The organism is Aureimonas ureilytica (assembly GCF_001475935.1).
Lineage (GTDB): Bacteria > Pseudomonadota > Alphaproteobacteria > Rhizobiales > Rhizobiaceae > Aureimonas > Aureimonas ureilytica_A.
In genome coordinates this window covers 1-57,671 of sequence record NZ_LDQA01000052.1, presented here as the reverse complement: position 1 = coordinate 57,671, position 57,671 = coordinate 1, and the positions used below count along the sequence as shown (strand labels likewise).

Sequence of the window (57,671 nt, the reverse complement as noted above, 5' to 3'; positions counted from 1 at the left end):
GCGAGGTCTGGGCCCGGAGGTAGGCGCGCACGAACATAGCTCGATCCGTTTTGGATGGTCTCTTAGCGTTCGGTCCTTTTTACGCAGTCAAAGCGCACTTAAAAGACCGGGTTTGGGCCAATCCTCGAAAGGCATACCTAAATTGCACCATGTTATACGACCGGAAGGGGTGGTGAGCGGTCTGTCCGCTTTCAGGAAGAAGGATAGAAGTAGAAGACATCCGCATCTTGAAATTCCACGGAATTTTCCGGCCTGATCCGCTTTCCATAAGTTGGGACGTGCACATGAAAACGTTCAAGGTTGGATTTCGGGAAGGGTGCGTCTTCGATCGGGGCCGCCGAAATTGGTCGAACGACGGGCCGCGACCGATCCAATGGTCCGCTTGGTATCCTACCGTCTCAGAGGCGGTCGAGCAGACCATATCGGTCCCGAAGACTAGCCCCTTCTTCATCATGGGAAGCGTGGCCCTCGACGCGGAGCTTTATTCACTAGGTCGGCGGCTCCCCGTAGTCCTCCTGTCGCATGGTACAGGCGGGACGGCATCGAGCCTCGGTTGGATGGCAGAAGCCTTGGCGCGTATCGGCCATGTCGTGATCGGTGTGAATCACCACGGCAATACGGCCTCCGAGCCTTACAGGGCAGAAGGCTTCCTTTGTTGGTGGGAGCGTCCCCGCGACCTTTCGGTAGCCCTTGATCTGTTGGCAACCGACGGCGTTTTCGCCGATCGCCTCGATACTGATCGCGTCACCTGCGTCGGCTTTTCGCTCGGCGGGTACACCGCTTTGTCCATCCTGGGCGCCATCACTGAAATGCACCGTTTCGGCGAGTGGGCCGCCAAATCGCGCTTTGAAGGAGGACCCCGGGAGTTTCCCGACCTCGCCGACCGTATCGCCCCCCTACTTCGCAACAGCGCCGTTTTCGCGTCCTCATGGGAACTGCAGTCCGAATCCTACTTGGATCGTCGCGTGGCTGCGGCCGTCGCCCTCGCGCCTGCTCCAACCGTGCGAGCCTTCGCGCCTAACAGCCTCGTGGGCATCTCGGTCCCTGTCACCCTAATGGCGGGGGAGGCAGATCTGGAAGCGCCGATGGATGCGTGTGCTCGCTGGCTGCATGAGCGACTGCCGAATAGCCAGCTTCACTCTCTAGGTCGCGACGTGGGGCACTATACGCTGTTATCCATCGGAACCGAGAATGGGCGCGATCTGGAGCCGGACATCTGCATCGATGCGCCTGGCATCGATCGACAAGAAGTGCATCGACAGGCGATTGAGATAGCGCTGAAAGCCGTCAGATCGGATTCGCCTCCAAATCTGAACGTCCGCTCCTGAGGACGGCGGATGCTAGCTCAAGGGTCAGCTTTGGGTCGAAAGCGGATGGACCGCTTGCGGGCGTCTGCTTCTCTGCCGCCATAGACCGGACAGGGTGGAAAGCTGCTAGGTAGTTTCCGAGAAAGATGCTTGCAAATGCGGCCCTTCCTCGACCGGCCAGATCCACGTAGGTTCTGTGCGACGGACTGTATCAGGAGCGGCAATGCGGGAAGCCCAGGACATATTGGCCTGCGAGGAGAAGCTTCGGACGGCGATGATCGCCGGGGACGTCGAGACGTTGTCAGAATTGATCGATGACGATCTCGTCTTCACGGGTCCGATAGGAAACGTGATGACCAAGGAAGAGGATTTGGAGGCCCACCGCAGCCGGGTCTTATGCATCCAGCGTCTTGATCTTTTCGAGACTGCCTTTCATCCTCTGCACGGATTCATCGTCGTAACGACCAAGGCAAGGCTCGAAGCGATGTACGACCAGAATCCGGTGTCCGGCACATTTGCCTACACTCGGATCTGGCACCAAGACGAACACGGATGGCGCATTTCGGCAGGTCATTGTTCTAGGATCGGAGACCTCTAAGCGACGTTGTCGGACGTCCGCTTTGGATTGTCAGCGACAAGTGACTGGCGGTCGCGAATGGGTCGCAAGCGGCTGGCCCACAACCCGTTCAGCCGATGACGCCGCCACCGTCCACCCGCACGGTGGAGCCCGTGGCAAACGGCGTCGTCAACACTGACGTGCCTCCAAAAAATCGGATCGTTTTGAGCTGGAATTTTCCACTTATGGTCCCGGAGCCGGGACGAGGAGAATTCCATGAAGAAGTCGAAGTTCACCGAGGCGCAGATCGCGTTCGTCCTGAAGCAGGCCGACGAGGGAACGGCGGTCGCTGAGGTCTGCCGAAAGGCGGGAATCTCGGAGGCGACGTTCTACAACTGGCGCAAGCGGTACGGGGGGATGATGCCGTCCGAGGTGAGGAAGCTGCGCCAGATCGAGGAGGAGAACGCGAAGCTGAAGCGGCTTGTCGCGGACCTGTCGTTGGACAAGGCCATGCTGCAGGACGTTCTGTCAAAAAAGCTCTGAGGCCTGCTCGCCGGCGCCAGTTGGTGGACGAGGTTCGAGCGTCCTGGAAGGTGTCGATCAGACGGGCTTGCTCGGCCCTGAAGGTCGGACGCTCGCTCACCACCCACAAGTCCCGTCGCGGCGATCAGGCCGATCTGAAGACCCGGACCCAGGAGATCACCCGGACGCGGGTCCGCTACGGATATCCCCTTGGCCGGCAGGCGATTGCTTGCAATCGCCGAGAGGCGGCGTGTCCATGTCTTGCTTCGGCGGGAGGGATGGGCTGTGAACCCGAAGCGGATCTATCGTCTTTACAAAGAGATGCACCTGCAGCTCAGGAACACTGAGGCAAACCAGCCATCGATCCAGTGAATTGATGGCCCGTCGAAGGCCGAAGCGTCGCGTGAAGGCCAAGCTGCGGGACGACCGGACGGCGGCGACCCATGTGAACCAGACATGGGCGACAAGACTTCGTTCACGACCAGCTCGCAACGGGCCGCAAGCTGCGTATCCTGACGGTCGTCGACACGTTCTCGCGGTTCTCACCGGCGATCGATCCGCGCTTCAGCTACCGTGGCGAAGACGTGGTCGGGGCGCTGGAGCGCATCTGCAGCGAGGTCGGCTACCCCCAGGCCATCCGGGTCGACCAGGGATCGGAGTTCATCTCGCGAGACCTCGACCTTTGGGCCTACCAGAAGGACGTCGTCTTCGACTTCTCGCGGCCTGGCAAGCCCACCGACAACGCATTTATCGAAAGCTTCAACGGCAAGTTCCGAGCCGAGTGCCTGAACACCCACTGGTTCATGAGCCTTGACGACGCGAAGGCCAAGATGGAGGCTTGGCGTAGAGACTACAGCGAAGTCCGCCCTCACAGCGCGATCGGCCACAAGACCCCGATCGAGCTGATGAAACGCTCGGACGGAGGCCCGCCCGCCTGAGCAATCACCCCCGGAAATCCTCCAGCCCGACGGTCCAAAGTCGGGGCGCACGTCAATCGGTGCCGGCTTCGACACGCGGATAGGCAACCACACGTTCCGGGCCACCGGCATTACGGTCTACCTGAAAAATGGAGTACGCTGGAAAGGGCTGCTGCCGTGGCGAACCATTTCAGCACTCGCACGACGCAACTCTATGACCGTCGGTCGGATGCGGTGATACTCGATGAGGTCAAGTGCGTTCTGATATGATTATCATTCTTTATTTGAATAAAATATATATCTGAATGCCGTATTATGTTTGTATATCGCCTCTCTATACATCATAAACCATAGGTTATAAATTCTATGAACACGAAGTTCCTTGAAACTTTGATATGGGTTTCTCGGTTGCGCAGCTTCTCCAATGCGGCAGAGAAGCTTTGCACGACCCAGGCGGCGATCTCCAATCGCATTGCTACCTTGGAGCGCGATCTGGGCGTGCAGTTGTTTGAGCGGGATCTACGCAGCGTCAGTCTGACGCCGGCAGGCGAACGTGCTCTCTCCTACGCCGAAGCCATCGTCCGCCTGACCGCCGAGCTCAAGCTCGGGCTCCTCGATCGACATACCGTGCGCGGACGCGTTTCCGTCGGTACGATCGACTCGATCGTCTACGCGTGGCTGCCCGCGTTCCTGGAAACGGTGAAGTCAACCTATCCAGATGTGAACGTCGATCTCACCGTCGACACCAGCTTGAACATATCGCGCATGATGCTGAACGGTGAAGTCGATTTGGCATTGATTGCAGGGCCGGTGCTATCGCAGGGATACCGCAATCTCGATTTGTGCAGCTACGATTGCGTATGGGTGGCCGCGCCGCGTCTCCAGATCCACACACGCCAGATGGCGCTCGTGGATCTGATCGCCCATCCGATCTTCGCTTTTTCGCGTGGGTCTCAGCCGCATCAAAGGGTGCTGCACATGATCGAGGAGGTCGGACTTGATCCGCAGTTGGCGCGTATCCTTACCTCGAACTCCCTTGCGACGATCACGCGGATGGTGCGTGAAGGCATGGGGGTCGCCCTTTTGCCGGACGTCGTGGTTCAGGAGATGATCGAGAACGAGGAACTGGTCACGCTCGATGTTCACGGCCCCGTACCACGTCTTCATTTTCACGCAGTGTATCGCGAGGATCCCGGCAACCTACTCCCGACTCTATTGGCTCAGATGGCCGTCGACAGCGCTGCGAAGACCCAGACTCTGGGTTATCCCGCGATGCACAATGTGTAGGCTTTCGGATCAATTGATGATCGCATAAGCAATTGTTATCAGGAAAGATAGAAATTTCTCGTTTGCTGACATAATCATCGTTTGCTCTCCTGTGCTCGACCGACAGGGGGCTGAGCATGAGAGTGTCACTGATCCAGATGAACTCGCAGGGCGACAAGGCGGCCAACATGGCTGCAGCGAGCGCCTTTGTGGAAAATGCGGTCAGGACGGACAAGCCGGACCTTGTTGTCCTTCCGGAATACTGGAACTTCCTCGGCGCCACGCCGGTCGCCATGCAGGCCGCGGCGGAAACAATTCCCGATGGCGAATCCTATCGTCTGATGGCGGACCTCGCTCGTCGCCTCAAGGTGGCGATCCATGGTGGGAGCATAGCGGAAAAGGACGGTAACGCCTTTTACAACACCACCATCGTCTTCGGACCCGACGGGGGTGAACTCGCGCGCTACCGCAAGATTCATCTTTTCGACGTGGAAACGGCCGACGGCATCGTCTACCGCGAGTCCGATAGCGTCGCACGCGGCGAGGAGGTTGTGACCTACCAACTCGGTGGCGTCACGATGGGCTGCGCCATCTGCTACGACATCCGCTTCCCCGAACTCTTCCGCAAGCTGCGGGACAGGGGGGCCGACGTGATTGTCCTGCCCGCCGCTTTCACGCTGATGACGGGCAAGGACCATTGGGAAGTCCTGGCGCGGGCCCGCGCCATCGAGACGCAAACCTGGATGCTGGCCGTCGGCCAGACCGGGACGCATGCCGGTGGCCAAAAATGGTGCTGGGGCCACTCCATGGCAATCGATCCCTGGGGGCATGTCGCTGCGCAGTGCTCGGACGGCGTCGGCTTCACAAGCGCCCGGCTGGACCTTGCCTACGCCGCCAAGGTCCGTGCCGATATTCCCGTTGCAACCCATCACGTCCTCGACTGACCGGAGTTCGCCATGTTCATCGTACGCCCTATGCCGGAGCAGATCGCGCCAGGCCTCGTGGCTGAGCTCGAGAAGTGCGAGGTCGCCACCATCGGCCACGTTCTTCATTCCGGTTTCGTGGATCCGGAAATTCGAGCGGTTTTGCCGAACGCCCGCGTTGCCGGCACGGCCGTGACGCTGCGGATCCCGCATGCCGACTCGACCCTCCTGCATTACCTGACCGCCCACGTGCGCCCCGGCGACATCGTCGTGATCGAGCGCTGCGGCGACGAGCGCCACGCCTGCTGGGGCGGGGTCATCACCAACGCCATGAAGCTCGCCGGCGTAAAGGCCGGCGTGATCGACGGGCCCGCCACCGACTTCTCCGAAATCCGCCGCGTCGAGATGCCGATGTGGTGCCGTGGCCCGTCGCCGATCACCACCAAGCTCTTGGGGCTAGAAGGCGCGATCAACGTGCCGGTCAATGTCGGAGGCCAGACGGTGTCGCCCGGCGATGCGGTCCTGTGCGACGAGAGCGGCGTCGTGGTCCTCGCGCCCGCAGACGCGCCCACCATCGCCGCGCGCGCCATCGCGATGCAGGAGGCCGAACTCGAACTCCTGGCCCGCCTCGCGGCCGGCGAGAAGCTACCCGACATCTCCGGCGCGCGCGCCATGGTCGAAGGCAAGCTGCAGACGGCCTGACCTTTCCTTAGCCTCTCTCCCCGATCCGCCGGCACGGCGGCCCACCTCGTTCGTCAAAGGGAAATGTCGACATGAAAGCTGCGCTGAAGTCCGGGTCTCTGGGCCTGATGATGAGCCTCCTGGCGGCCGGAACGGCCATGGCCGAGACGAACATCACGGTGATGGCCTATTCCGGGCTCTTCCAGGAGCGCTACACCAAGGCGGTGATCGAGCCGTTCATGGCGGCTCACCCGGACATCAAGGTCACCTACTTCCCGCTGCCGACCTCGGCCGCCATGCTCGGGAACCTGCGCGCGCAGCGTGCCGCGCCGCAGGCCGACGTCGTGATCATGGACGTTTCCGTCTCCAAAGCCGGCACCGACGAAGGGGTGTTCACCAAGATCGACACCAGCAACGTTCCTAACGTCGCCGACCTCTATCCCGACGCGCGCATTCCCGACATCGCCGGCGTGGCTGTGACTTTTGATAACCTCGTTCTCCTCTACAACGCCGAGCAGGTCCCCCAGACTCCCTCCTCATGGATGGACATGGCCAAGCCCGAATATCGTGGCAAGGTCGTGATCCCCGGCGTGCCGGACATCCAGGGCCTCGGCTTGCTTCTTATCCTCAACAAGGCGCGCGGCGGCACGAACTACCTCGATAACGTGGACAAGGGCCTGGAGGCCGTCGCGGAGATCGCGCCGAACGTCCAGACCTGGGAGCCCAAGCCCGAGGTCTACGCGCCGGTCGTGACCGGCCAGGCGGCGCTCGGCGTCGGCTACAACGCGCGGGCCCAGGTCAACAGCGAATTGTCGGGCGGTCGCATCAAGGCGACGATCCCGAAGGAAGGCACGATCTTCCAGATCAACACGATCAACCTCGTCGCCGATGCCCCGCAGACGGCGGCGGCGGCAACCTTCGTCAATTACGCCCTGTCGCCCGAGGCGCAGAAGAGCTTCACCGAGACGATGTTCTACGCGCCGACCAACAGCAAGGCGCAGGTCTCGCAGGAGGCGATGGCGCGCACGGCCGTGAACAGTCTCGACAAGGTCATGAAGGTCGACTGGATCGCCCTGGCCAAGGTGCGCGACAAGATCGCCAACGAGTGGCGTCGACGCGTCCTCCCGGCGAGCCGCTGAGGAGCGGGGGAGATGACGAGCTCGGAACCTTCGAGGACCGCAGCCGCCCCGCAAGGGGCGGGATATCTGTCCCTGCGCCGCCTGACCCGGCGGTACGAACGCTTCACTGCGGTGGATGACCTCGACCTCGACGTCGCCAAGGGAGAGCTCGTTGCCTTTCTCGGGCCGTCCGGCTGCGGCAAGACGACGTCGCTGCGCATGATCGCGGGGCTGGTCCCCGCCTCGTCGGGGCGCATCAGCGTGGACGGGCGCGATCTCACCGACGTTCCCCCCCATCGCCGCGACATGGGGCTGGTCTTCCAGTCCTATGCGCTCTTCCCTCACATGGACATCGCCGCCAACGTCGCGTTCGGCCTCGAGATGCGCAAGGTGGCGAAAGCGGATGCGGCCGCCCGCGTGGCGGAGGCCATCGCGATGGTGCGCCTGACCGGCCGCGAGCGGCACCGCCCGGCGCAGCTCTCGGGCGGCCAGCAGCAGCGCGTGGCGCTGGCGCGTGCGCTGGTGATCCGCCCCTCGATCCTGCTTCTCGACGAGCCGCTGTCGAACCTCGACGCCAAGCTGCGCGACGAGATGCGCAACGAGATTCGCGACATCCAGAAGAAGCTCGGCATCACCGCCATCTTCGTCACGCACGATCAGGTCGAAGCGCTCACGATCTGCGACAAGGTCGTGGTGATGAACCAGGGGCGGCTGGAGCAGATCGGGACACCGCACGAAATCTACGAACAGCCGCGCAGCGCCTTCGTAGCCGGCTTCGTCGGGCGCATCAACCGACTTTCCGGGCGGGCGTCCGGTGGGCTGGCTCAGACGGCGGGTATAAATATCTCCGCGCCGGGACTGTCGGGCGAGGTCGATGTCATGGTGCGCCCGCACCGTATCGCGGTCTCCACCACGGCCTTGCCGCCGTCGGACGACGCCTCCTATCGCGTGTCCGGCACCATCATGCGGTCTACCTTCGCCGGAGACCTCCTGGAGTATGAGGTGTCGGTGGGCGGTTCCTCCGTCCGGGCCGAGACCGTCTCCCGCAGCGGGGAAGCGCTTCTGCCGCCTGGCACGCCCGTCACCCTGTCCTGGGATCGTCGGGATACGCTTGTCTACGGTGCGGCATGAGCACGCTTGCCCTCCAGAGCCCGGTAACCGAGCCGCGTCGCCTCACCCCCTCGGGCCTGGTGGCGCTCCTTCTCCTACCCATCGCGCTGGTCAATTCGGTCGGGTTCCTCTGGCCGGTGGTCAACCTTCTACGCATGTCGTTTCAGGAGGCGCAGGCTTCGGGCGCGCTCGGCGCGGGCTTCACGCTCGACACTTGGCGCGAAACGCTGGGTGACTGGTTCACCCTCGAACTGATCGCCAACAGCGTGGGCGTCAGCCTGCTCATTACGGTCCTGACCCTGATCGCGTCCTATCCGATCGCGCTCTATCTCCATCGCTCCCGTGGGCTCATGCGCACGGTATTGATGGTCCTGGTGGTGGCGCCGCTCCTGACCTCGGCCGTGGTGCGCACCTATGGCTGGATCGCCATCCTGTCGGATCGCGGCCTGATCGCGAACGCGCTGATGGCGCTTGGCGTCTCGGCGCCGCCGTCCTTGATGTTCAACCTGACGGGCGTCGTCATCGGCCTGACCGAAATCCTGATGCCCTATATGATCCTTGCACTTCTGTCGGGTTTCGGCAGGCTCGACCCGCGTCTCGAAGAAGCCGCTCGGACTCTCGGTGCCAACCCGTTTCAGACCTTCCGCCGTGTGGTCCTGCCGCTGACGGCGCCCGGCATCGCGCTGGGCTCGCTCCTGTGCTTTGTGCTGGCGATCTCCTCCTTCGTGACGCCCAAGCTCCTGGGCGGCGGGCGCGTGTTTCTCCTGGCCACGGAAGTCTACGACCAGGCCATTGTCACCTTGAACTGGCCGCTGGCCGCAGCTCTGTCGATGATCGTGCTCATCGTGTTCGGCCTGTCCCTTGCCCTCTACGGCCGCGTCCTGCGGCTGGTCGCCTGAGGAGGTCCTTATGGAGGAAGCACCGATCTCGCCTGCGCTGAAGGTCGCCGCCGGCCTGATGTTCCTGTTCCTTCTGGCGCCGCTCCTCGTGGTCGTGCCGATTTCGTTCAGCGGCGACAACTTCATGACCTTCCCGCCGTCGAGCCTGAGCTTCAAGTGGTATGCGGCGATCTTCTCCGACGCGAGCATGACCCGCGCCTTCACCATGAGCCTTCTCCTGGCACTGGTGGTCACCGCGATCTCGTTGGTCGTCGGCTTGGCGTGCGCCTATGCGTTGGTCCGTCTGCGTCCACCTGGCGCAGATGCGCTCGCCAGCCTGTTCGCCGCCCCTCTGCTGCTTCCCGCCATAGTGCTGGGTCTGGCCATGCTGCTCGTGCTGGCCCCGATGGGTCTGCTCGGCACCTTCCAAGGTCTGGTCGCCGCCCATCTCGTGATCACGCTGCCCTATGCGGTGCGCGTCCTGTCCACGGCCCTGTCCAACCTGCCGCCCGCCGTTGAGGAGGCCGCCAGCACGCTGGGTGCTAGCCCATTGATCGTGTTCCGGCGCATTACGCTGCCGATGATGCGATCGGGCCTCGTTTCGGCTTCGGCCCTCTGCTTCCTGGTGTCGTTCGACGAGGTGGTGTTGTCCCTGTTCATGACCGGGCCGCGCCTCCAGACCTTGCCGGTGGCCATGTACAACCATGTCGATCAGCAGGCCGATCCGCTCGCCGCCGCGATCTCGGTGCTCCTGGTGGTGATGACCCTTGTCGTGGTGGTGATCGTGGACCGCAGCATCGGCCTCACCAAAACCTTCGTGAAATGACCGGGGCTGCCGTCCGTCCGCTCCGCTGACGACGACATCCTCCTCAAACCTTCATTGGCCTGCCGACCGGCGCACCGCGCCGGACCGGAGAAGGCTTGCCGCAATCGGGAGATCCCATGACCTCGTCGCTCGACCCGTTCGCCTTCTGGCTGACCGCGCCCGTCTTTCCCCATGTCGAAATCGCCCGCGACGCCGGCTTCACCGCCGTGGTGCTCGACATCGAGCACGGAACCTTCAATCTCGACGACCTCGACCGGGTCATTCCGTTCTGCCGGGCCTTGGGAATGCGGGTCTATGCCAAGGTTCTCGGTCCTCTGACCGAGCCGATCCAGCAGGCCCTCGACTTCGGCGCCGATGCCGTCATCATCCCTCATATCGCAGACGTCGCCCACGCCCGCGACGTCACCGCGTCCGCCAAGTACCCACCACTCGGGCGCCGCTCCTATGCCGGCGGGCGCACCGTGGGCTACGGGCCTGCGCCCGACAACTATGCCTCCAGCGAGAACGCGCGCACCCGGTGCTGGCCGATGATCGAGAGCCGCGAGGCGCTGGCCGATGTCGAAAAGATCGCGATGCTGCCGACCGTCGACGGTCTCTTCGCCGGGCCGACTGACCTGTCCATGGCGGCCGGCAACGAGCGCTACGTCTTCTCCGACGAGGACAAGGCGGACATTGCCCGCATCGCGACCGCGGCCAAGGCCGCCGGCAAGCCTTGGGTCATGCCGTGCTGGACGGCCCCGGAGCGGGCCTTCGCGAAGGCGCACGGCGTTTCCACCACTGTTGTCGGCGCGCAGTTCTACATGGTGCGCGCCGCCTTCGCCGCGCTCAAGGACGGTCTGGCCGCTGAAGGCCTCGTCTAAGTCCCGTCCCTTTCAGCATCGGACCATCCCATGACCACACCCTCCATCCGCATCGCCGTGGACATCGGCGGCACCTTTACCGACATTGAGATCCTCGACGGTCGGACCGGTGAGATCCACCAGATGAAGACCCCGAGCACACCCTCCGATCCCTCGATCGGTCTCCTGACCGGCATTCGCGAGGCGAGCGAGCGCTTCGCCTTTTCGCTGGACGAGGTCCAGTATCTCCTGCATGGCACGACGATCGCCACCAACGCCGTGCTGGAGCGCAAGCTGCCGCTGGGTGCACTGGTGACAACGGCCGGCTTCGAAGACCTGATGCAGATCGGCCGCCACGGCCGCACCGACGTCTACGCCATCACCGCGACGCCGGAACGTCCATTGGTGAAACGCCGCTTCTCCTACGGCGTTGCCGAACGTGTCGGGGCGGACGGTCGCGTGATCGAGCCGCTGGACGAGACCGGCGTCGAGGCGCTGGCCGAGCGTCTGCGCGAGGCCGGGGTGCGCTCGGTCGCCGTCTGCTTTCTCCATTCCTACGCCAATCCGGCGCACGAGCGGCGTGTCGGCGAAATCCTGCGCGAGCGCCTTCCCGGCGTCGAGGTCTCGCTGTCCTGCGACATCTCGCCGGAGCTGCGCGAATACGAGCGGCTGTCCACCACCGCGCTGAACGCCCTGCTCGTGCCGGTGGTGAAGGGCTACACCGACCGGCTCGCCGGTCGGCTGAAGCAGGAAGTGCCACAAAGCCAAGTCTATCTCGTCCAGTCGAACGGCGGCGTGGCGGGCCTTGGCAAGGCCGGGCGCGAGCCGGCGCGGTTGCTCCTGTCCGGCCCTTCGGGCGGGGCTGCGGCGGCCAAGCGCCTGTCGGCTGCGCTCGATGAACCGAATCTCGTCGCTGTGGACATGGGTGGCACCAGCTTCGACGTCTCGGTGGTCCACGAGGGCACCGTGTCCATGGTGAACGAGGGCGAGGTGGACGGCCTGCCCGTGCGCCTGCCGATGATCGAGATGCGCACGATCGGCGCGGGCGGCGGCTCCATTGCGTGGGTGGACGATGGCGGGCGCCTGCGCATCGGGCCGCAGAGCGCCGGCGCGGAGCCGGGACCGGCCTGCTATGGACGCGGCGGCGAGCGGCTGACCGTCACAGACGCCAACCTCCTCCTTGGTCGTCTGGATGGATCGAGCTTCATGGGCGGAGGCATGGGCCTCGATCGCGGCGCCTCCGAGCGCGCGGCCGCCGACGTGGCGGGTCGGCTTGGGCTTTCCGCGGAGGACACCGCCGCCGGCGTCATCGCCGTCACCAATTCCAGCCTGGCCACGGCCATCCGCCTGTCCCTGTTCGAGAAGGGGATGGACCCGGAGGATTTCGCCCTCCTGTCCTTCGGCGGCGCGGGCGGCGTCCATGCCTGCGAAGTCGCCGAGGATCTCGGGATGAATCGGGTGATCTTTCCAGCTCACGCCTCGACGCTTTCGGCCTGGGGCATCCTGTGGTCCGACATTACGCACGACCTGTCTTCCACGCAGATCGGCCCGCTCGCCGACCTCGGTCCGGTCCTGTCCGAGCGTGCCGCAAGGCTTGCCGCCGAGGGCGAGCGTCAGCTGCGCGAGGACGGCGTGCCGCAGGAAAACTGCATCCTCGAATGGGCGCTGGACCTGCGCTATCAGGGCCAGGCCTTCGATCTGCGCATTCCCCTGGAGGCGGCCGACTTCTCGCCCGCCGGCCTCGCAGCCGCGACCGAAGCGTTCCATGCCCTCCATCGCCAGCGTTTCTCCTATGACGAGCGGACCGTGCCGGTGGAGGTCGTCTCGCTGCGCCTGTCGGCCATCGGACGTCTCGCAAAACCTGCGCCGGTGCCGATGCGCGAGGCGGCCGGCGCCGAGGCCCGCACCCGCGCTGTCTACGGACGCGGTGGCTTCGCCGAAACGGCCGTGGTCACCCGCCAAGCCGTGACGGCCGCCGGCGTCGCCGGTCCGGCCGTGGTCGAGGAGACCTACACCGCCACCTACCTGCCCGCCGGCTGGACGATCCGCTCCCATTCGACGGGTGCGCTGATCGCCGAACGCACGCAGCGCCACTGATCTGCAAGGACCGACATCATGACCAGTATCGACCCCGTCCGTCTCGAGGTGATCCGCAACGCGTTGATCGCCGCCGCAGAGGAGATGAGCATTACGATCTGGCGCACCAGCCGCTCGACCGTCGTACGCGAAATCCTCGACTTCTCCACCGCCGTCTTCGACTCCGAAGGCCGCAACATCGCCCAGTCCGCCCGCATCCCGGTGCATCTCAACTCGATGTCGGACTGCCTCAAGCGCATTCTTGAAGCCCATATCCCGCTGGAGGAATGGGCCGAGGGCGATGTCGTCGTGACCAACGACCCCTATTCCGGCGGCCAGCACCTGCCCGATATCCAGACCTTCCGGCCCGTCTTCGTCGATGGCAGACGGGTCGCCATCGTCGGCACGCTCTGCCACCACGTCGATGTCGGCGGCGGCGCGCCGGGCTCCTACTACGCGGCCGCCACGGAAATCTTCCAGGAGGGCATTCGCATTCCCCCCTTGCGCCTCGTGGAGCGGGGCACGCTCAATACCTCGGTGTTCGAGATGCTGCTGCACAACGTGCGCCAATCCGACGAGACGCGCGGCGATCTCAACGCGCAGATCGCGGCGCTGGGCATCGGGACGCGGGCCGTCTCGCGGATCGCGCGCAAATACGGGTCCGACGCCCTCGGTTCGGCGATGTCGTCCATCCTCGACGGCTCCGAGCGCATGATGCGGGCGGCGATCGCAGCCCTGCCGGACGGCACGGCAAGCTTCGTAGAGCTGGTGGACGACGACGGGCAGTCCGAGGAGCCGATCCGGCTCAGCGTGACGATCGTCAAGGAGGGCGACCGCATCTCGCTCGACTTCGCCGGGTCGAGCCCGCAGGTGCGCGGTCCCGTCAACAACACGCCCGCCATGACCTGCTCGGCCGTGTACTACGCTCTTCTGGCGGCGCTGGGGTCCGACATTCCCGCCAATTCGGGCTGCTATCGGCCGGTGAGCGTGTCGCTTCCCGAGGGCAGCGTTGTAAATGCGCGCTTCCCTGCGCCCGTGGCAGGTCGCATGGTGGTGAACCACCGGATCGCGACCGCCGTGTTCGGCGCGCTGGCCCAGATCGCACCCGAGCGCATCCCTGCCGCCTACTACGCCATCTCCTACGTTTACGCGGTGTCGATCCTGCGGCCGGATAGCAAGCGCCAGGTCTATTTCGACATCGAGGTCGGCGGCTGGGGCGGCCATGCGAAGGGCGACGGCGCGAGCGCCCTGTCCTGTGGTCTCCACAACAACACCAACGCGCCGATCGAGATGGTGGAGGCCAAGTATCCGGTGGTCTTTACGCGCTACGGCCTCCTGCCGGACAGCGGGGGCGCGGGGGAGCATCGCGGGGGCCTTGGCCTTGTGCGCGAGTTCCGGCTGGAAGCGCCCGAGGGTCTGCTTTCGACCAATTTCGAGCGCTTCCGCGTACCGCCTTATGGTCTCTACGGCGGCAAGCCCGGCTCGCTGTCCTCCACCACGCTCCGCCGCGCGGACGGCACGCAGGTCGATCTGGCCTCCAAGGTCTCGGGCGTGGCGCTGTCGTCGGGCGACACCGTGACCATCAGGACCTCCGGCGGCGGCGGGTTCGGCGAAGCGGCGAGGCGAGACCCCGCTCGCCTCGCCGACGACATTGCCGAGGGCTTGGTGACAACGGAAGCGGCACGCGAGCACTATGGCGCGGCGGTGATCCCGGCTGTGGACGCCGCGGCATGAACGCGCCTCAGGCAGCTTCTGTTGCGCGCCTCACCCTCGCCGAGGTCGGGGACCTGACGGCGCGCGCCCTGCACGCCTGCGGCGTCGCCCCCGGCCCGGCGCGCTCGGTCACGGCCTCCGTCGTCGCGGCGGAGGCCGAGGGGATTCACAGCCACGGTCTGGCGCGTCTGCCGACCTATTGCGAGCATGCGCGGGTGGGCAAGATCGACGGGACCGCCGTGCCGGTGCTCACCCGGCTCCGGCCGGGCCTCGTCCGAGTGGACGCTGGCGGCGGATTCGCCCATCCCGCGATCGATCTCGGCTTGTCCGCCCTCGTTGAGGCGGCGCGCGCCCAAGGTATCGCAGCCCTCGCGGTGACGGGCTCCTACAATTGCGGCGTGGTCGGCTACCATGTCGGGCGTATCGCCGCTGCCGGGTTCCTGGCGCTCGGCTTCGTCAACGCGCCGGCCTCGATGGCGCCGGCGGGCGGGGCGCGGGCCGTGTTCGGCACCAATCCGATCGCCTTCGCCGTTCCGCGCGAAGGGCGGGAGCCGCTCGTGCTGGACCAGTCCTCCAGCATCGTCGCCAAGAGCGAAATCGTGGTCCATCAGCAGCGCGGCGAGCCGATCCCGCTCGGCTGGGCGCTGGACCGCGATGGACAGCCGACCGAGAGCGCCGATGCGGCGCTCGCTGGCGGAACCATGCTTCCGTCCGGCGGCCACAAGGGCGCCAACCTTGCGCTCCTCGTGGAACTGATGGCGGCCTGGTTGACCGCCTCCAACCTCTCGATCGACGCCTCGTCGTTCGCGGACAATGTCGGGGGCTCGCCGGGAACCGGCCAGTTCTTCATCGCCATCGATCCAGGCCCCCTGGCGGGGAACGACGCGCAGGCGCGTCTCGGGCGCCTCGCGGAGGCCATCGCGACGCAAGATGGCGCGCGACTGCCCGGTGCACGCCGGGAAGCCGCGCGGCGTCGCACGGCCGTCGATGGCGTGCCTATTCCCGGCGCGCTCTACGACAAGCTTCGCCAGATCGCAGCGGGTGCGCCAACTTGAGCGCCGGCGTCTTGTCCCCCCTTCGAGCCGGCTGATCCAGTCTTTCCCCCGTCGCTCGGACCTTTTGGGTAAGTACGGCATGACTTCATCAGCGTCGAGGCTGGCCGTTACCTGCCCGATGCCGCGCGGCATCGTGGCGGCCATCTCGACCTATCTGGCGAGCCGGGGCTGGAACATCATCGACAGCGCCCCATTCCACGACATGGAGGCCGGATGCTTCTTCACGCACGTCGGCTTCCGCTCCGAAGAGGGCGTCGGGCTGGAAGCGCTGCGTTCCGGCTTCGGCCCCGTCGCCGAGCCCTTCTGGCTCCGTTGCAAACTCTCTAATGGGGCACAATGATCCCGTTACATTCTTTCGTCAGGCGATAAACACCTGGAACAGGCGTCCGATGAAGCGCGCCTCCGATCCACCGGCCAGACTGTCGACCATCGAGCGGAACTGACCCTTGCGAAACATCCGCATCGTTTCGAAGCCTCGTATGGCGTTGTGCGCAGTCTTCTGTGACTGGAAACCGCGCACCGGACGGATCCGCTGCTTCAGCTTCCCGTGGTCTGACTCCAGCCTGTTCTTCAGGTATTTGACCTGCCGGTGTCGGCAGTGAGGGGCAAGACGTCCCTCGCGTCGGAGCGCCGCGATCGCCTCATTGTAAGCCGGGTTCTTGTCGGTCGAAATCACCGAAGGTCGATTGTGCGAGGACCGGCTCAGCGCCTTGCCGAGAAAGCGCTTGGCTGCCTTGCTGGTCCGCTTCTGCGACAGATGAAAATCAAGCGTCTCACCGCGGTCACCCATGGCGCGGTAGAGGTACATCCACTGCCCACGGACCTTCACGTAGGTCTCATCGACATACCAACTGCCCCGCTGTTGCGGTCCCGGCACCATTGAACACGACGATCGAGCTCGGGGGCATAGTGCTGGACCCAGCGATAAATGGTCGTGTGGTCCACGGACAGACCACGCTCGGCCATCATCTCTTCGAGGTCGCGGTAGCTCAGCGCTTAGCGGCAGTACCAGCGCATGCACAGAAGGATGATATCGGGGGCGAAGTGCCGACCCTTGAAAGCCGCGCTCATGCCTGGCCCCCTTCCGTCGATGCCGAAACTATGACGCTCGCATCACACTCGCCCGCTTACAACGGAGCCGGCCTTCTCGACGGAACGGCGTCCGCAACTATCACGTGGCCCTCGGTCTTCGCAGTGTCCTGCGGCGTGGTCTGCATGACGAACTAGGGCATCCGGGTCAGCACCTTCGAATCTGGGGGGTGCGTCATGCGTTGAGACGACGCATCGTCCATGCCGGCGGATCGATCCGGATCACAGGCCGTTCCGCTCGCATCTTCAACAGATCGAGAGCCACAGCATGAGCGATGATCCGCGCACCAGCCAGCCGACGAGCTTTCCGGGCGAAGAGCCGCAGGCGAAGCCAGGCTTCGAGACGAAGATGCGCACCAAGCCGGATCACGGCGAGGAGAGCTATGTCGGCAAAGGTTTGCTGGACGGGCGAACGGCGCTGATCACGGGCGGGGATTCGGGCATCGGCAAGGCGGTGGCGATCGCCTATGCCCGGGAAGGAGCTGATGTCGCGATCTCCTATCTGGCGGAGGAGCACGCGGACGCGGAGGAGACCAAGGCTTTCGTCGAGAAGGCCGGACGCCGATGTCTGCTGCTGCCGGGCGACATCCGCGACCGCGACCTTTGCGCCTCCCTTGTTGAGCAGACGGTCGCCGAGTTCGGTGGGATCGACATCCTCGTGAACAACGCCGCGGCCCAGACCACCAACAAAGATCTCGCCGACATCGATGACGACGAGATGCAGGCTGCCTTCCAGACCAACGTCTTCGCCATGATCCGCCTCACCAAGGCGGCAGTGCCGCACATGAAGCCGGGTTCGGCTATCATCAACACAACGAGCATTCAGGCGAAGGTCGCGACCGAGAGCATGATCGTCTACGCCGCCACCAAGGGGGCGATCTCCAGCCTGACGATCGGCCTCTCGAACCTCCTGGCCCCGAAAGGGATTCGCGTCAACGCAGTGGCGCCCGGCCCGGTCTGGACCCCGATCCAGCCGATCGCCAAGGACGCGGAGACGCTGGAGACGCTCGGTCAGAATACGCCGCTCGGCCGAGCTGGCCAGCCCGGCGAACTCGCCGCAGCCTATGTGCTGCTCGCCTCGCGCGAGGGAAGCTACATGTCCGGCGCGGTCATCCCGATCACCGGCGGCATGCCGATGTACTGACGGGACCGGAGCGCCCTGGCTTCTTCCGATGGTTCCAGCGGCGAACCGTCGGAAGAGGCCAGGACGCTTGCACCTCATCGCGCAACGCCCGAACGCGCGTCGATTTCGCAAACGAGGCGTGGCGAAGCTCCCGACAATCTTGCGGCGTGACCTAAGTTCCCGGTTCAGTCCGAACCCCTGGGTGGTCCCTCGTGAAGCGTCTCCTTGTCCTCCTTGCCTTGTCTGTCCCAGTCCAGGCCTCCGCCCGCGACATCGGCGAGGTCTCGACAGCCTTCAAGCTGATCGGGCCGAACCACAAGATCGTCGTGACCGCGTTCGAGGACCCGAAGATCGGCGGGATCAGTTGCTATGTCGCCCGTCCGCGAACGGGGGGCATCAAGGGTGCGGTCGGGCTCGCTGAGGACCCGTCCGTCGCCAGTGTGTCCTGCGTTCAGACAGGCCCGATCGTCTTCAACGATCCTATCAGCGGCGACGAGGAGGGCGAGCAGGTCTTCGACGAAAGCCGTTCTCTGATCTTCAAGTCGCTCGAGATCGACCGCCTCTTCGACAAGACGAACGGCAGCCTGGTCTATGTCGCGCGAACGACCCGCCTGATCGATGGCTCGCCGGCGACTTCCCTTTCGGTCGTCGCGCCGATGGCATGGAACGGCACGCAGCCGGACGCTGCAAAAGTTCGCTGACGGAAGACATCCTCACAAGGTTTCCATCGATCTCGCTAGCTGATGGCCGGCGTGAACATAGACGATGTCCGGTTTCCGTCTTCCAAGAATCCTTTTAGGGGTCGGGCAGACATCTAGCGGAATCGGGCATTCAACTCGGTACGAGGTGAGCACCGAACCCGGTGATGTGTTCCGGCGCGGCCTCGGGGCGCAGTTCCATCGACGGGATCTCGTAGTCGCCCCCGTTTTGTCGGCGGAAGGGGATGGGCGGTTCAGCGAACAGGCCACGCATTCGCTCGCGTAGCGCCTGCGCGGTCGCCTCGAAACCCATCTCGTCCATCCGGTCGGCGCGGTACGTCACGAAGGGCGGCAAAACCTCGTAGCCGGGATAGAACAGGACCCCGTGCTGGATCGGGAACAGAAGATCGTCGATCGGTCCGTTGATGCCGCGCGGTCCATAATGCGACGCCCATCCGCCGGCATTGACGATCAGCATGGCCCGCTTTCCGGCGAGGCGTCCCTCTCCGTAGCGGTCGCCCCAACGCGTGTCGCTGTGCTCGCCGACACCGTAGGCGAAACCATAGGCATAGACCCGGTCGATCCACCCCTTCAGGATCGCGGGCATCGAGAACCACCAGAGCGGAAAGGCCAGGATTAGGGCGTCGGCCCAGAGCAGACCTTCCTGCTCCTGCACGACGTCGTCCGTTAACGTGCCGGTGGCAAAGGCCTCGCCGGAGGCTTGCGGGACCCGCAGGCGCTGCGCCGGGGCAAGGGTTGGAAAGTCCGCGCGATCGGCCGCGCTCTTCCAATTGATCGCGTAGAGATCGGTGACGCGCACGGTGTGACCGTCGGCGCTGAGTTGCGCCGCCGCCGTATCGCGCAGGGCGTTCGTCAGCGAGCGGGGTTCGGGATGTGCGGAGACGATCAAGACGTTCATGCAACGATACCTCTTCCGGTTTGAGGCCATCAGAGCTAGACGCAGGTCGGTTCCGTCGGAAGTTGGCGCCAACGCATAGGATTGTTCCGTTCTGTGGATAGGTCTGACGTCACGCTGGAGCGTATGCGCAGCTTCGTTCGAGTTGCGGAGCGAGGCAGCTTCTCGGCAGTCGCGCGCGAGATGGGTGTCGGGCAGGCGACAGTCAGCCGGCACGTGGCGGAACTCGAGCAGGCGCTTGGCACCACTTTAATCAACCGCACAACACGCGGACTCAGCCTTACGCCCGAAGGCGGGCGCTACCACGAGGACGCTCGCGCCGTCCTGCGACTAGTGGAGGAGGCTGGCGAAGGCTTGTACCGGGCGAGCGATGCGCTCTCAGGCTCGGTTCGCGTTTCCTGCACCGCCGCGCTGGGCGTCCGCCATGTCGCGCGGGCCCTTTTCGCGTTTCAGGACCGCCATCCTCGCGTCGAGATCGATCTCAAGCTGACCGACACGCGGATCGACCTCGTCCAAGAGGCCGCCGACATCGCGATCCGGCTCGGGACGCTCGCGGATAGCTCGATGCAGCGCAAGCATGTCGGCTTGTCGCGCCGCATCCTCGTCGCTTCGCGGGACTATCTCGAACGGCACGGAACGCCAACATCTCCCGACGATCTGCGGCATCACCGAACGATCCGTATGAGCAACGTGGCCGATAGCGGAACGTTGGTGCTGCAAGGGCCGGACCGGAGCATGGCGACCGTGCCGTTCGGCGACCGGCTTCTCCTGGATCATGGGCTGGCGGCGCGCGAGGCGATTGTGCAAGGGCGCGGCATCGCGCCCGCACACCTCTGGCTGATCGACGATCTCTTGGATATTGGCGCTATAGTGAAAGTCCTTCCGGACCACCGACTTGAGCCCGTTCCGCTGTCGATCCTCGCCGCGCCGGGGCGGCTGCGCATCCAACGCGTCCGGCTGCTGGTCGACAGTCTGACTGCCTTCTTGCGAGGGCTGCCGGGCGTCGCCAACTAGGATCGGTTCTTCCGATGCGAGGTCTATGGCCCAAGACGGCGATAAGGGATCGATCGCAGAAGAGAGCTACTCCGTCGATGGCGGTGCGCCTCGCCCGGGCCTTCGCCATCATCGACCCGTTCGGCCCTTTCCCACCTCGAGAAGCTGGCGCATACAAGCGCACCATGGACGACATGTGGGGCGAGAGCGACTGACCTCGAAACGGAGACAAACATAACCGACCCAGATGACATCCGGAAACAGATCGAGGCCGACACAGCGAGGTTTAACGCCTCCATCAGGACGACCCTTAGGGTCCAGACCATGCTAATGGCGTCCGCGTTCATCCTGTCCGGCATTTTGGTGATAGCTTTCGCGCGCTGAGGCGATCGATCACTCCCACCTCGGTCAGCTACTCCGCGCCGCGCCGTTTCTCCTATGCCGATGTCTGGCCATCCCCATCCGCCAGATCGCAGCACGTTCCATCTGCTCGCGGATCGTCCGCTTGGGATGGTTTGGGTTTGACGTCCCGGATCTCGTGCCGCGCAAAGCCCTTCCAGGCTTGGCGAACCCTCGTCTTGTGCGGTCCAAGGTTGAACAGCTTGTCCCCGCGATCGGCGAACCGGTAGATCCAGTCAGTTTCACGCGCCATAACGTCTTGGCGGGTCTCCGCCCGGTCCAGGATCATCAGCTTCGGCATCAAGGGTAGTCCGCTGTAGAGGTGGAGGTGCGATGCGATCCAAGGGTCCGGTTTGATCAGCTTGAGCGAGAGACGATGTTTTGGGTCTGCCCGACATAGACCGGGAGATCGGTGACCGGATCGCAGATTGCGTAGACCACGAAGGGCGTTCGCTGGAGGCAAACCATGGCTTCGGTGCGGGGTGTGCTGAGGACACGGCGGGGATCGATGAAGGACGCCATCTCGGCTCTCCTCTCCAAGGGTGTATGAACACCCTCCCCTCCCTTTCTCTGCCTTTTGAGCCGCCCGATGGGCTTTTCCCCTTAAGCTCGCGGACGGGCAGCCCACGCCTCACAGTCGTCGCCGCTGTAGTGCCCCCGTTTGATCGGACACTTTGGCTACGAAGATTGAGCTCGAATGAACTCGCGGGGCGAGCGCATTCTGAGCGCGGAATGGGGATGGATTTCGTTGTAGTCCTCGATCCATCCGGCGACCTGCCGGAGCGCGGTTGCGGCGTCCGGCAGAGGGTTCACGCGAACATAGTCGCCTTTGAAGGTCTTCACGAAGACCTCGGACATGCCGTTCGGCTCCGGGCTGCGAACCGGCGTGAAGCAGGGTACGAGGTTGAGCGCAGGGCGAAGGCGCGCGTTTCCCGGGCGATGTCAGGACTGCCAATGTTGAACAGGTGCTCCACTGGGGTAGACGTCCGCGTCGATCCGAAGCGCTTCTCAACCGCCTCGACGCCGACCCAGCTGGCGATATGGCGGCCGCCAGACTGACGCAGTGGCTTCGGGCTTTGCCTCGGGATCTTCAGAACGCGATCGTTCAAGATCGGCCCGATGGCGCAAAAGACTGGAACGACGTCATCATAGCGGGACCCCAGCCCATTCCCGTCAAGTCGACAAAGGCAGAACCCCAATACGATTGGAACGATGATCCGTCATCCTCGCCGGGCTTCTGAGAGCCAGCTCATCCCGGTGAGCGGGAGGGCAACGCCGGAAGAGCATGAGGTGCTCCAAATCTGATATCCATACGAGCCCTTGCAGCGAAATATGTATCATCATACGATACACCCGCGAAGGGGCGGTTATGATCGTTTCGACCAAAGGCAAGTTTGTGGAAGCGATCGTGTCGGGCAAGAACCCGAAGGGCTTCCCGGCCGACCTGTTCAAGATGGCCAACCGTCGCCTTCAAGCTGTTCACAATGCGGCGGTGCTGGACGACCTTCGCTCTCCTCCGGGTAATCGGCTGGAGGCACTCAGAGGGGATCGTCAGGGGCAGCATTCCATTCGGATCAACGACCAATGGCGCATCTGCTTCCGTTGGACAGAGCAAGGCGCGGAGGACGTGGAAATCGTAGACTATCACTGATGGACGTCCCCCAAGCGATCCTGCGCCATACAGCCAAGGAGGGCATCATGGCACTCACTTTCGCAGACCCGGTACATCCGGGCGAGTATCTTCGGGAAGAGTACCTCATTCCGCTCGGTCTCAGCGCCGGAGCGTTGGCGAAAGCCCTTCATCTGCCGCGCACCCGTATCGAGCGCATCGTGAAGGAAGAGGTGGGTGTCTCGGCCGATACGGCCCTTCGCCTATCCCGGTATTTCGGAACGTCGCCGGATATCTGGCTGAACTTCCAGCGCGTTTGGGACCTGCGCAAGGAAGCGGAGGCGCTGAAAGACGAGTTGGAGCGGATCGTACCGCGTTCTATTGCGGCTTAACGAGCCGCACTGGGTTTTCCCGAAACTCCAACATTCCCTGGTCATCCTCGCGCAAAACTTTAGCGCTGATGGCTTTCGCCAATACGACGAACGGGTGGTTGCGTGCGTTCACTTCGCTTCAATTGTTGGCTGTGCATCCTTCATCGAAACGGAGGATCAGATGGCTGCTCCAAACAATCAGCGACCCAGGGTTCTGCGACGTGGGCCTGCAATCTTCGTAGCCCTCGTTTTTGGTGTGCCGTTCATACTGTGGAACGCTGTCGGCTTTGCGCAGTGCAAGAGTGCTGGTGGGCAGGTGCGGATAGTAGGGCTGGAGCCCCGGTGCTTCATAAACTGGAGCAGCGAGCGCTAACCAGATACGCGTGGCTGAACCACTCGGTATCGGCATTCCCATCGCTGTCAGGCCGCGCAGATTGTCCGACCGCGGATGGACTGGCGAGTTGAGATGCAGAGCCGATCTCCGCAGGAGACGCTGGAGCCGTTGGGTGAAATCCCCAGCGGCTTTTTCGTATCCAAGCTTTACTTTGGATAAGGCCTGCCCTCTGAGGTCTCTACCCCTCCACGCCCATTTGTGAGTCCCCAAACGAAAACACCCCTGCCGGGGGAGGACCGGCAAGGGCGTTGGAGAGAAGCCGAAAGGTGGGAGGAACCGTTCGGCCAGTCCGCTTCAGGTGGGGAGGACCAGCTGAAGCAAAAGGGGGAAACGCTTATCGGACCGCCTGACGGGCGATGGCCGGGATATCGCCGCGTGCGATGCCGAGGTCGGCGAGTTCGCGCTGCGAGAGACGGTTCAGCTCGGCGGCCGTGTTGCGATACTGGCGCCAGGTGCTGAAGGAGCGAGCGAGGGACATGATGTCTTGCCTTTCGTGTCCGGCCTCTCATCGGTGGTGGCCGGCGTGTGTCTGTTCTTCCGATGAGGAGAACCTACGCCTCTCACTCATCGGGCAGTAGCGCAAAGCTCGAAGAGGAGGGTTGCAGTCCCTCGCTATCCAGCGCCCGCACGTCCGACATGCGAGGGACGCATGGATCGCCACCGTCTTGACGCCATAAATGTGAAAAAAACGGCCTAACTCGACCAAGTCATATGACGTTTTCGCATCAAATCAGCGCTTACGAGAAGTCGGCGGCAGGAATATCTTGAAAGCCGTTGAGCACGCGGATGACGGCCACGGCGTCAGGCATGACTCGATAAAACACCACATAGTTGCCAACGACGAAGCTACGCAGGCCCTCGGCCACTTCGGGTCGCGCCCGACCGGCGAGCGGACTATCCGCCAGCATGGCAAAGGTCCGCTCGAAGCGGTCGAGCATGGCGTCGGCGGCCTTCTCGTTGTCGTCGGCAATGTAGGACCAGACGCGCAGCAGATCGGCGCGTGCCTTCGGGGTCCGAATGATAGGCAGGCTCAACCGATCAAGCTTCCTTGGCGCGCTGACGGCGAGCTTCGGCTTTCAGCTCAGCCGCGCTCTCCATCGGCTCAAGAGCTCCGCTGGCGTCACCTTCGGCAATCATGGTGCGCAGGGCTTCCAGCTTGGCCTCCCGCGCCTGCTCGCGTTCCTCGATCAGGCGTAAGCCTTCCCGGTGAACCTCGCTCACGGTGGCATACCGCCCGCTTTGCACCATGCGTTGCACCATATTCTCGTAGTGCTTACCGACCGTCACGTTCGCCATGTCGATCCCTCCTGATGCCGTAGAATAGCATTTTATGACATAAGGCCCTAGAGAAAACCGACGCCGGGGGTCTAACGGCAGACCTTCCGCATCTTTTCATGATGTAGCCTACCCGTGGTCAAAGCACTCCCGCCCACCGCCAGGAGAAGGTCGAAGCCAAAGCAGCTGAGATCATACGACAGATAGAGCTTGCGAAAGAGGGGAACGGGAGGGCTCGCGAGGTTGCGGCAGCGATCGATCGCGGATTGGTCGCCAAGGAAGCCTTCGGCATCGCGCTCATCGACGTCGACGAATTCAAGTCGATCAACGACACCTATGGACACCGGATCGGTGATGCCGTCCTTTGACACGTTGCGAATGTGCTGCAGGCAGCGATCTTGGAAGGAGAAACCGTTTCGCGCATCGGTGGCGATGAGTTTGCGGTTTTGCTCCGCATATCCTCGCGCGACGAATTCCAGAGAAGGCTCGCGATCCTACGTCAGTTGATGGACTGCGACGTTCTTCTGGTTGATCGGACCATCCGTGTCAGAACGAGCCTTGGAGGCGAAATCTGGAAGCAGCCGTGGACCCCGGACGATATCCTGGCAGCTTCGGACAACGAAATGTATCGTCACAAAACTCAGTGGCGAACGGCGGTCTAGCGGTGGATGATCCCTTGAGCCTTCCTCAGAGGCCCGTTCGGGATCGACTCCGGTAGCGGCCGTCGCCCTTGCGGCCGACCAGTGCGCTGTCGCGGACCATGACCTTTCCTCCCAGGAGAACGGTGGTCGGCCAGCCCTCGACCTCCAGTCCTTCATAGGGCGTGTAATCCGCGCCATCGTGAAGCTCGGCGTGACGGATGGTGCGGCGTTCGGCCGGGTCCCAGATTGCGATGTCGGCATCCATGCCGACCGCGATTCGGCCCTTGCGCTCCAATCCATAGACCTTGGCATGGTTGGTCGCGGTCAGCGCCACAAACCGAGAAAGGTCGATCCGCCCCTTCATCACACCTTCCGAGAAGAGGATCGGCAGCCGCGTCTCGACGCCCGGAATGCCGTTCGGGATGTGCCGGAAGCTTGTCTTGCCCTTCGGGTTCAGCTTGCCTTCGGGGTCGTCGTAGCGGAATGGGCAATGGTCGGAGGAGAAGAGGTCGAAGACGCCAGTTTCCAGGCCGTTCCAGCAGGCTTTCTGGGCGTCTGCGTCGCGCGGGGGCGGCGAGCAGACGAACTTCGCACCCTCCCAGTTCATGCCGTCGAGATCGTCGGCGGTCAGCATGAGATATTGCGGGCAAGTTTCGCCGATCACCTTGCGGCCGCGCGCACGCGCGGCGCGTATTTCATCGATCGCTGGCCCGTTGGAGACGTGGACGATGACGACCGGCACGTCCACCACCTCGGCGAGCGATAAAGCACGGTGGGTCGCTTCGCGCTCGACAGCCACCGGCCGGGTCGAGGCATGGGCGCGCGGCGCGAGGTTTCCCTCCGCCTCGTGGCGGCCGATGAGGTAGCGGATCGCGTCCTCGTTCTCGCAATGGACCATGACGAGCGCGCCCGTGCGACGGGCCACATCCATCGTCTCCAGGATCTGCGCATCGTTCAGCCGAAGGCCCTCATAGGTCATGAAGACCTTGAAGGAGGTGTAGCCGTCTTCCACCAGCGCCGGCAGTTCCTGGCCGAGTACGGACGCGCTCGGGTCGGCGACGATGAGGTGGAAGGAATGGTCGGTATAGCAGTTGCCCTCGGCGAGCGCATGATAGCCCTGCAGCGCCGCGCGCAAGCTCTGTCCCTTCTCCTGCAGGCAGAAGGGCAAAATGGTGGTGTTGCCGCCCATCAGCGCCGAGCGCGTGCCGCTTTCGAAATCGTCCGCCATGACGATCCCGTCGCCGGAGGCTTGAGCGATATGGACATGGCTGTCGATGCCGCCGGGCAGGACATAGCGTCCTGTGGCGTCGATCTCCTCCGTGCCCCGCCCCAGCGCCTCGCCGATCTGGACGATGCGCCCCTCACGGATGCCGATGTCGGCCTGGAAGACGTCCGAGGCGGTGGCGACCGTGCCGCCCCGGATCACGAGATCGAACCCCTCGCTCACAGCGCGGGCTCCAAGGCGGCGATCAGGCGATCGACCTCTTCCAGCGTGTTGTAATGGACCATGGAGACGCGCACGGTGCCATCGGTTCTGGTCAGCCCGTGCTCTTCCACAATGCGCTTGGCGTAGAAGTCGCCGTAGCGGATGCCGATCTTGGCCTTGTCCACGCCTTCGACGACCTCGCGGGAGCTGGTGTCGCCGACCGTGAAGGAGACGGTGGAGACGCGGTCCGCGATGGCCGAGGACGTCCGCCCGATGACACGCACCGAGTTGCGGCTCCCGAGGAAGTCGAGGAGGCGCGCGGTGATCGCGCGTTCCTGTTCGGCGATCGCGGCAAAGCCCGCCTCGATCCCGGCGCGACCCTCGCCGGCCCCGGCGCGGGTGCCGAGCTCCTCGACATAATCGACCGAGCCGATCGACCCCCAGGCGCATTCGTAGTTGATGTTGCCGGGCTCCAGCTTGTGGGGCACGCGGGTCTTGTCGAAGAAGTAGTGGTAGATGTTGTCGAGCGCGAGCAGCTTGTCGCGCTTGCCGAACATCACCGCGTGGTGCGGGCCGAACACCTTGTAGACGCTGAAGATGTAGTAGTCGGCATCCAGCGCCTTGACGTCGATCGCGCGGTGCGGAGCATAGGCCACGGCATCGACGCAGAGCTCAGCCCCGCCGGCATGGGCTATGTCGGCGATCTCCCGGATCGGGTTGATCGTGCCGAGGATGTTGGAGGCGTGCGTGACGCAGACGAGCTTGGTGCGCTCGCTCATCAGGTTTTTCAGGTCTTCGAGATCGAGTTCGAAGGTTTCCGGGTCGCAGCGCCACCAGCGGATTTTGACCCCGCGCGCCTCGTGTTTCAGCCAAGGGCCGATATTGGCCTCGTGGTCCGTGTTGGTGAGAATGATCTCGTCGCCCGGCTGAAGGCGGCCGGTCATGGCCTCAGACAGAAAGCGGATGAGGATCGTCGTAGAAGGCCCTTCCACGATCTCGCCCGGCTCGCAATTCATGAAGCGGGCGAAGGCCTCGCGCGACTGGGAGACGCGCGCCGTCGAGACACGGCTCGGCTCGTAGCTCGCGCCCGTCTGCACGTTGCTGGTGAGAAGATAGTCCGAGACGCGCGAGGCGACGCGCGCCAGCACTTGGGAGCCACCGGCATTGTCCATGAAAGTCCATTCGCCCGACAGGGCGGGGAACTGGGCTCTGGCGAAGTCGAGATCGAGGGTCATGTCTGCTGGACCTTGCCGGCGCGCGTAGGCTTTTCCCCGGCGCCTGTCTGGAGAAATCAGTGGTTGAGAACCGCGTCGAGAAAGGCGCGAGCGCGCTCGTTGCGGGTGGAGGAGAAGAAGACGTCGGGCGCGGAGACCTCGCGGATCTCGCCGTCCTCCATGAAGACGATGCGGTCGGCGACCTGCCGCGCGAAGCCCATTTCATGGGTCACGAGGACGAGCGTGACGCCGGAATGCGCAAGGCCCTTGATGACGTCCAGAACCTCGCCCACCATCTCGGGATCGAGCGCGGAGGTCGGTTCGTCGAACAGGAGGATGCGCGGCTCCATGGCGAGCGCGCGGGCGATGCCGACGCGCTGCTGCTGGCCGCCCGAAAGCTGCGTCGGGAACTTGGCCCCTTGCGCGCCGATGCCGACGCGGTCGAGCAGCGCCTGCGCCTTGGCGCGGCTCGCCTCCCAGGTGAGCTTTTTCACCCGAACCGGGCCCAGCGCTACGTTATCGAGCACCGACAGGTTGGGGAACAGGTTGAAGGCCTGGAACACCATGCCGGTCTGCTGGCGCACCTTGAGGAGGTTGCGCCCCCGCTCGACCCGCACGCCGCCGACGAAGACCTCGCCCGCGTCGTATTCTTCCAGATGGTTGATGCAGCGGATCAGCGTGGACTTGCCCGAGCCCGAGGGACCGAGCAGCACGACCACTTCGCCAGGGGCGACGTCGAGATCGACGCCCTTGAGGGCGGTGAATTGGCCGTAGCGCTTCACGACGCCGCGCATACGGATGATGGGCTCTGGCGATGGGGCGGTCATGTCAACGGGCCTCCCGCGCGGAGTAGCGTGTCTCGAAGCGGGCGACGAGGCGCACCAGCGGCAGAAGCAGAAGCAGGTAGAGGATCGCCGCGCCGATCAGCGGCGTCGGGTTGGCCGCGAGCGCCTGAGCTTGTGTCGCCTGCTTCAAAAGGTCCGGCAGGGCGACGACCGAGGCGAGCGCCGTGTCCTTCATGACGTTGATCGAATTGTTGGTCAGCGGGGGAATGACGATCCGCACCGCTTGCGGCAGGATCACGTCGCGCATCACGTCGATGGCATTGAGGCCGATCGACTGGGCGGCCTCGAACTGGCCACGCGGGATGGCCTCGATGCCGGCGCGGTAGATTTCCGCCGTATAGGCCGCCGAAACGGTGGTGAGCGCGAGACACGCCGAGGCGAAAGGCGAGAGACGAATGCCGATGAAGGGAAAGGCGTAGTAGACGATCACCAGCCAGACGAGGACGGGCAGCGCGCGGAACACGTCGATATAGGCAATGGACAACCAACGCAGCGGGCGCGGCGCATAAAGGCGCACCAGCGCCAAGGCGAGACCGCCCAGAAGACCCAGCACGATCGACAGGCCGCCGAGCAGGATCGTGCGCCAGAGGCCTTGAAGGAGCTGAGGCATCGAGCGCCAAAGCACGTCGATATTGAAGAAGGTGGTGACGATATCCATGCCTGTCCCTGCGACCGGGGGAGGGCGGGCGCCGCGCGTCCTGCGGGCCCGCCGGGAGTGTCGGGCGCCCGGAGGTCAGAGCTTAGGCGCGCCCAGAACCTTCACGGTCGAGGTTTCGGCGTCCGGCTTCGTGCCGAACCACTTCTCATGGAGCCCCGCCAAGGACCCATCCCCCTTCATCTCGGTGATGGCCTTGGTTGCCTCCGCCACGAGAGGCGAGTCTTTTGCGAACATCACCGAATACTGCTCGCCGGTCGGGATGCGCTCGACCACGGCGTATTGCGGCTTGTCCTTGATGTAATAGGCGACCGCCGGAATGTCGGAGATATAGCCATCGATCCGGCCTGCCGCGAGGTCGAGCATGGCGGGCGAAAGCCCCTCGAAGCGGCGGATTTCAGAAAGACCCAAGTCCTTCTCGTGCTGAGTGGCGTAGATGTCTCCGGTCGAACCGGTATCGACGCCGACGACCTTTCCTTTGAGACCGGACAGGCCACCGATGCCGGAATCCTTCAGGACCGAAAGGGACTGGTCGCTGTCGTAATAGGGTTGGGCGAAGGAGACCGACTCCAGCCGCTTCTTGGTGATGGTGATGGAGGAGACCGCTGCGTCGATCCGGCCGGACTGGACGGCGGAGAACAGGCCGTTGAACGGGATGTTCTCGAACTGCACGTCGTCATAGCCCATGCGCTTGGCGGCTTCGCGCACCAGATCGATCTCGAAGCCGACGATCTCGCCCTTCTCGTTCTGGAACTCCCAGGGGACGTTGCCGACATTGGCGCCGACGGTCAGCGTCTTGGCGCTCGCGGGGCCGGCGAGCGCCAGAAGGGCGGCGGCCAGAGCGGCCAGTTTGAAGCGGGTCATGTCGGCTCCTCGGAAAGATGGAGGGAACGGCGGATCGACGGATCGGGCAAACCTGTTCAGAAAATAGACAGTAAGGGTGAATTGCCCTCCGGTGGTCAATTGGTACGGACTGCGTGCGATTTTGAAAAGAGGGAAAAACAAAAATCAAAAGAATCGCATGCACTTTCTTTCATGCCTGCGAATGAACGGGATGCCCCGAAGGAGCAGGTGTTGGTCCAGCCGAGATCGCTCGGGTTCTTAAGGAGGGGAAGCCGATTGGGCGCGAGCTGCCGACACAGCCCTCTAGGCTGTCTGAGAGACTTGGGATCGGTCGGCCGCGCCGCTTCGCTAGCCGTTTGTCGGAGGCTTACCGGTATGCCGTCGGCATCGGTTCTGTTTCGCTCACAGGAACGGGCGACAATCCCTCATCAGCCTTTTGCCTGCCGGTTCCCCGACAGGTCCTTAGACCTCGTCCGCGATCCGGCGGCGGCCGCGCGCGGACGGCGCTTCCATCTCGGCATAGGGCGCGAGAATATCCATGAGGTCCCCGCGAGCGTCCGGTGCCTTCAGAAGCGCGCGCTGGGCGACCTGCTCGAGATGGTGAGCCATCAACTGACTGGCACGGGCCGCATCCCCTGACTCGAGAGCGGACAAAACCTCACGATGTTCCGAGATGGCGCATTCGCTGGAATGAGGGCGTCCGAAGGCGGCGAGCGAGAGGCAGGATCGATAGGCCGTCTCACGGACGTAGCGCGACAGGGTTGGGCGTCCGGTCATCTCGGCGAGCCGCACGTGAAATTCCGTCGCAAGTCGCAGCGAGGCCGCTTCCGGCCCGTTTCGCGCCTGCTCTTCGGCTTCCACGTGGCTCGAAAGTTCGGCGAGCTGGCGAGGCGACAGACGCCCAGCCAGATGCTTGACCACCAGCCGCTCCAGTTCGACGCGAATATCGAACTCGTCGCGCGCATCCTCGAAGGACGGGGTGGCGACCACGGCGATCCGGTTGCGCCGAAGCTCCACGAGCCCCTCGGATGCCAACTGCCCGAGGGCATGTCTGGCAAGCGTTCGGCTGACGCCGAAACGCTCGCCCAGTTGATCTTCCGGCAGCTTGTCGCCGGGCATCAAGGCGCGTTCCAGAATGGCGCGACGAATGGCTCGGCAAATCATCGATGCCCGGTCCATGGCCTTCGACTGGCCCTCCTCAACCGTTTCGCTCGTCACTCGGCGCTACCTTCCATCCCGCAATCGTGCGGCTTTAGCACCCCTCAACGGGACGTTGAAGCGTCCGATGGTCATGGCATGCAATAACGAGTTCAACTGCATGCATTTCGATTCCAACGCGGTGCGTCTAAACTGCCTCTGCAGCCCGGAACGGACCATGGAAATGACGCGCACGACGGTCCGGTTGGAAGTCTGTCATAGCGTCGGCGTGCCGCCGTAGCGAAACAAAACGTAAGGACGCCTATCCACATCGAATCTGCGGCAACCGCAACCGAGCCGAGCGTGTTATGGACTGGCAGACCTGCACATCGTCGCATGCGTCTACGCCATGCGCAAAACAGGCCGCTCCGCTCGCTGAGAGGTTCGAACAGCTTCTGGACAAACCATGGGGGTTGCGGCCCCGTCGCAAACGTCCGCGAGTGTCCGACCCTACCGTGAAGCGAACATGAATTGGCCCTTGAGGCTGCAGGTTGCCGTTATCGGTCTGCCTTTGTCTGATCGAAGCGAGCTCCTGCTCGCTCGATATCGGGCCCGTATGCGAGTGCCCAAGCACACAATGCCTCGAATGGCTGGCGCAGGGAGTGGCCGAGCGGCGTGATCGCGTACTCCACACCAATCGGGGCGGTCGGCAGGACGGTTCGCGTGACGAGGCCGTTGCGTTCCAACCGCTTCAAAGCGTCCGCGAGCGCCTTGTGCGTGATGCCGTTCAGCCGTCGTTTGATCTCGTTGAATCGGGCTGGCTTGGGGCACAGCACGGTCAGGATCAGGATCGTCCACTTGTCGGCGATCCGATCCAGAACCGGTCGGATGCGAACCATGTCCGCGCATGCCTGCTCCGACAAAAGCTCAAGCTCGGTATCATCAGGCATATCTAGGCTCTTCGAAGTGCGTTCTTGCGACTAGATACCTGTCGTATATCTGGAGGCCATCGCTGAGCAAGGAGCATGTGCGATGGCAAGAGTTGAGAACAAGACCGCTCTCGTGGTCGGAGGCGCCAAAGGGATCGGTCTGGCGATTGCCGAACGTCTCGCGCGCGAAGGAGCCACCGTCTTCTTGACCGGGAGACGGGCCGACGAGGTGGAGGACGCCGCCCGCAAGCTCGGCGGAGATGTTCGTGGTCTCGTGGCCGATGCCGCCTCTCCGAAGGATTTGGAGCGCGTCGTTGCGGACGTGATCAAAGCGCGAGGGCACCTGGACCTCCTCGTTCTGAACGCCGGTCTCTCCGAGCCTGCCTCGATTGCGGATCAGACTCTGGAGCACTTCGATCGCCATTTCGCGGTGAACGTGCGTGGCATGGTGTTTGGCCTCAAAGCGGCTTTGCCCGCGCTCAGTGAAGGCGCTTCGGTGGTCCTGATGGGATCGATTGCAGATACCATGGGCATTCCGCCCTACAGCACCTATGCGGCCACGAAGGCGGCGGTGCGATCCTATGCTCGTTCCTGGGCCGCTGAACTTGCACCAGGCGGTATCCGCGTCAATGTCGTGGCACCCGGCCCAACCGATACGGACATGATGGCGGCCGTATCGGAAGACGGACGCGCGGCTCTGATCGCGCCGATCCCGCTGGGTCGCATGGCACGCCCCGAAGAGGTGGCCTCCGCGACGCTGTTCCTTCTCAGCGACGAGGCAAGCTTCATCACCGGCGCGGAACTCTGCGTCGATGGTGGTATGCAGCAGGTCTGAACCTCGCATCCCATGGCTGATCATGCCCGCTTCCAACCTTCCAACGTTGGAAGCGGGCAGTCGCATCTTCACCGAACCCGTATGCATCTGCTCGTTGCGTAAGGCCGAATGGTTTCGTTTCGCCATCAGTTCGTTTTGAATCTGAGTTGGCTCGAGGCATGGTTCCCTGTCTCGTTGTCGAACGGCTCGCAGGTCGTTTGTATGCTCGGGCGAGAACCTAGCACTTGAGCGTTCGCCTTTTTGAGTGCTGCCCCAGTGTCGTTGGCAAACGCTCACGCCAGTCCCCGGATCGACAGCGCCTCACGGCGATCCCGATCGCGGCCAGGAGTTGGTTGGATCGCGCCTGTCTCCTTCCTTGTTGATGAGATCGAGCCGTCCGTTGGGTGAAGCAGCGTCGTTCGAGGAACGACAAGGCTTCGTTATTCCAATCGAGGTCGAGCAGATACGCGCGTTGGTTTTGGCTTTTCCTGCGCGAAACTCGTTCGCCTTTCAGCTTCAGTCGAGATGGACGAGGTGGACTGCAAGCGGACCTGCGTCTGGGAACAAGGTTCGGTGCTGATGCGAATGACCGTCCGTGCCACCACCTGGCCATGCGCTCTCGGCAACGCCATTCCAGCGTCTCGGATATGCCTTATCCGCTATCTCACCTGCCCGGTCGAAACGAGATGTGCTCCACCGTTTTTGGCAAAATCTCGCGCGCTTGGAGTTTTTGGACGTTTTTCTAGTTTTTATCTAGTTTTAGAGAAAATTCCTTACCAGGAACAACGGCTTAAGCCCTGTTTTTGGAATGATGTACGGTTTTGACGGAATGATGTACGGCGTTGACGGAATGATGTACGGTTTTTTTGGCAGTGATGTACGGTTTTGTTCCTCGTTTCGAGCGCTGGAAATCACCTGCCGAGATCCGATTTTTGTCAAAACCGGGCGGACTGATGTACGGTGTTTTGGCAATTCCCGACACGGCGTACCTGAAGCGGTCCGCGTGATTTTGTCAAAAACGAGCGGACTGATGTACGGCATTTTGACATAGGCCTTGCGCTTGGAAAGCTCTTTTTGTCAAAACCGGACGGACTGAAGTACGGTTTTTTGTCATTCCAGACTGTCAGACTCATTGGCGAGTTCCAACCGCTTCCGCATGTGAAGCACCTGCCCTCTCTCGCCTTGTCGCAACTCTAGATTATAATCTGGAAGCGGGTCTTCCTTTGTTCCTTCGACCAACCGCTCTAGGGCCTGAGCGAATTTATGCGCCGGTAGACGCGAGCCGCTGCGCACGTGGACGTCATTGACGCGATAGAAAGCCTCACCTTCCCCCGCCGTTTTGCGGGCGAGGCGATAGATGAATTTCGCGAGCGGTCGCGCGATCAGAAAATAGTCGGGGTTGAGGGTCAGGATCGAGGGCTTGCCACTGGGCGTGACGACGCCCTCGTAAACCCAGCCTGGTATCTCGATCTCTACCTGATCGATCTTGTCCTGCACCGTGCGTGACACGACCTTGAAATGGCCGATGAGCGGAAACGCTTCCGTTTCGCGACGTTTGCCGTCGCTGAGATTGGTGATTTTGATGCGTGTCGCCTGCAGGCGATCGAGAGCCTTTTCCAGTTCCAGATATTGCTTGCCTCCCAGATCGCGCCGGCAGAACTTCAAAAGCTCGGCTGCGGCAGGTCGATAGATGCGAGCGGGAATGTCGGGTCGCAGCCCCTTCTTCTGGGCGATCCCATATTCGCGCATCTCGGCCGCGAGATGCGACACCATGTTGATGAAGATGTCGTAGTCGTAGGCCGTTGCCAGACCCACTTCGGCACCGCCTTCGATCGTGACGATGCTGTCTTTCAGCTCATAGCGCAGAACCCCGCCCTTGACCGTCTTCGACAAGGAGAAGGGTGCGATATCCATGAGGTTGAGATCGTCCTTGACCGGTGCGTCATGAACCGTCGGGACGAAGAAGGAGAGCTGGTCGTCATCCAGAGGAGCGGCCCGCTTGGTGGGGCGGGGCTGGCTGGGTGCCTCATGGGTGATGGCCTTCTGGACTTCGCCCAGATGAATGGCCTCACCCCATTTGCCCATAGCAGCCCGTAGGCGCTCGTTGCTGATCTTTTCGAGCTGGAGGTCGGCAAAGCTGCGACGCGAATAGAAACGGCGCAGTCGGCTCAGCGCGTCCTTCTCCAGAGGTTCGAACACTTCGCCACGCGCGGTCTGGATTTCTTTGACCACGCCTTGCAGATAGGCGTTCTTCTCATGCAGCGAGAGGGCTGCGAACGCGTCGCGTGCTAGAAGATCGAGTTTATGCCTGCTCATGACCAAGACCGTGACCGGTTGACCGGTGCCAATGATGTCCAAGGTTCAGGCATAGCGCAGATAATGAGGCGACGTCGAATGGGCTGGCGTAGGATTAGGACCGTGCCCTAGCTTTAGATCTGAGTTATGGGACGCTTTCCAATATCTGTGCATCGGGTTCGAACAACGGTCCGCCTGCAACTCGGATCAATCCCTCAGCTGTTGGCAAGGTGGTTCGTGATCCACTAATATCGAAGCCCGATCATATGCGGGCGGATCGCGAAGAACAGCCCACACGTGGCCTACCAGATTATATGGACCGATCCTGCCTTTCATGACCCCTGCTTCTAGTTTTTCTACGCCCCGGCCGATCGCAATCTTCGTCCACGTACATTACCCTGAAATCTGGCGGGACATGGCTTGCCTTCTGGTGGATCGCGTCGAGGTACCGTTTCGCCTTTATGTCACAAGTTCGCACTTTGGCGATAAGATTACGATTCCTGAAAGTCCGTATCTTCTGAACGCGACTGTTCTGCCAGTCGAGAACCGCGGTCGGGATATCCTGCCATTCCTCCATGCGCTGGCGGCAGCGGACGATTTCGAGATTGGCCTGAAGCTCCACACGAAGAAATCTCCCCAGCGCGCTGATGGCGCGCAATGGCGCGCGGATCTGCTGTCCTCGCTTTTGCCGTCCCGATCCGGGGTTTCCGACATCGTGACGTCCTTGGTTCGGCATACGGGGATTGGGCTGGTCGCCCCGAGCGGCTTTTGCCTTCCGGTTCGCCCATGGGTGCTGGAGAACGGCCCAGCCATGAACCGGATCTTCCATGTCATTGACCATGATTTTTCCGATACCGACATGGACGATACCTACTTCGCGGCAGGAAGTATGTTCTGGTTCCGTAAGCAGGCCCTGTCGGGCCTGACAGATCCACGTCTGATGGATTTGTTCGAGCAGGAAGAAGGTCAGCTCGATGGAACGATCGCGCATGCAATGGAGCGAATCTTTCCCGTCGAAGCACGGCGTCGCGACTATTTATCGGTTGCGATGCCGGCCATCATGCAAGACGAACCGGATGTGAGCGATACGGAGATTATGCTCAGGACGCACGAACATGCCCTGAAGCCAAGCCTACTTTTTCCGTCCCCCTACGTATCCCCGGACTCCGCCCGGTTCGAGCCATCGCCTATAAGCAACCACAGCCTCGCATTCCGCATTTTGGCGCCCGTCTACCGGATGCTTCCAGAGCATGCTCGAGCAGGCCTGAAAGCACTGCTCGGACGCAAGTAGGTGTTTTACGGTGGCGGCGAAAGCGATCGGAAAGTTTCAGGTCCGGCTGGATCTGATGGCTGCCAGTCGCTCCGTCGCCAGCCTGGAGACATTCTCGGGCCCATAGCGTTCGCGAACGAACTCGCGCCCCGCTTTTGATCGCAGAGCTGTGTCGGCCCGGTCGTTGAACACCCGCACCATCTGCGCTGCGCTGGAAACCTCGTCCGGTTCCGCCCAAACCTGTCCCTCTGAATAAACGTACTCGCCCGCAGCAAGGGGACGAAGACGATAGTCGACAGGGAACGCCGTGTCGTCTCGGACGAATTCTGCGTTCCCGGAATAGCCCGTACCAATGACGGGCTTGCCCATCATCATGGCCTCCACCATTCCTAAGCCGAATCCTTCGGAACGATGAAGAGACACGTAGCAATCCGCCACTTCGATCAGCGAAAGCATCTCGTCGCGCGAGAAGTGTTCATCGAGTACCCGAATCCGTGGATCATGACGCGCAGCCGACTGCAACTCCTGCTTGATCTCCGGGAAATGACCCACTGCGCCCGTCGACTTGATGATCAAGCCAACCGGCGTCGATGGGTCGGGAAAGGCGCGGCGGAAGGCTCGAACGACGCCCAGGGGATTCTTACGCTGAGGAAATGAGAAATAGTCGAAGGAGAACAGGAAATGGAACCAGCTGGGATACTTTATAAAGCGCTCGACAGGACTCTTTTCCCAGTCAGGTAGACTAACGCAGGGCGGCACGATCGTGATCGTTTTGTCGAATATGCTTTGGAAGCTCTCGGCCACGAAGCTGTTCGGAGCCCAGATTTCGTCAATTGGTTCCAGCAGAGAGCGCCATTCTTCCGGGGCGCGGCTCAACTCCCAGTACGTGCGCAGGATATTGTAACTACGATCGAAACGATCCTGGGGTATATGGGCGAACAGGGTCGGCAGTTCGTTGGCGGCAATCTCGATAATGTTGATCGCGTGCGCGCCCGTTTCGTCGTACCGCTCAGGCATGTAAGGAGCGCCTCGCCGCCCTTCGACACCATAGGTGAAGGGGTAGATGGCGAAGGGCTCGGCTGTGGTCGCAAGCGCTTGCGCCAAGCCTCGCAAAGACTGCCCGAGCCCGAGATTGGCGTCTATATATCCGATCAGAAGGGTGGAATCCTCGATGAGGGGGGCTTGTATCTCCGATTGCCTGCGAAAGTTCGTCGCGAACGAACCCAGGCGTCCTACGGATTTGAGCCCCATGTAAGTCGCTTGCCGGCATTTGTGCCGAGCGAAGAAGCCGACCTGTTGGGCGACCTTGTGGCCTGCGGCCTTCATACCGTTCTCTTCCCAGACGCTGCCGATCTGGTAGGTGAGTTGACCCACCGTTTGAACCTTGCGGGCAAGGGCGCCACTGATGCGCTGGCGACTGATCTGCCTTTGAAGGTCCGCGCTCCAACCAATCGCCTGAGACGAAGCCAATCCTGCGGCAGTCAGATGCTCGAGAAAGCGCGCAGGATTTCTCGTTTGTAAAGACGAGAGCGCCTTCCCTATGGCGACCGCGCTGTGGCGCAGCGTGAAACCATTTCGTATGAGATAATAGCCTGCTTGGGCAAGTGAAGCGCGCTTCTGAGCGCTCATGCCATGGCTTTCATGGAGCTGCGTGAGTATCTCATGCGCATCGGGTTCCCATCCTGTCCTGCTGCTCTGAACTCCCGCTGCGCTTGACAAGCCAAAATAGAGGCCGCCCGGCAGTGAGAGTTCGCGCATGGAACCGAACGATCCGTGGATGACCGGCGTACCACAGGCGAGCGACTCGAGAACCGGAAGAATGGAACTGTCGCCGCAGGATGGAAAGACGGTGAAATCGATGGAACGATACAACCGCGCTAACTCATCCACCTCGAGGGGCGCGATGATCTCATAGACGTCGATCGCCTCAGGAATATAGCGCAAGATCTGGAACTTAGATGTGCGGTATGTCGCGTCCGGCGCTCGCCCTACGCAGTCGATGAGTTCGTGTCCCAGTAGGATGAGACGCGCTCGCCTTTCCGATCCCACAAACTGATGCCATGCCAGAAGCATGGCTCTCAGTGAGCGCGATTGTTCACGCCCAGCGGTGACGAGATAGGTGGTTTCGTCGCAAAGCCTTCGGACGGGGCCGAACGGATTAAAATGATCGACCTCGACGCCGAGCGGTACGCGGAAGCTGTTGACGACCCCGGCACGCTGGAAGATATCGCGCATCCAATCCGAGGTTGAAAACACGCCTTGATAGGCTTGCGCCGTTGCCGCCCAGTTTTCTGGGATCGAAGGAGCTTCCAGCGGAGTGTATAAGTAACCCGTGGTCTGGGCACCGGGTAGGGAAACCAGCATCTCGGGTGCAGACGGGTCAATTAGCCCATAGCGCAAAAGGTAAGGATGAAGGTTGGCGTTGATCGCGGACCAAGCCGGATCGAACCCGATGTCGTCCGCTTGGTGATTGACACCGTAGCCGAGAAGTTTCTCTGAAAAATAGCGCTTGTTTTTTGCAATGAAACTTGTCTTGCGGCTGAGTTTCTCACGATTGATAGTTGAGCCGGTGAAATGCTCTATCTGCGAATGTGGAAGATAGGCGCAGGAATATCCGGCCTGACGCAACCGGAAGCCGAAATCCGCATCCTCGTGGTAGAAGCCGTACTCGTCGTCTAGACAGCCAATCTCCTCGACCGCCGACAGACGTATGAGCGCGCAGGTCAGCTCGCAGAAGTCCGCCTCTAACCGCTCTACCGCCGGGTCGTGAGCGTGTACGTCATGATAGAAATCGACCTTGTCGAGATTCCAGAACACGCGATAGGAGATCGGCTGGTTCGGAAGCGACGCATCCACGATAATCTGTGCCGGCGCGACGATTCCGAGACGGTCATCGCGCTGCATTTCAGCGAGCAGTTCGGCAATGACATTCGTGCGAAACACGATGTCGTTGTTCGACACGCAGACGAAGCTCTTTTTCCGCTCTGCCGCGATGCGGGCGCCGATGTTACAAGCTTGCGTATAGGTATGAGGCTCTCCGAGCTGCAACACTTCAACGCCCGCTTTCGCGCACACTTTTAGCGTTGAGTCGTCGCTGCCTTGATCGAGCACAATCACGTTTGCCGGATCCACACGCAGGCTGGGCAGCATCCGGTCCAGCAGGTCGCCTCCGTTAATCGAAGGTATGACGAGGAGGACGGAATTGCTGATATCGTTCTGCATCTTTGCTTAAAGCCTATGAGTCCGGTTGAGATCTATGGCTGACCGCTTGAACGATATTCGTTCGAACGAAGATATGAGGAATGGCAACGATTTCGTCGCTTATGAGCGAGAGGAGAATTGCGGAGGCGCGAAGTTTTTGCCGAAGGAAGTTCCAGCAGATAATTTTGCAGCGGTCTGGCCTGTTATACTGCAAGCGCTATCAAATAGCGCGTTCGCCACCGCGACCGAGGTTGCTTCTACCCGCATGTGGACTCATTAAATCCTCAAGTGCTGCACGGCAGCAAGTTGGTAGCCGGGATGGTAAGCGGTCTGAAAAGGTGGTCCCAGCATGGATCGGCTTCATCTCCATCCAGCCATATATGAACGAAACAAGCGAGAGGAAACAAACTGCTCGAATGATAATTCGCACCGATCCGTCCTGTGATCCCGCCTTAACTGGCACAAAACGTGACTATCACATGAAGGCACAGACCGAAGCGGTTCCTAGGAGCGCGAGACCGGTTTACATATCAGGATGATACTCTGAGGCAGGATGTTGAACTACCACCGGCGAAAGCGAGGACGCCGGTGGTACCTCTCCAGTTTCAATGAAGCTGGCTCAATGGAGCTGAAGCCGCAAAGAATCGGCGGGGCGAGCATCCGAGAACCATGCACACCCATCCTGTATCAGCGTGATGATGAAATCGGATGAATTCGCGTATGGTGGGATATCAACGATCAGCGACAACCGCCTCGTTTCGCCGGGCTGGAGGTCGTTCCCGATGATTGCCCTTCGCGACTGGCCCACCTCCAGATTCGTACCCGGCTGCACCCATCTGCCCACGAGCGCGACAGCACCTGCTCCTTGGGCATACTGCCAGGGCTTGTCTGTTACATTGGTGACATCGACGTCAAGGCGATAACGCTGTGGACGGCCAAGCAACGTTCGGAACAAGGGTCGCCGATCGAAATTCTCAATACCCTTCAATTCGATCTTCGAGCGATAGTCACCCAAACAAGCAAGTGTTTTGGGGAAGTCCTTCGCTGGCTTCCCTGAAATTGCTTCAATACTACCGAATTGATTGGAAGAACTTGGTCCGTCCGGGATAACGCGGTCCCAAAACGCCGCCTGTTGGAGCAACATATACCCTGATAGACAAGCGATCGACACCGCACGATACCTTGCGTCGAACTTGGCTACGACTGCTAGAAGAGGTACTAGCAGTATGGTTGTCGCCTTCAGATACCCGGACCAATGGCCTGTGACGACCGGACCTAATGTTGTGCTCAAGAGCGCGAAGGGTAGCAGTGCAGCGCCGATCTTGGATTGAATTGAAGACAGGTCTCGCGAACGTAGTAGTATCACACATGCGACACTTGATAGGATGAGCAGGATGCCATGTAGGGGCTCCAACCATCTTTCAGTCCAAGGTGCATTGGCGCCAAAGAAGATATGGTTGCCGTAGAAGGTTCCCACTACGGTCTGCCACCAGCCGGCGAAGGGCAGGTTGATCAAGCCTCCCGCAACGCCGGGTTCCTGCGATGGTAAACGTCCGAAACGGGCGTAGATCGACAACTGCCACAGGATCAGCGCAACACCCGGCATCGCCATGGTTAGAAGGCGTTTCGCCCAGAACCGCGTTGTCGCGTTTTTATCGTTCCAGAGTCGTCCGAATTCCAGCAGGAATAAGCCACCTGCGGCGACAACGAAGGCTTCTCGCGTAAGAACAGCCATTGTCGCGGCGAGTACGTATGCAAGCCTGCGCTCGTTCATTAGGCAAGCTAAGGCGATCAGGAAAAAGGCGTCACCTGCGGCATCGGGAAGGCCGTTTAGAACCGTGACTTGAACGCCGGCCCCCAAGCTCCAGAGTAGGGCGAGCGGAACCGGTAGGGTCAACCGCTTGATTATGGAGGCTAGGGCAAATGCGCCTGCGGCAACAAGAAGGACATTGGTACCCCAATAAATAAACGGAGTAACCCAACTTTGAAGTGTTAGTAAGGCAACAAAGTTGGCTGCAAGCGCCAAGCCAATTCTTTGATATCGGTATGTCGGAGAGTCAAGATGACTGATTGTATCCGCTGTCAGTCGAAGATCATTGGCAATGTAATAATAAAACTGTCCATCCCAGCCGACATGACCGGGTGTTTCATAAAGGATCGGCATACCATGCGCTATCATCGCTTTTGGGATGCCGAACACCAACGCCGGCAGAACGTGCCAAGCAAGCAACCCGCGGATTTCTCCAGCGAGATAGACGAACATCGCCAGCCCACAGAAGAGGGCGGTCGCTAGAACGACCACCATACGGCTGCCGAAGATGTTTTTAACTTTGGACAATGTCAGTCGCTCCATAGGGCACAGTTTGTGGCAGGATAAGCTTTTTCAGAAGCTCAGCGCTCTGCGCCCACGTTGCCCATTGCATACGGTCGGGAGGTACTCGCTCGCCAGCGTCGTATCGACGGATCCATTCGTCGATCGCCGTGGCGAGCTCTGCTGGCTGTTTAGCCGAAAAGTAGGTTGCATGCTCTCCTGCGACTTCCCGGAAAACAGGAATATCACGAGCCAAGATCGGAATGCCATGTCGTGCCGCTTCGATGAGAGGAAGGCCAAACCCTTCTCCCTCCGAGGCAGCAAGCAGACAGCGTGAGCTAGCGTATATCTCGTCGAGGAACTCGTCGCTGACGGATTGGAGCCACAGAAGTTTTTTGCCCAGTTCGGGATGGTGGTTCAGTCGATCTAAGATCAATGGTAGATTTTGTGAGAGGTGGTTTGGAACCCCCTTCCACCCCGGCGTGCCAACAATGACAAGCCGTACTTCGCTTCCGGCTTTCCAAAGTATATCAAAAGCCTCGAGCGCTTGGAGATGTCCTTTTCGCGGCTCTACCGTTCCCACCATTAGGAAGCTATGGGTGTCTGCGATTGTAGATAGAATTTTTTCAGAGCCGTCAGGCAGGCCGCGAGTTGGAGAAGATGCCGCCATATCAGCACCGAGCGTCCAGCCGACGACCTCTACGTCCACGCTCTCGTGATCGGCAAGCCATTGTCGAACTTCTACAGCAACAGCGCTTGAGATGCAGATCAGTCGATCACCGGCATCAGCAATCGCTGAAACCCATTCCTTGTGTGCAGGTTGAGCGTATGGGGGAAACCACTCAGGGCGAAGTACCGGCAGCATATCGTAAACGACAAATTGCGACTTCGCTCCGGACGCCTTCCATTCCTGATACACTCCCTGTCGATATGCATCCGTAACGCCGGTGCAAAAATAGTCTGCCACTAGAAGTATATCTCCCTTCTGAGGCATGGCCACGCTGCCTTTTATACCTGGATTATCCACCCCCAGGACTGAAGCGGCAAATTCCGGGGCATATTCGTACTGCCATCGTCCAGTCCCGTCTTGCAGCCAAACGGGTTCCACACGGTATCCGACTGGTGGATCACGAAGTAACTCAAGCACCAAAGCGCGGACAACCCTTTGGATACCTGTCTTGATATCATTACGAGCAGTCGCGGAAACATCTATGAATAGACGGAGTTGCGGAATAGGGACCGTTGCTTCGCCTGATATTTTTGAGATATCATTCAGAACATCGCTTCCGCCTACTCCGCCTATCTGAACAATTTTTGCCAACTGCGACACGTTGTTCATCGGGAGGCTAATGCGGTGGAATTTTTCCAGCGCGTCCCTGTAGTGAATAGCAGCAATGTCCGTGGAATGCCGTTCTTTTATATAAGCTTGGCCTTTCACGCCGACCGCATCAGCTTTCTCGAGATTCTGCCAAATCTCATTCAAGGTATCGGCAATGTCCGATGCTGCAACCTCGTCTGAAAGTTTGTATACAATATCATCTGGTATATCGGCCATAGATCCGTTTGCATTGATGATCGTAGGAATGCCGAATTGCAGACAGTCCAAAACTGAAGCTGAAGTTTCCCCCCGAGATCTACTTCTAAGTTGGATGCCAACATCCGCTGACTCTAAGTACTTTTGATATTGGCAACCGTCAACATATCCCGTCGAGCGAACATTCCCTCGAGTGGACTTGAGTCTCTGACGAAAGCGTTCACCAAAGGCGTCATCTTCAATAGAACCTACAAATATTAGATGACAATTAGGGTCGTCTGCAAAAGGGCTTCGTAGCCAAGCATCTAAGATGACGTCGCATTTCTTGAACGCGTTGACGTGACCGAAACTGCACACGATGAAATCATTAGAAGACAGAGCTAAATCGGACCTAGAAGCCTGCTTCGATTTGATGGCCTTGAAAGGCCTTGCCAGGGGAATCACAGACCAATTCGATGTATCGAGCGCCGAATAAAACTGCGCCGCCAGCCGTTTGGAGAAATCGCTATGTATTATGACGCCTTGTGCTTCCGCTATGATATCGAAGCTCGACGGATAGGTCGATACGATTTCAGAGATAAGATGAGGTTCTCTGATATAGCGGGCTGCCACAGCATAGCCATGAGATTTGTATAAAGAGCGTGCGAGACGTCCAGCTTTTTTATCCTTCATCTCGGCCGCATAAATCAGATCACCAAGGAAGAAGTCATGTAATACAACAATACCCGGGATTTCCCTAAGTAAATCGAGCATATGGCAATGGAAGGCGGAGTTTCCAAATTGGTAAACGATCCGATCGTAAATCGTGAAGTTCGCCTTAAACCACGAAATATCATGATGGCGTAAATTCAACTCTGCGTTCGATGATATCCTGTCCGTGTTAGGCGAAATTACATCAATTTCATAGAACCTCGACAGCCCAGGCAGGATTTGTGCAGTATAATCCGCAATACCGCTCCGGTCAGGAGGAAAAGGCGATACTAAGGCGAGAAGTGGCTTGTCAGAATTCTTGATACGCGAGTTAGACTGAATCTTCGCCATAGCAGTCGCGATCAGCGACAATCGCTCTACTGTCAACTGCCCCTCATTCGAATGGACCATAGGAGGAGGCGCAACGTGGAGGATCGAGAAGACGTGCTTCTGCAGCTTGGGCGACAAGGCGAGAAGCTTATGCGCCGCTGGACGCATCCAAGGATGCGACGCCATGATCTGCTGTGTTTGGAAAACGCCACTCCGCATGATCCGTCGGGGGCGGGATCCCGGCTTCAACTGCAACCACGCTTTTGCACCGCGAACAAGCAGAAACCTCTCATCAGAGAGAAATCGCACGATGCTTGAAAGACGGGAAGAGCGACCGTTTCGGGCCGTGAAGTCATCGTGAACGCTGGCGGCTAGAAGTGAAAGCGAGTGAACGCTGTTCCGCAATTCTCCAGTAACAGCTGTTTGCTGCTGAGTGAGACTTTCCAACATCGTTGCTTGACGTTCAAGCGTACTCTCATATCGATGGCGCAGGAATTGCAACTCCGCTCGAATTTCGGTGAGCTGATCACCCCGTTGTTGAACTTGTGCTTCTAGGACTTCCGCCCGAAGCCTTGATCTTGCCTCATGCTCCTGTTGCATGAGATGAAGCTCGGTCCGTGTTTCCGAGAAAGCGGATTGTAGATTTTCAAGATCTTTACCATACTGTATTATCGCGCCTACATCGACAGGGTTTGGTTCACTGACCTTTGCCGCGAAGGACGCGACGGCGTCCACCAGCGGGCTCTCCGTATTGGATCCATTAGTGGCGATGACCGCATAGTCTGGTCCGTTCGAGAACATCCTTGCCAATGGATTGGATGGTAAAGAGCCGTCCTCGCCCTTCCAAGAACCGTTGATACGTACGATCGTCGGCGCTTTCAGACCGGAATCTTCCACCAGAAACTGAAGAAGAAGTGGTGGAAGAGGTTTTTCGTGAGTCGAATCCAGATGGAACGTCCAAGACGCGACAGTCAAATTTTCGGGATTGGGTGTTTCCAGGATGACGAAGCCGCTTGGGCTCAAGACGCGTTGGATCTCCATGAGCAGCGTTGCCAAAGCATCGTGCGTCAGGTGCTCAACGACATGGAAGGCTGTTATGAGACTGAAGGAATTATCACCGCATCCGCGCAGGTAGTCGAACGCATCGGCCAGGGAAACATCAAGTCCCCGGCTTCGTGCGACCTCAACCATTGAGGCGTTGCTGTCCACACCCGAGGTCTGCCAGCCGTGTGCTTTCAGAAGGGTGAGCCACTCGCCCCGGCCGCATCCGATATCGAGGGCTCGCCGCCCTGGATCGACTTCGGCATCTACAGCATCCGTAAGCGGTAGATAGAGAGACATCCGTTTCCGGATGAGTTCTTCAGATCCCCGGAACCGATCTTCGAAAGCGCGATAGGAATGCATAGGGCCTCGATAGTTTGTCTTATGGAAGACCAGCCGCAGCTTATTGGATCTGTCCGCGCCAGTAGTTCAGCGTATCCTGCAGGGTGGTTGCCAGGTCTATTTCCGGCTCCCAACCCAGCCGCTGTCGAGCACGCTCGGGATTGCCTGATGCGGCCTGGATCTCGTTGGGACGGTAGCGGGTCGGATCAATTTCGACTTCGATCCGCACAGAAGCGAGATCTAGAAGCTGCCTGAGAATGTCTTCGATCTGAACTAGGCGACCCGTTGCAATGTTGATGGCATCCCCGTTCGCTTTGACATCGTCTTCGGTAGCGGCAAGATAGGCTCGCACGACATCACGTACATCCAAAAAATCCCGCTTGGCCTCGAGATTGCCGACTTGGATCCTTGGAGGTTGAACCCCCTTCTCTATAAGAGCGATCTGACGCGCGAATGCACTAACGACATAACTGGCAGTTTGACCGGGACCGGTATGGTTAAAGGGACGGAAGCGAAGAGCCTGGAGGCCATTATACGCCATTTCACCTATTAGGAGATCCGCCGCAGCTTTTGTGGATCCATAGGTGCTTCGCGGATCGAGGCGCACCTCTTCGGAAAGAGGGTAGCGTTGATCGGAAAAGGCGCCACCGTAGGCCTCTGAGCTGCCGACGAATAAAAACCGGGCCTGCGGCGCCAGATCACGCACTGCGGTGGCGAGGTTGAGCGTTCCGACGACATTGATCTCCCAAGCTTCCCGAGGGTTCATTCGGGCCTGAGGTGGTGCGGCGATCGCAGCGAGGTGAACGACCACATCGGGCCGAGCTCCCTTTACAGCAGCCACGACCGCTTCAACATCGCGCAAGTCTCCGGAGCCACGCGATAAGATCGGCAGCAGGACGTGACGGCCATCTTCTTCGATCTTGCGGCGCAGCCAAGTGCCAACGAAGCCGCTAGACCCGGTAACTGCAATCCGGCGCGGTTCAGTCGCCATCATTCATCTCTTGCACCTAAGCGATCTTAACCGTTCTGGAGATGTATCTCGTCGATCGTGGCTCTCAACGCGTCAATCGCTTTAGGTCGGCATCCACCATCTCGACAATCATCTCTTCCAGCGTGGTAGTCGCACGCCAGCCCAGTTTTGTTTCGGCCTTGTGGGGGTTACCAAGGAGTACGTCGACTTCGGCGGGGCGGAAAAGGTTCGGATCGATCACGAGATGATTGTTCATCGATACGCCAGCATGCTCGAAGGCGATGCGGCACATGTCTCGCACTGTCGTGGTTCGACCGGTCGCGACAACATAATCGTCCGCCGTGTCCTGTTGCACCATGAGCCACATGGCTTCCACATAATCACGGGAGTGACCCCAGTCACGCTTGGCATCAATGTTGCCAAGTCTCAATTCCCCACGCAGACCAAGCTTGATCCGCGCGACGCCGTCTGTCACCTTTCGTGTGACGAATTCGATGCCGCGCAGCGGCGACTCGTGATTGAATAGTATACCGCTGGAGGCGTGCATGCCGTAGCTCTCGCGATAGTTCACTGTCAACCAATGACCGTAGAGCTTGGCGACAGCGTAGGGCGAGCGCGGATAGAAAGGCGTGGTTTCGGACTGCATTTCCTCTTGAATGAGCCCGTACATTTCAGAGGACGACGCTTGATAGAACCGGGTGTGAGGACATTCCAAGCGAATGGCTTCGAGGATATTCGTCACCCCCAGCGCAGTGACCTCGCCAGTCAGGATCGGCTGCTGCCACGAAGACTTCACGAAGGATTGCGCGCCTAGGTTGTAGACTTCGTCAGGCTTCACGTCGCGCAACGTGCGGATAAGACCGGAAAGATCGCGCAAGTTGCCGTCAACGAAATGGATGTCATCAGCGATGCCAAGCCAGCGCAGCCGAACGTCGTTGACGTCCGCAGTGCTGGAGCGACGTACGAGACCATAGACCTCGTAGCCCTTGTTCAGCAGGAACTGAGACAGATACGCTCCATCCTGGCCGGTCACTCCGGTGATAAGCGCGCGTTTTGTCATTCAGCAGAGCTTCCTTATCGAGCATATCGAGATGATCCGGCTTGTGGCCTGGCAGCTCTCGAGGTTCCGGCAGAGCTTTATTAAATCGCTTCCGGGGGAGCAAGTATCGGTTTCGAGCCATGAACGGCTCTCTCCAACGCCGCTGGACACGGCATAGCTCTGCTGAAGAGGTACATCAGAACACTTCGGAGCAGACGGCGCGTCTTGTTTTGGAGGCTGATATTGCCTAACCCCGTCTGCGCCGGGATTGTGGATGGCGCCTTTAGGGCGACGCGGGAGACCTCGGCACTGGCTTGCAGGAGGTCCGTATGGTCGATATCCGCCGCTACGAAGGGTTCGCCGAGATTCCCATCGAGCGTTACGATGGACTACTGATCGATCTCGATGATACGCTCTACCGCTACGAACCATGCCATCGAACCGGGATCGATGCCGCCTTCTCAGCTCGCGACCTAGGATTGGACGCATCGTCTTTTGCCAGGCGGTATCGCGAGGCTCGCGACGCCGTTACAGCCCGTCTTGAAGGTCAAGGAGCCTGTCGATCGAGGCTCTTTGCGTTCCAAGCAATGGCCGAAACCCTTGGGCTGGACCATGGGTACGATATCGCGCTCGAACTCGATCATGCCTACTGGAACGCATTTCTCGGCGCTATGAGTGTTGATGTCGAGGCACGTGACCTTTTGATCCGCTGTCAACGCCATGATCTGCCCGTGGCCGTCGTGACGGACATGACGGCGGAGGTGCAAATTCGCAAGCTTCGCCAACTCGGCTTGATAAACCTCGTTGATTATATTGTGACTTCGGAGGAAACCGGCCGGGAGAAACCGCATCCGTCGATGTTCGAAGCCGCATTGCGCAAATTGAACATTCGGGCGGGACGTGCCGTGATGGTTGGCGACCATCTGATCAAGGACATAGAAGGGGCCGCTTCGATCGGCATCTCCGGAGCTTTGGTCGTTCTGAAGGAAGTGGTTGCGTGATCCGCTCTGCCCTCACCGGAGAAATCGGCCGATTTCTGATCGTCGGCGCTCTATCCACTGTCGTCAATTATAGTGTCTTCTACGGGCTCATCCTGCTTGGTATTGATTACATTCCGGCAGCGGCGGGCGGGTTTTTGATCGGCGTCGCTGTAGGCTATAGTCTCAACAAGAGTTGGACCTTCGGCGTATCGGCTCCTTCAAGCCCCAAGCTCGTTGCATCCTATTGGCTGGTCTACGGCATCTCCCTCATCTGCGGCTTGCTCTTTATTCGGGGCTTGGTCGAGTTGTTGAATTTTGACCCTCGTATCGCCAATCTCGCGGCGATCGTACTGACGACGTGCACGAATTTCCTCGGCACCCGCTTCTTTGTGTTTCGTCGATGACCGAAACATCAGCGTCGCTTCCTCTGCGCGAACGTGTCCTCGATTGGACCGGCCAAATTGCCCGTTCGCCTCTTTTCTGGTTCGTCCTGGCACTGAAGCTGATCGTATCCGGCCTCGCAGGTTCGGATTATTTAACGCACTTATTCGTGCCCTTCATCAGTAGTTTCGTGGCGGATCCGCTATCGAACCCGTACGAAACTTTCTGGTCTATAGGATCGCACGCGAATTTCCCCTACCCAGCCCTGATGTTATTCATCGAAGGGTTCCCCCATCTCGCGCTACGAGCCGTAGGGCTGGGAGAGCTCGGTCAAAGGGCTGTGCTGGTTCTCTACCGCCTGCCTCTTCTAGCGGCCGATATCACCATCTTTCTGGTCTTGTGCCGGTGGTTGAGGACACATGTAGCTCTGCTGCTGCGTCTTTATTGGGCTTGTCCGCTTCTCTTCTACATCAGCTATGTGCATGGCCAACTTGACGCCATTCCGGTGGCGCTTCTAATGGCCTGTATCTATTGCCTGATCTCAGGCCGTCATATGCTCGCGGCCGTTCTGCTTGGCTGTGCCCTCGCCACGAAGACTCATATTATCGTGTCCTTGCCGATCGCTCTTGTCTATCTCTGGCAGAATACGTCGCGTAAGAAGCTGGTGGCAAAGTTTTTGGCCTTATCGCTGGCGGTCTTCGTTTTCTGGAATATCCCTTACCTAACCAGCACCGGCTTCCTCAAGATGGTGTTTCTAAATCCAGAGCAAGCCCGTATTGGTCTCGCTCAGATATCGGTTTCGGGTGGCAATACCACATTCTTCATCATTCCGGCCCTCATCACCTGCTTGATTGCCTATTCTCTTCATATCCATATCCAAAACCGCGATCTACTACTGAGCTTCATTGGCTTCTCTTTCGGCTCCATCCTTCTGTTCGTAGCTCCCGCACAGGGATGGTACTTTTGGATAGTTCCTTTTTTCATTTATTTCTTTTCACGTTTGAGCCCCCCATACCTTGGGCTCTTCATGCTACTGCAGATCGCCTATTTCGTTTACTTCGCCCTGACCCCTACGTCAGACTATGCCACAGTCTGGCGGCTAGGCGATGGCAATCGGCATATCACGCTTTTCGAGTTGGCCGGCACGCTTGGCATCGATCCGCAACTACCGCTCAACATTAGTTTTACCATCCTGCAGTCGGTCCTGTTTCTGTGCTGCGCGGTCGTTTATCACCGTGGCATTAGACTGCCGCAACAGCACAAGTTGACCGCTCGCCCCTATATGATCGGCATCGCCGGGGATTCGGGCGCCGGTAAATCGACCCTCTCGGATGGACTGCAGGCTCTATTTGGCGCCCGTCATCTTGACGTCATATGCGGCGACGACATGCACAAATGGCAGCGTGGTCACGATCGATGGGTGGAATTCACTCACCTCGACCCACGCGCCAACGAGCTTCACAACGAGTTGCATTATTTGCGTTCGATCCGGCAAAACAGGCTGATCTGGCGACGCCATTACGATCACAACACGGGGCGCTTCACCGAGGATCATCCGATCAAGCCACGTTCCGTGATGATCCTTGAGGGGCTTCACGCCTATTATCTGAAGCCGGCCCGCGAGCTCTACGATCTGAAGATTTTTGTGAAGCCGGATGCGGATGTACTTTTGCATCGCAAGGTCGTTCGCGACATGCGAAAGCGCAATTACACCAAGGAGGCTGTCATCGCTGCGGTGCAGAAGCGGATGGCAGACTCGCGCAAATATATTGTCACGCAGGAACGTTTCGCAGACATCGTTGTCTCCTTCCTGTCTCGGGAAACGATCTCAGCTGATGACATCGGACGCGCCGGTCTCCTGATAGACGAGCGGTTGCGGATCACGCTATCGAATGCCTTTTTCTTCGATAAGCTCGTTGACGATTTGCACGAAGCCATGCCTGGAAACCTCCACCACTATTACGACGACAACGACCTTCAGGTGCTCGAATTCGATCATCCTTTCGAAATCGAGGACATCAAGGCGTTGGCAGAAAGGCATCTCGACGGCTTGCAAGATTTTGGTGTCTACAATCCAGAATGGCGCCCGGGCTGGGAGGGTCTCCTGCAACTCGTTCTTGGGTACTGTATATTTCATGGGTGGCACGACAGACATGCAGCTTGATCTAGAAGCACTCGCTTCCGCTTCCCGCCGGATCGGTACGTGTTCAGCTTACGTACAGGGCGGTGGAGGGAACACGTCGCTTAAGGACGATCACGGCCGGATGGCTATCAAAGCTTCTGGTACGTCCCTTGCAACAGTCGAAGCTGGGACAGGCTTCATCTGGCTCGATGTCCTCAAATTGAGGGAGGGTTTAGTCGACTGCGACAACGAAACGACCTACGCAGCGCTTTTAAAGAATTGTGTCCTCGACGCCCGTGAGACACGTCGTCCATCGATCGAGTCGGGCTTCCATGCCCTGATGGGCGCCTGTACGATCCACACGCATTCTGTATGGGTCAACCTTCTTACCTGCTCTCAGGAAGGCCGTGCGATAGCCCAGGACATTCTGCCGGAGGCACTATGGGTGGACTATGCGACGCCCGGAATTGCCTTGACCCATTTGGTCGCCGAGACAATGGAAGGGCTGCGACCGCAGGTCGTGCTTCTTCAGAACCATGGTCTGGTTGTGACGGGATCCGATCCTGAAACGACAGCTATGCTGCACGAGGAGGTAAACCGTAAGGTGATCGATGCCTTCGGTCGCGACCTGCCCTTTCCATGGTCCGATGACGTGGCCGAGGGGGACGAGAACCTCCTATTTCCGGATCAGGCCGTCTACACTTGCGACCCGACCCTACGATTGTCGCAGGCGGGGGTCGAAACACGGCAAGCCGTGAGCTTCCTGCTGGCGGCAATGAGGAGCCTAAACCTGTCTCCGCATTTTTTGAGCGAGGCGGAGCGGAACAAGCTAATAGGCTTGGAGTCAGAAAAATATCGCCAGAAAATGGTGCGTTCATGAACCTGCAATTGGTCATTCCAATGTCGGGGCAAGGCTCCCGCTTCGCTCGTGTTGGCTTTGAAGACCCCAAGCCGCTGATTGAAGTCGACGGTCGCCCCATGATCGAATGGGTACTGCGCATGTTTCCAGGCGAGGAAGAGCCGCTCTTTATCTGCAGAAACGAGCACCTTGCTCAAACCAGAATGCGCCAGATCCTGACAACCCTGAAGCCCAACGGTCGAATCTTGGGCGTTGAAGGGGCCAAACTCGGACCGGTGGGTGCGCTGATGAGCGCGGCGGATGCGATCAATGACGATCGTCCGGTTCTCGTGAGCTATTGCGACTACTACATGCATTGGGACTATGCGCGTTTTTTGGCCGAACTCGATATCGGCCATTATGCAGGTGCGGTGCCCTGTTACACCGGCTTCCATCCACACTTGTTGCCTGAGCGCAATCTCTATGCCTCCTGCAAGGTGGACGAGAAAGGTGACCTCGTGGAAATCCGCGAGAAGTATAGTTTCGAGGCAGACAAAACCCGTTCCCTTCATTCTCCCGGAGTCTACTTTTTTGATAGTGGTCATCGATTGAAGGCATACTGCAATCGTCTGATAGAGTCCGGCGATATGCTGAACGGGGAATATTACGTCAGCATGGTCTATAACCATCTCGTCGCCGATGGCCTTCGCATCCAAGTACCAAGCGGCATCGAACATTTCTGCCAGTGGGGAACGCCCGAGGACCTTAACGAATATCTCTACTGGACCAATCTGGTCAGGCAGCGCTGCGCATGAATATCCTCATTCCGATGGCAGGGGCCGGATCGCGTTTCATTGACGCCGGGTACACTCTGCACAAGCCCGTAATTCCGGTGTCGAGCCGGCGACAGACCCGTCAGGTGCCAATGGTGGTCGCTGCGGTCGAGGACTTGCCAGTCGCCTTCGACGCACCCGATACTGAACTTCATTTCGTGATCCGCGATTTCCATCAGGCTGACGGGGTGGACGAAGAGTTGCGCGCTCACTTTCCTAGCGCCCGTTTCACGGTCGTGGATCGATTGACGGAGGGCCAAGCGAGCACGTGCCTCATGGCCCGCAACGTCATCGGTAACTCGGCGCCGCTTCTGATAGCGGCTTGCGACAACGGGATGGATGTAGATGCGGCAGCCTTTCGACGCCTATCAGCGGAAGCCGACGCACTGATTTTCACGTTTCGAGGCAACGAGGCTGTTCTCGCAAAGCCTTCGGCTTATGGCTGGATCCGGACGGAAGGTGAGCGCGCGCTGGACGTCTCTATCAAGGTTCCCGTTAGCAGCAATCCACTGGAAGACCATGCGGTTGTCGGCACGTTCTGGTTTCGCCACGGTCACGATTTCGTCCGCGCCGCAGAGGAAATGATTGCGGCGAACGACAGGATCCACGGCGAATTCTATGTCGACCAGATTTTCCGCTACATGATCCAGAGCGGCCTCGACGTCCGGGTCATGGAAATCTCGCGCTATGTGTGTTGGGGTACGCCGACGGATTATGAGAACTTTGAGAGATCTCTCGCCTATTGGACGTCCTTCGTTCAAGAGGAGTCCAAGTCTTGAAGCTTTCACTCGTCATACCATGCTATAACGAACAGGGCAATATTCCTATAATTGTTGCTCGATTGCGCGAAATACTACGTAATCACCAAGGCGTAGAAGTTCTTCTCGTCGATAATGGCTCTCGAGATGAGACCGGGGCGCGTATTGCTGAAGAAACAGCGGGGGATCCCACGCTGCGTCTCGTCAGTGTTCCAGTTAACAAAGGCTATGGCTACGGGATCAAGGCGGGACTTGCGCAAGCGCAAGGGGATGTTTTGGCGTGGACGCACGCGGACATGCAGACTGACCCGCATGATGTGCTCACAGCTTTCGACCTGTTTCGGGCCCAGAAGGACGACCGGATCGTCGTGAAAGGACGTCGGCAGAACAGAAGGGCCTTGGAAACCACCTTTACCTTCGGCATGCAACTCGTTGCCAGTGCGGCCCTCCGCACGAACCTCGAGGATGTCAACGCTCAGCCCAAACTCTTCTCTCGCGCCTTCTACGGGCGTTATCTGGCTTCAGGGGCGCCCGACGACTTTTCGCTTGACCTCTACATGTTGTACTGGGCGCGTGCCGAGGACTATCGGATCCTGGATGTTCCTGTCGTATTCGCCAATCGTATCCATGGTGAAGCGAAAGGCGGCGGTAGCTGGCGCACCCGCATCAAGTTAATCCGGCGTACCTTTGCCTATATCTTCGAATTGCGTCGAACTCTCTCGCATCGGGCTCTAGCGAAATGATACTCGTTCATCATCGACGCAACAGCTTGGCTGAAATCGACGCGAGTAGCGTGGAATGGGGCGTGGAGATCGATTTACGCAATCACGGTGACGAAATCCTCGTTACCCACGACCCTTTCGTGACTGATGCGGTATCGTTGGAAACTTGGCTGGACCACTATCGGCATCGCTTCCTAATCGCCAATGTAAAAGAAGAAGGAATGGAGCCGCAACTCCTTGCCCTTCTCGCCGAGCGGAATATTACCGATTTCTTTATTTTGGATGAGAGTTTCCCTTTCATTCGGAAACATGCGCTGGCGGGCGTTCCCAACTTTGCAGTTCGCGTATCGGAATACGAAAGTGCTCAAACGGCGCTGAACCTCTCCGGTCTCCTAGGCGAGACGGATTGCAGAGTCGACTGGATCTGGGCCGATAGCTTTACCGGGGTTCCCCTAGCAGAAAAGGATAATCGAGCGTTGAAGCAGGCGAACTACAAAATTTGTGTCGTTTCGCCGGAACTTCATCATGTACAGCAACCATCATCCTGGCGGGAACGCATCGAAGCTTTCGTCACCCAGCTCGACAAGCATGACCGGGCGTTCGGAAAGCCTGATATGGTTTGCACCAAGCTGCCTGAAGTTTGGGAAAAATGCTACGGATGAAGTAACAATTTATGAAAGGGCTGTTCGGTTTCAACCTGTGAAATTGGTCCGGACGGGGTGAGAATTTTCTGGCACAGTTTCTTAACGGGAGGAGAGAAACAATGCCCAAGAATTGGTTTACGAATGAACGGATTGCCTTTTCCCTATCGCAGGCGGCGAACGGCACCCTAGTTAGCATTACAGTTGCACGAATGAGTGAAGTCTGAATCGATGTGGCGCCATGGCAGGGAGGTCATGGCGATGGTGGCATCGATCGAGGCGACGCTGGAGCTGTGGGCGTCGTCGCTGCGGGACGTGAAGGGGCGGATGCGACCGTTGTTCACGCAGGACCGTGTGGCGGCATCGGCGGGTTTGTTTCTGGACGGACTTTTGGCCGAAGAGCGGCGCAAGACCGGCTGGATGCGGGCGGAAGCGGCGGGCGATCCGGGGCCGTGGCGCCAGCAAGCCATTCTCGGACGCGGGCGCTGGGATGCCGATGCCTTGCGTGACATCGTGCGGGACTACGTCGTCGAGCACTTGAGCGACGACGATGCTGTGCTCGTGCTGGACGAGACCGGGTTCCTGAAGCAGGGTCATGCATCCTGCGGTGTTGGACGGCAGTACACAGGCTCAGCGGGCAAGATCACGAACTGCCAGATCGGTGTCTTTGCGGCGTACGCCTCGCGCCACGGTCACGCCTTCGTCGACCGGGCTCCGTATCTGCCGAAGGCCTGGACGGGCGATCCGTCCCGGCTGAAGGCGGCACATGTGCCCGTCGATGTTGGTTTTGCCACGAAGCCGGCGCTGGCGCTGGCGATGATCCATCGTGCCATCGAAGCCCACGTGCCCTTCGCCTGGGTGGCGGCCGACAGCGTTTATGGCGTCGGTGATATAGAGATGGCGCTGCGCCGGGCGGGCAAGGGCTATGTGCTCGGCGTCAACGCCAACAGCCAGTTCAACTCGTGGATCGGCAAGCCGCCCGTCGCCGGCACGGCCGCCGAGATTGCCGAAGGTCTGGATCCCGCTGCATGGCAGCGGCTGTCGGCTGGCAAGGGCACGAAGGGTGAGCGCCTTCACGACTGGGCCTATCTGGAACTGGCCGACCTCGAGGCGGCCGAGTACGACAAACACTCATCCGGTCTTTGGACCCGCGGTCTCCTGATCCGGCGTCATGTCGCTGACGGGGAACTAGCCTTCTTCACCACCTGGTGTCCCGCCGGCACGCCGATCGAAACGCTGGTCCAGGTCGAGGGCCGCCGATGGGCGATCGAGGACAGCTTCGAGACCGCCAAGAACGAACTTGGCCTCGACCACAACGAAACGCGCTCCTGGCACGGCTGGCACCGTCACGTCTCGCTCGTCATGCTGGCCTTCGCGATGATGAGCGCGATCCGTCACAAGGCCAACGGTGCGATACCCGCTAAAAGGGGGGTCGAAGCCCGAGCCCTGAACCGTCGCTGATCTGCTGGTCCGTGCAGGAAATCCGGCGCATCGCCTGCCGCTTGGCCAGACGGCGCATCCTCCCCGCCTACGTCATCGCATGGTCGCTCTGGCGCAGAGCCCACCAGGCCGCTGCTCGTGCCTCCCATGTCAAACGAAATGCGCAACTGTAATGTTAGGCGATCTAAAGACAGCGATCGATAAGAAGCTAGAAAACTTCGGTAGCGTGAGCGGATTCTACTATTTCAGTACGGACACCACCAAGTTGATCTGCCGTTCGATTTATGGTGCCGATCGCCATATCATCACAAGTCATACGAATAACGTGTATTCTCTTGCCAGACAAAACGGATACATCGAATTCATGACAGACGGTGGAGCAAAGGGTGTTACCTATAATGACTCTGACGAGCGAATGAAGGTTATTCACGGGAAGGCAGAGTCTAACGCCCTTGAAGAAGTCAAATCCGTTGAGATGATTTCCTACAGCTTCAAGGAAGGGTATGGATACGATTCCAACCAAGTCTATAGACGAGGCTTCTCGGCTCAAAACTTACAGAAGATCGATCCGATGCATGTCAATGAAATGTCGAATGGTATGTTGCGCTTGAATACGTCATACCAACGGGTGTTGGTTCTGGCTCGTACGGTATCTGTCTCTTATAGCCATCTGACGCTTCCGACGAGCGACTCTGTATATCCTTCCGTGGTTGCGCTTTCGTTCCACGAAAGCACAGATCCGGTAATCTAAGGAAAACGTAAGGGAGTATTAGGA

General features: G+C 60.2%; 51 protein-coding genes and 4 pseudogenes (1 of these 55 running past the window's edge). 33 read left to right on the top strand and 22 right to left on the bottom strand.

Going from position 1 to position 57,671, the window contains the following annotated elements; genetic code table 11:
* On the bottom strand, window positions 1-37 hold the 5' portion of the coding sequence (locus tag NS365_RS18305; protein WP_058601738.1) for a recombinase family protein. 608 nt of this gene lie to the left of the window's left edge; only the first 37 of its 645 coding nucleotides appear in the window; its start codon is at window positions 35-37; its stop codon lies off the left edge, out of view.
* 247 nt (window positions 38-284) lie between these two features.
* On the opposite strand from NS365_RS18305, the gene NS365_RS18300 reads away from it, so the two are divergent.
* From NS365_RS18300 to NS365_RS18225, 15 genes and pseudogenes are all read left to right on the top strand, one after another.
* Window positions 285-1,328, top strand: a complete 1,044-nt coding sequence (locus NS365_RS18300) for an alpha/beta hydrolase family protein (protein ID WP_153003843.1) — start codon at window positions 285-287, stop codon at window positions 1,326-1,328.
* A gap of 202 nt (window positions 1,329-1,530) precedes the next feature.
* A complete protein-coding gene (locus NS365_RS18295; protein ID WP_058601736.1) occupies window positions 1,531-1,905 on the top strand; it encodes a nuclear transport factor 2 family protein in 375 nt (124 codons plus the stop codon).
* 234 nt (window positions 1,906-2,139) lie between these two features.
* Window positions 2,140-3,323 (top strand): annotated as a pseudogene (locus NS365_RS18285) (IS3 family transposase).
* A 345-nt stretch (window positions 3,324-3,668) separates the two neighbouring features.
* Window positions 3,669-4,589, top strand: a complete 921-nt coding sequence (locus NS365_RS18280) for a LysR family transcriptional regulator (RefSeq protein WP_082684707.1) — start codon at window positions 3,669-3,671, stop codon at window positions 4,587-4,589.
* Window positions 4,590-4,705: 116 nt separating this feature from the next.
* Window positions 4,706-5,512: a carbon-nitrogen hydrolase family protein gene (locus NS365_RS18275; protein WP_082675516.1), complete on the top strand. Its 807-nt coding sequence runs from the start codon at window positions 4,706-4,708 to the stop codon at window positions 5,510-5,512.
* Window positions 5,513-5,524: 12 nt separating this feature from the next.
* Entirely contained in the window at window positions 5,525-6,193 is a 669-nt protein-coding gene (locus tag NS365_RS18270) for an RraA family protein (protein ID WP_058601732.1), read from the top strand.
* A 71-nt stretch (window positions 6,194-6,264) separates the two neighbouring features.
* A complete protein-coding gene (locus NS365_RS18265; RefSeq protein ID WP_058601731.1) occupies window positions 6,265-7,311 on the top strand; it encodes an ABC transporter substrate-binding protein in 1,047 nt (348 codons plus the stop codon).
* Between the two features lie 12 nt (window positions 7,312-7,323).
* Complete coding sequence (locus tag NS365_RS18260; protein ID WP_058601730.1) at window positions 7,324-8,421, top strand: ABC transporter ATP-binding protein; 1,098 nt, start codon at window positions 7,324-7,326, stop codon at window positions 8,419-8,421.
* The gene (locus NS365_RS18255; RefSeq protein WP_058601729.1) at window positions 8,418-9,299 is read left to right on the top strand and encodes an ABC transporter permease; all 882 of its coding nucleotides are present in this window, start codon (window positions 8,418-8,420) and stop codon (window positions 9,297-9,299) included. The genes NS365_RS18260 and NS365_RS18255 overlap by 4 nt, the downstream gene beginning before the upstream one ends.
* Window positions 9,300-9,309: 10 nt before the next feature.
* Complete coding sequence (locus NS365_RS18250) at window positions 9,310-10,104, top strand: ABC transporter permease (RefSeq protein ID WP_058601728.1); 795 nt, start codon at window positions 9,310-9,312, stop codon at window positions 10,102-10,104.
* Window positions 10,105-10,220: 116 nt separating this feature from the next.
* Window positions 10,221-10,964 (top strand): HpcH/HpaI aldolase family protein, encoded by a 744-nt coding sequence (locus tag NS365_RS18245; RefSeq protein ID WP_058601727.1) that lies wholly within the window; start codon window positions 10,221-10,223, stop codon window positions 10,962-10,964.
* A 30-nt stretch (window positions 10,965-10,994) separates the two neighbouring features.
* Window positions 10,995-13,040 (top strand): hydantoinase/oxoprolinase family protein, encoded by a 2,046-nt coding sequence (locus NS365_RS18240; protein WP_058601726.1) that lies wholly within the window; start codon window positions 10,995-10,997, stop codon window positions 13,038-13,040.
* An 18-nt stretch (window positions 13,041-13,058) separates the two neighbouring features.
* Entirely contained in the window at window positions 13,059-14,753 is a 1,695-nt protein-coding gene (locus NS365_RS18235; protein WP_058601725.1) for a hydantoinase B/oxoprolinase family protein, read from the top strand.
* On the top strand, window positions 14,750-15,787 hold the full coding sequence (locus NS365_RS18230; protein WP_058601724.1) for an Ldh family oxidoreductase: 1,038 nt from the start codon (window positions 14,750-14,752) through the stop codon (window positions 15,785-15,787). Before NS365_RS18235 ends, NS365_RS18230 begins: the two co-directional genes overlap by 4 nt.
* A gap of 79 nt (window positions 15,788-15,866) precedes the next feature.
* The gene (locus tag NS365_RS18225) at window positions 15,867-16,127 is read left to right on the top strand and encodes a hypothetical protein (RefSeq protein WP_153003842.1); all 261 of its coding nucleotides are present in this window, start codon (window positions 15,867-15,869) and stop codon (window positions 16,125-16,127) included.
* Between the two features lie 18 nt (window positions 16,128-16,145).
* Here NS365_RS18225 and NS365_RS24205 read toward each other — a convergent pair.
* A pseudogene (locus NS365_RS24205) lies at window positions 16,146-16,858 on the bottom strand (IS6 family transposase).
* Between the two features lie 286 nt (window positions 16,859-17,144).
* On the opposite strand from NS365_RS24205, the gene NS365_RS18215 reads away from it, so the two are divergent.
* A complete protein-coding gene (locus NS365_RS18215) occupies window positions 17,145-18,020 on the top strand; it encodes an SDR family oxidoreductase (protein WP_058601721.1) in 876 nt (291 codons plus the stop codon).
* Window positions 18,021-18,211: 191 nt separating this feature from the next.
* Window positions 18,212-18,700, top strand: a complete 489-nt coding sequence (locus NS365_RS18210; RefSeq protein WP_058601720.1) for a CreA family protein — start codon at window positions 18,212-18,214, stop codon at window positions 18,698-18,700.
* Window positions 18,701-18,830: 130 nt separating this feature from the next.
* Here NS365_RS18210 and NS365_RS18205 read toward each other — a convergent pair whose 3' ends face one another.
* Complete coding sequence (locus NS365_RS18205; protein WP_058601719.1) at window positions 18,831-19,616, bottom strand: NAD(P)H-dependent oxidoreductase; 786 nt, start codon at window positions 19,614-19,616, stop codon at window positions 18,831-18,833.
* Between the two features lie 93 nt (window positions 19,617-19,709).
* Between NS365_RS18205 and NS365_RS18200 the strand changes: the two genes are divergently transcribed.
* Window positions 19,710-20,627: a LysR family transcriptional regulator gene (locus tag NS365_RS18200; protein WP_058601718.1), complete on the top strand. Its 918-nt coding sequence runs from the start codon at window positions 19,710-19,712 to the stop codon at window positions 20,625-20,627.
* A gap of 415 nt (window positions 20,628-21,042) precedes the next feature.
* Here the strand turns inward: NS365_RS18200 and NS365_RS18195 are convergent, their stop codons facing one another.
* From NS365_RS18195 to NS365_RS25050, 3 genes and pseudogenes are all read right to left on the bottom strand, one after another.
* A complete protein-coding gene (locus tag NS365_RS18195; protein ID WP_153003841.1) occupies window positions 21,043-21,306 on the bottom strand; it encodes a hypothetical protein in 264 nt (87 codons plus the stop codon).
* A gap of 56 nt (window positions 21,307-21,362) precedes the next feature.
* Complete coding sequence (locus NS365_RS24595; RefSeq protein ID WP_193753479.1) at window positions 21,363-21,527, bottom strand: GIY-YIG nuclease family protein; 165 nt, start codon at window positions 21,525-21,527, stop codon at window positions 21,363-21,365.
* Window positions 21,528-21,683: 156 nt separating this feature from the next.
* Window positions 21,684-22,027, bottom strand: a pseudogene (locus tag NS365_RS25050) (integrase core domain-containing protein); the annotation flags it as partial.
* A 347-nt stretch (window positions 22,028-22,374) separates the two neighbouring features.
* Between NS365_RS25050 and NS365_RS18185 the strand changes: the two are divergent.
* Together NS365_RS18185 and NS365_RS18180 are read left to right on the top strand one after the other, a co-directional pair.
* Entirely contained in the window at window positions 22,375-22,656 is a 282-nt protein-coding gene (locus tag NS365_RS18185; RefSeq protein WP_058601715.1) for a type II toxin-antitoxin system RelE/ParE family toxin, read from the top strand.
* Between the two features lie 47 nt (window positions 22,657-22,703).
* Entirely contained in the window at window positions 22,704-23,006 is a 303-nt protein-coding gene (locus NS365_RS18180; protein WP_058601745.1) for a HigA family addiction module antitoxin, read from the top strand.
* A gap of 707 nt (window positions 23,007-23,713) precedes the next feature.
* Here the strand turns inward: NS365_RS18180 and NS365_RS23755 are convergent.
* The 3 genes from NS365_RS23755 to NS365_RS18170 form a co-directional block, all read right to left on the bottom strand.
* Entirely contained in the window at window positions 23,714-23,857 is a 144-nt protein-coding gene (locus NS365_RS23755; protein WP_082655961.1) for a DUF1127 domain-containing protein, read from the bottom strand.
* Window positions 23,858-24,116: 259 nt separating this feature from the next.
* Entirely contained in the window at window positions 24,117-24,413 is a 297-nt protein-coding gene (locus NS365_RS18175; protein WP_058601714.1) for a type II toxin-antitoxin system RelE/ParE family toxin, read from the bottom strand.
* A gap of 4 nt (window positions 24,414-24,417) precedes the next feature.
* Window positions 24,418-24,675 (bottom strand): type II toxin-antitoxin system ParD family antitoxin, encoded by a 258-nt coding sequence (locus NS365_RS18170; protein ID WP_058601713.1) that lies wholly within the window; start codon window positions 24,673-24,675, stop codon window positions 24,418-24,420.
* A 170-nt stretch (window positions 24,676-24,845) separates the two neighbouring features.
* Here NS365_RS18170 and NS365_RS18165 point away from each other — a divergent pair.
* A pseudogene (locus NS365_RS18165) lies at window positions 24,846-25,316 on the top strand (GGDEF domain-containing protein).
* Between the two features lie 25 nt (window positions 25,317-25,341).
* Here NS365_RS18165 and hydA read toward each other — a convergent pair.
* The 7 genes from hydA to NS365_RS18130 all read right to left on the bottom strand — a co-directional run bounded on the left by hydA (window position 25,342) and on the right by NS365_RS18130 (window position 32,365).
* Window positions 25,342-26,742 (bottom strand): dihydropyrimidinase, encoded by a 1,401-nt coding sequence (gene hydA, locus NS365_RS18160; protein WP_058601711.1) that lies wholly within the window; start codon window positions 26,740-26,742, stop codon window positions 25,342-25,344.
* Window positions 26,739-27,956, bottom strand: a complete 1,218-nt coding sequence (locus NS365_RS18155) for a cysteine desulfurase-like protein (protein WP_058601710.1) — start codon at window positions 27,954-27,956, stop codon at window positions 26,739-26,741. The genes hydA and NS365_RS18155 overlap by 4 nt, the downstream gene beginning before the upstream one ends.
* A 56-nt stretch (window positions 27,957-28,012) precedes the next feature.
* Window positions 28,013-28,762, bottom strand: a complete 750-nt coding sequence (locus NS365_RS18150) for an amino acid ABC transporter ATP-binding protein (RefSeq protein WP_058601709.1) — start codon at window positions 28,760-28,762, stop codon at window positions 28,013-28,015.
* 1 nt (window position 28,763) lies between these two features.
* Window positions 28,764-29,438: an amino acid ABC transporter permease gene (locus NS365_RS18145; RefSeq protein ID WP_058601708.1), complete on the bottom strand. Its 675-nt coding sequence runs from the start codon at window positions 29,436-29,438 to the stop codon at window positions 28,764-28,766.
* Window positions 29,439-29,513: 75 nt separating this feature from the next.
* Window positions 29,514-30,299, bottom strand: coding sequence for a transporter substrate-binding domain-containing protein (locus NS365_RS18140; RefSeq protein ID WP_058601707.1), 786 nt, complete (start codon window positions 30,297-30,299; stop codon window positions 29,514-29,516).
* A gap of 441 nt (window positions 30,300-30,740) precedes the next feature.
* Window positions 30,741-31,457 carry a GntR family transcriptional regulator gene (locus tag NS365_RS18135; RefSeq protein WP_058601744.1) on the bottom strand — a complete coding sequence of 239 codons (717 nt, stop codon included), beginning with the start codon at window positions 31,455-31,457 and terminating at the stop codon, window positions 30,741-30,743.
* A 515-nt stretch (window positions 31,458-31,972) separates the two neighbouring features.
* Window positions 31,973-32,365, bottom strand: coding sequence for a winged helix-turn-helix transcriptional regulator (locus NS365_RS18130; RefSeq protein WP_058601706.1), 393 nt, complete (start codon window positions 32,363-32,365; stop codon window positions 31,973-31,975).
* Window positions 32,366-32,447: 82 nt separating this feature from the next.
* Between NS365_RS18130 and NS365_RS18125 the strand changes: the two genes are divergently transcribed.
* Entirely contained in the window at window positions 32,448-33,179 is a 732-nt protein-coding gene (locus tag NS365_RS18125; RefSeq protein WP_058601705.1) for an SDR family NAD(P)-dependent oxidoreductase, read from the top strand.
* 1,089 nt (window positions 33,180-34,268) lie between these two features.
* Here the strand turns inward: NS365_RS18125 and NS365_RS18120 are convergent.
* Complete coding sequence (locus NS365_RS18120; protein WP_058601743.1) at window positions 34,269-35,474, bottom strand: replication initiator protein A; 1,206 nt, start codon at window positions 35,472-35,474, stop codon at window positions 34,269-34,271.
* A gap of 313 nt (window positions 35,475-35,787) precedes the next feature.
* On the opposite strand from NS365_RS18120, the gene NS365_RS18115 reads away from it, so the two are divergent.
* A complete protein-coding gene (locus NS365_RS18115) occupies window positions 35,788-36,744 on the top strand; it encodes a rhamnan synthesis F family protein (protein ID WP_082684705.1) in 957 nt (318 codons plus the stop codon).
* Window positions 36,745-36,780: 36 nt separating this feature from the next.
* Here the strand turns inward: NS365_RS18115 and NS365_RS18110 are convergent, their stop codons facing one another.
* The 5 genes from NS365_RS18110 to NS365_RS18090 form a co-directional block, all read right to left on the bottom strand.
* Window positions 36,781-39,945, bottom strand: a complete 3,165-nt coding sequence (locus NS365_RS18110; RefSeq protein WP_058601703.1) for a glycosyltransferase — start codon at window positions 39,943-39,945, stop codon at window positions 36,781-36,783.
* A gap of 598 nt (window positions 39,946-40,543) precedes the next feature.
* The gene (locus tag NS365_RS18105) at window positions 40,544-42,262 is read right to left on the bottom strand and encodes a hypothetical protein (RefSeq protein ID WP_206612150.1); all 1,719 of its coding nucleotides are present in this window, start codon (window positions 42,260-42,262) and stop codon (window positions 40,544-40,546) included.
* The gene (locus NS365_RS23745; protein ID WP_193753475.1) at window positions 42,249-46,130 is read right to left on the bottom strand and encodes a glycosyltransferase; all 3,882 of its coding nucleotides are present in this window, start codon (window positions 46,128-46,130) and stop codon (window positions 42,249-42,251) included. Before NS365_RS23745 ends, NS365_RS18105 begins: the two co-directional genes overlap by 14 nt.
* Window positions 46,131-46,233: 103 nt before the next feature.
* Entirely contained in the window at window positions 46,234-47,166 is a 933-nt protein-coding gene (locus NS365_RS18095; RefSeq protein WP_244498498.1) for a GDP-mannose 4,6-dehydratase, read from the bottom strand.
* 61 nt (window positions 47,167-47,227) lie between these two features.
* Entirely contained in the window at window positions 47,228-48,202 is a 975-nt protein-coding gene (locus tag NS365_RS18090; protein ID WP_058601700.1) for a GDP-mannose 4,6-dehydratase, read from the bottom strand.
* Window positions 48,203-48,510: 308 nt separating this feature from the next.
* Between NS365_RS18090 and NS365_RS18085 the strand changes: the two genes are divergently transcribed.
* The 10 genes from NS365_RS18085 to NS365_RS18040 all read left to right on the top strand — a co-directional run bounded on the left by NS365_RS18085 (window position 48,511) and on the right by NS365_RS18040 (window position 57,647).
* Entirely contained in the window at window positions 48,511-49,182 is a 672-nt protein-coding gene (locus tag NS365_RS18085) for an HAD family hydrolase (RefSeq protein WP_058601699.1), read from the top strand.
* Window positions 49,179-49,565 carry a GtrA family protein gene (locus NS365_RS18080; protein WP_058601698.1) on the top strand — a complete coding sequence of 129 codons (387 nt, stop codon included), beginning with the start codon at window positions 49,179-49,181 and terminating at the stop codon, window positions 49,563-49,565. Before NS365_RS18085 ends, NS365_RS18080 begins: the two co-directional genes overlap by 4 nt.
* Window positions 49,562-51,706 (top strand): hypothetical protein, encoded by a 2,145-nt coding sequence (locus NS365_RS18075; protein WP_082684702.1) that lies wholly within the window; start codon window positions 49,562-49,564, stop codon window positions 51,704-51,706. Before NS365_RS18080 ends, NS365_RS18075 begins: the two co-directional genes overlap by 4 nt.
* Entirely contained in the window at window positions 51,678-52,544 is an 867-nt protein-coding gene (locus tag NS365_RS18070) for a class II aldolase/adducin family protein (RefSeq protein ID WP_343286844.1), read from the top strand. The genes NS365_RS18075 and NS365_RS18070 overlap by 29 nt, the downstream gene beginning before the upstream one ends.
* The gene (locus NS365_RS18065; protein WP_058601695.1) at window positions 52,541-53,317 is read left to right on the top strand and encodes a glycosyltransferase family 2 protein; all 777 of its coding nucleotides are present in this window, start codon (window positions 52,541-52,543) and stop codon (window positions 53,315-53,317) included. Before NS365_RS18070 ends, NS365_RS18065 begins: the two co-directional genes overlap by 4 nt.
* A complete protein-coding gene (locus NS365_RS18060) occupies window positions 53,314-54,114 on the top strand; it encodes a hypothetical protein (protein WP_058601694.1) in 801 nt (266 codons plus the stop codon). The genes NS365_RS18065 and NS365_RS18060 overlap by 4 nt, the downstream gene beginning before the upstream one ends.
* Window positions 54,111-54,836, top strand: coding sequence for a glycosyltransferase family 2 protein (locus NS365_RS23740; protein ID WP_193753473.1), 726 nt, complete (start codon window positions 54,111-54,113; stop codon window positions 54,834-54,836). The genes NS365_RS18060 and NS365_RS23740 overlap by 4 nt, the downstream gene beginning before the upstream one ends.
* Before the next feature lie 26 nt (window positions 54,837-54,862).
* Window positions 54,863-55,477: a hypothetical protein gene (locus NS365_RS18050; RefSeq protein ID WP_058601692.1), complete on the top strand. Its 615-nt coding sequence runs from the start codon at window positions 54,863-54,865 to the stop codon at window positions 55,475-55,477.
* A 234-nt stretch (window positions 55,478-55,711) separates the two neighbouring features.
* Window positions 55,712-56,917, top strand: a complete 1,206-nt coding sequence (locus NS365_RS18045) for an IS701 family transposase (RefSeq protein WP_153003839.1) — start codon at window positions 55,712-55,714, stop codon at window positions 56,915-56,917.
* 205 nt (window positions 56,918-57,122) lie between these two features.
* Entirely contained in the window at window positions 57,123-57,647 is a 525-nt protein-coding gene (locus tag NS365_RS18040) for a tail fiber domain-containing protein (protein ID WP_206612149.1), read from the top strand.
* Window positions 57,648-57,671 lie beyond the last annotated feature (24 nt).

Coding starts and splice junctions, on each gene's coding strand:
- NS365_RS18300 (WP_153003843.1), top strand. CDS start 285: ATGAAAACGTTCAAGGTTGGATTTCGGGAAGGGTGCGTCTTCGATCGG.
- NS365_RS18295 (WP_058601736.1), top strand. CDS start 1,531: ATGCGGGAAGCCCAGGACATATTGGCCTGCGAGGAGAAGCTTCGGACG.
- NS365_RS18280 (WP_082684707.1), top strand. CDS start 3,669: ATGAACACGAAGTTCCTTGAAACTTTGATATGGGTTTCTCGGTTGCGC.
- NS365_RS18275 (WP_082675516.1), top strand. CDS start 4,706: ATGAGAGTGTCACTGATCCAGATGAACTCGCAGGGCGACAAGGCGGCC.
- NS365_RS18270 (WP_058601732.1), top strand. CDS start 5,525: ATGTTCATCGTACGCCCTATGCCGGAGCAGATCGCGCCAGGCCTCGTG.
- NS365_RS18265 (WP_058601731.1), top strand. CDS start 6,265: ATGAAAGCTGCGCTGAAGTCCGGGTCTCTGGGCCTGATGATGAGCCTC.
- NS365_RS18260 (WP_058601730.1), top strand. CDS start 7,324: ATGACGAGCTCGGAACCTTCGAGGACCGCAGCCGCCCCGCAAGGGGCG.
- NS365_RS18255 (WP_058601729.1), top strand. CDS start 8,418: ATGAGCACGCTTGCCCTCCAGAGCCCGGTAACCGAGCCGCGTCGCCTC.
- NS365_RS18250 (WP_058601728.1), top strand. CDS start 9,310: ATGGAGGAAGCACCGATCTCGCCTGCGCTGAAGGTCGCCGCCGGCCTG.
- NS365_RS18245 (WP_058601727.1), top strand. CDS start 10,221: ATGACCTCGTCGCTCGACCCGTTCGCCTTCTGGCTGACCGCGCCCGTC.
- NS365_RS18240 (WP_058601726.1), top strand. CDS start 10,995: ATGACCACACCCTCCATCCGCATCGCCGTGGACATCGGCGGCACCTTT.
- NS365_RS18235 (WP_058601725.1), top strand. CDS start 13,059: ATGACCAGTATCGACCCCGTCCGTCTCGAGGTGATCCGCAACGCGTTG.
- NS365_RS18230 (WP_058601724.1), top strand. CDS start 14,750: ATGAACGCGCCTCAGGCAGCTTCTGTTGCGCGCCTCACCCTCGCCGAG.
- NS365_RS18225 (WP_153003842.1), top strand. CDS start 15,867: ATGACTTCATCAGCGTCGAGGCTGGCCGTTACCTGCCCGATGCCGCGC.
- NS365_RS18215 (WP_058601721.1), top strand. CDS start 17,145: ATGAGCGATGATCCGCGCACCAGCCAGCCGACGAGCTTTCCGGGCGAA.
- NS365_RS18205 (WP_058601719.1), bottom strand. CDS start 19,616: ATGAACGTCTTGATCGTCTCCGCACATCCCGAACCCCGCTCGCTGACG.
- NS365_RS18195 (WP_153003841.1), bottom strand. CDS start 21,306: ATGCCGAAGCTGATGATCCTGGACCGGGCGGAGACCCGCCAAGACGTT.
- NS365_RS24595 (WP_193753479.1), bottom strand. CDS start 21,527: ATGGCGTCCTTCATCGATCCCCGCCGTGTCCTCAGCACACCCCGCACC.
- NS365_RS18185 (WP_058601715.1), top strand. CDS start 22,375: ATGATCGTTTCGACCAAAGGCAAGTTTGTGGAAGCGATCGTGTCGGGC.
- NS365_RS18180 (WP_058601745.1), top strand. CDS start 22,704: ATGGCACTCACTTTCGCAGACCCGGTACATCCGGGCGAGTATCTTCGG.
- NS365_RS23755 (WP_082655961.1), bottom strand. CDS start 23,857: ATGTCCCTCGCTCGCTCCTTCAGCACCTGGCGCCAGTATCGCAACACG.
- NS365_RS18170 (WP_058601713.1), bottom strand. CDS start 24,675: ATGGCGAACGTGACGGTCGGTAAGCACTACGAGAATATGGTGCAACGC.
- NS365_RS18155 (WP_058601710.1), bottom strand. CDS start 27,956: ATGACCCTCGATCTCGACTTCGCCAGAGCCCAGTTCCCCGCCCTGTCG.
- NS365_RS18150 (WP_058601709.1), bottom strand. CDS start 28,762: ATGACCGCCCCATCGCCAGAGCCCATCATCCGTATGCGCGGCGTCGTG.
- NS365_RS18145 (WP_058601708.1), bottom strand. CDS start 29,438: ATGGATATCGTCACCACCTTCTTCAATATCGACGTGCTTTGGCGCTCG.
- NS365_RS18140 (WP_058601707.1), bottom strand. CDS start 30,299: ATGACCCGCTTCAAACTGGCCGCTCTGGCCGCCGCCCTTCTGGCGCTC.
- NS365_RS18135 (WP_058601744.1), bottom strand. CDS start 31,457: ATGGACCGGGCATCGATGATTTGCCGAGCCATTCGTCGCGCCATTCTG.
- NS365_RS18130 (WP_058601706.1), bottom strand. CDS start 32,365: ATGCCTGATGATACCGAGCTTGAGCTTTTGTCGGAGCAGGCATGCGCG.
- NS365_RS18125 (WP_058601705.1), top strand. CDS start 32,448: ATGGCAAGAGTTGAGAACAAGACCGCTCTCGTGGTCGGAGGCGCCAAA.
- NS365_RS18120 (WP_058601743.1), bottom strand. CDS start 35,474: ATGAGCAGGCATAAACTCGATCTTCTAGCACGCGACGCGTTCGCAGCC.
- NS365_RS18115 (WP_082684705.1), top strand. CDS start 35,788: ATGACCCCTGCTTCTAGTTTTTCTACGCCCCGGCCGATCGCAATCTTC.
- NS365_RS18110 (WP_058601703.1), bottom strand. CDS start 39,945: ATGCAGAACGATATCAGCAATTCCGTCCTCCTCGTCATACCTTCGATT.
- NS365_RS23745 (WP_193753475.1), bottom strand. CDS start 46,130: ATGTCTCTCTATCTACCGCTTACGGATGCTGTAGATGCCGAAGTCGAT.
- NS365_RS18095 (WP_244498498.1), bottom strand. CDS start 47,166: ATGATGGCGACTGAACCGCGCCGGATTGCAGTTACCGGGTCTAGCGGC.
- NS365_RS18090 (WP_058601700.1), bottom strand. CDS start 48,202: ATGACAAAACGCGCGCTTATCACCGGAGTGACCGGCCAGGATGGAGCG.
- NS365_RS18085 (WP_058601699.1), top strand. CDS start 48,511: ATGGTCGATATCCGCCGCTACGAAGGGTTCGCCGAGATTCCCATCGAG.
- NS365_RS18075 (WP_082684702.1), top strand. CDS start 49,562: ATGACCGAAACATCAGCGTCGCTTCCTCTGCGCGAACGTGTCCTCGAT.
- NS365_RS18070 (WP_343286844.1), top strand. CDS start 51,678: ATGGGTGGCACGACAGACATGCAGCTTGATCTAGAAGCACTCGCTTCC.
- NS365_RS18065 (WP_058601695.1), top strand. CDS start 52,541: ATGAACCTGCAATTGGTCATTCCAATGTCGGGGCAAGGCTCCCGCTTC.
- NS365_RS18060 (WP_058601694.1), top strand. CDS start 53,314: ATGAATATCCTCATTCCGATGGCAGGGGCCGGATCGCGTTTCATTGAC.
- NS365_RS18045 (WP_153003839.1), top strand. CDS start 55,712: ATGGCGATGGTGGCATCGATCGAGGCGACGCTGGAGCTGTGGGCGTCG.